This is a genomic window from Microcoleus pseudofavosus SVA1_A4 (genome assembly GCF_036700565.1).
In the GTDB taxonomy this organism is placed as follows: Bacteria; Cyanobacteriota; Cyanobacteriia; order Cyanobacteriales; family Microcoleaceae; genus Microcoleus.
The window spans coordinates 1-57671 of the sequence record NZ_JAUBPE010000006.1; the positions used below are offsets into that span (position 1 = coordinate 1).

The window sequence follows — 57671 nt, forward strand, 5'->3', positions numbered from 1 at the left end:
GGGGCATGGGGCATGGGGCATGGGGCATGGGGCATGGGGCATGGGGCATGGGGCATGGGGCATGGGGCATGGGGCATTGGGCATTGGGCATGGAAATTAAGTATTAATACTTATTGACTTTTTGCAAGTTTTATGGTATTAAGGTGGGCTATGAGGGTATAACTTAAGTATTTCACAATGTTTTTTTAAAAACAAGTGTTGACATAAACTTTAATATATGATATTTTTTGAAAAAATAGCCTACTTATATAGAAACCGCCGATGAATACCAACCCAGCGGATGACCTCGCTAGCAAAATTTTAGAAAAAGAAAATAGCGACAGACAGGAAATCGCACTTTTATTAGATAATTATTTAGGAAAGGACGATCGCATTTTCGTACAAAAAACCCAGATGGGAAACAGCGAAGCATACATCGGTTCAGTCACCCTAGAATGGTTAGACTCTCGCGTCCGTTTCGCCTCCCAGATGCCGCTTTTCCGCCAAAAATTCGACCTCCAAACCAACAACATCGTCCGCGACGACGAAACCATTGACGAAATTATCCAGCGTCCCTTAGATTGGTCGCGCCAAGCAGCCCTAACTCAATATTTAGCAGCCCGAAAATCGCACAAGTTCCCCGCAGTTTTAGTAGTAGTCAGTCCTCCGTGGGTAGACAATCCTCTAGCCGAGGAATGGGATAAAAATGGCGTAGCAACTAAATCGGCTGCTGAATTTACATCCTTTGATAAAAACGAGAACTTAGGGCTTTTGAATGTCTCTCAAAAAGTCTCAATTTTTGCCTTAGACGGCCAGCATCGGCTGATGGGAGTTCAAGGTTTAATGAGTTTAATTAAAACCGGAATCCTGCAAAGATACAACAAAAATAAAAAACCTGTCGGCGCTGCAATTACTCTGGAAGATTTAGCAGAAGAGTATCAAATCGACCCCGAAACAGTGTATAAATTAGCGCACGAAAAAATCGGAATTGAGTTTATCCCGGCGGCGGTAGCGGGGGAAACGCGACAGCAAGCACAACGGCGCGTGCGATCGATCTTTGTGCACGTTAACCTAATGGCGGTAACGCTGAGTCAGGGCCAGCTAGCATTATTGAACGAGGACAACGGATTTGCGATCGCGGCCCGAAAAATTGCCGTCACCCATCCTTTATTAAAAGAACAAGATGACAGAAACCCCCGCGTGAATTGGGATAGCGCTACAGTCGCAGCCAAATCAACTGTGTTAACTACATTGCAAGCGCTGCAAGATATGTCCGAACGGTATTTGGAATACAAATTCCCTCATTGGAAGCCGGAACGAAAAGGTTTAATCCCCATGCGTCCCGAAGATGAAGAACTGAAAGAGGGAATTGAAGAGTTTAAGAAACTGTTCGATCATTTAGCAACTTTACCCAGCTATCAAAGAATTGAAAGCGGCGAAGAAACGACAGAATTGCGCCGATTTAGTTTTGAAAAGCCAGGGGGCGAGGGAAATATTTTGTTCCGTCCAGTCGGTCAAGTTGCTTTAGCTAATGCTTTGGGAATTCTAGTATTTAGAAAGAAACTTTCCCTGAAATCTATTTTTGACAAACTCCGCAGATTCGATGTGGATGAAGGATTTAGCCACATGGACAATCCTGAGTCTGCGTGGTACGGCATTTTGTACGATCCGAACAAAAAGCGAATGCTAGTTTCTGGAAAGGATTTAGCGACGAAGTTAATTGTATATTTGGTAGGGGGAATTCAGGACGATATGGAGCGAGCTCATTTGCGGCAAGCGGTGGCGGAAGCGAGGACTTTTGAGGATAAAGCTATTAGTTTTAACGGCCGATTTGTGCAGCCGCAAGAGGTAGGATTGCCGCCAGTGCTGAGCTAAGTTTCTATGCTGATAGTGGCAGCAGTCAGGGATTTATATATACGGGAATTGTAAAGTGCGATCCCTTAATTTTGAGCCTGGTTAAGGTTATTTTTTGATTATGATTGTTGCCGATCGCGGAAGCTATCGATAAGATCATTAATTTCTTCTACAGCAACCGTTTCTTGGTCAGATTTGGCATAGATGATGAGCAAGATGAAACAAGTGGTTGATGTGACTTGATAAATAATGCGATAGCCTCCACTTTTCCCTTTACTGATGTCGCTGTTTTTGGCTCTTACTTTGAAGACCGTGTAGCCTGTACCGGAAATGCGATCGCCTGGACATTCGCCTGCTTGTAACTGCTGTAGGAGGGGTTGCAAGTCGGTTTGAATCTGACGATAGCGTTTAGCGAGGATTCGGAGTTGGCGCTTGAACCGATCGGCAAACAGAACCTGGATAGTGGGTAGTTCAGACATCAATACCATCCCAAAGTTCTGCGATCGGGTGAACTTTGCCGTCTTCTACTTCCTGAAGCGCAATCCGAAGGCTGTTAAGGATATCTTCTTTAGATATATCTTCTTCGTCTTCTTGAAACAGTTGGCGTAGGGATTGCAAAATCAGGGTTTCGATCGGCAGGTTGAGTTGGCTAGCTTTCTCAAGAAGTTGCTGTTCTAAGCGATCGGTAATGGTGAGGTTAATTTGCATGGGGTGTGCCTCTGAATTTTATTAGATGGCTAACTGCTGCGACTTCTTGCCGCTTCTAATTTGCGACGAATTGCAGCTTGAACTTTCTCATCGAAATCAGGATCGCTGGGGCTTGCAATAATCCTCAGCGGATGCTGATTGATTCTGTCTAAGTACGCCTGAAAAGCGGCTCGATTTCCACGATGTTTAAGAAAATACTGTTTTAATTCAGTATTCGACATTGCATTATAGTTAACTTGGCTCATCAGCAAACTCCCCATTGGGTAAAATCTGGAACTCAAGCTCTTCATCGTACCCAGCCAATATGAATACGTTACGAGTGCGATCGTCAACACAAATAAGATGTATCGGCTGAAGCATCGTGTAGGTCAGTTGATAACTGATGCGATATAAACTCTCTAGCTGGGCAACCGCAGGCATTGAGGTCAATCACTCCACCTAATACTTATCTTAACATATAACTCAATGAAAACCGCATATTAATATTATCAATTTTAGTAATTTTTGTCTATAAAACACTACTACCGCTCGATATTATACCAAAGTTTACCTCTCAATTTATATACATTATACCGCTTTATTTCATCAAAATAAGTTCGGCTCCTACAGGCAAATGATCGGACTCGGTTGCCTCCAAAACCGAACTCGATTTAGCACCCCAATGCTTTGAATACCAAATATAATCAATCCGGCAAAGGGGATAGTTTAATTTCCAATTCGATTTTTTTACCAAGAATTTAAGTTCCCAACCGTGAGGCCAGGTAAAACCAAACCCCCATCCCGATTTTCGGAAAGAATCTTGCATGACTTTCTGCACCCTGTCATAGTCTTGAGTTTCGTCTGTCATATTAAAATCCCCCGCGACAATTACTGGCAGAGTTTCTCGCTCAACTCGCTGCACTAAGTCTTGAATTTCAGGCGATCGTTTGTCATATTTGTAAACTGGAATTTTGATTAAACCCAATTTTTTAGACATCTTCAACCACGGCCCGGTAGCTTGCATATTATAAATCACTACTTCTTGTTCGTTAAATTTAATAATTGCCCGCTGCTGCGTTTCTGGATGGTCGGCTAAGTGCAGTATTTCGCTGGATACAATTGGGTATTTACTGAGAATTCCTACAGGGTGAGTTCCAATTTGATAGGGGTAGTCTGCTTTTAACCAGGTGAAAGCTCTTTCGGTATGTTTCTTAACGATTTCTTGTAAAAAGATAATATCGGGTTTTTGCTGGTTAATCAGTTTTAGTAAAGTAGGTGACTGAGTTTTATACCAACTGAGGTTATGAGATAAAACTTTGATGCTGGGCTGCGAATTTGTGATGTTTATTGGTTTTGGGCTAAAGTATTTAATGTGCAGCCAACTGATTAGGATAATGGAGGCGATCGCAGAAATAATAGTGAACCATCTTTTTTTGAGAATTAACAATCCGATGATGGGAAGCAGGAAAGTAGGGAAGAAAATTAAGGGGATAAAGGTGCTAATTAAGGCAATAATTCCTATTCTATCCCAAAAGATTAGTTTGAGAAGGAAATAGCAAATAATAAATGCTGAGTAACTGTAAGCGAGAAATTTTGCAGATTGCTTTAAGCATCTCTTGATTATATCTTTTGGTATGTGCTTCATTGAGAACCTCTTAAAATAAAAACTTGCTTAAATCGAATTCTTCATTTGACCGATGTTGGTTGTCTCTTTGTGAAATTAAAATCAACAAAAGGCGATCGGTATAATCGGCCGCACCCCGCAACTCTTCTCGCAAAATTTCCAGTCCGCCATTAGCATATTCTTCAAAAATTTGCAATCGTTCTGCTTCCAATTGTTCGTCGAGATGGGAGAGAATTTGAGGATTTTTGGTTTCGGCGATCGCAATTAAGTTAATCGCCATATCGTAACCCCTAGATAGAAAAACATCAACATCTATAGCACCGGGTTCTCGTTTAGAAGTTTCCCCCAAAGGCAAGCGTTTTTTCCGCTGATTTCCCAACGCTGCGGCAAACGCGATGACATCGGCGTAAGTCTGAAAAGGCCCGGAGTTGTTATCCGATAAAGTTAAGGATTTGACTAAATCAGCTTTATCTTTAGCAATTCTAATTCTGTTAGCACCCATTGCAAGTTAATATCTAATTTTTAACAATTATACATCTGGCAAGAATTTAATTCTATCCGCCACCGGGCGGGTTTTGGGTTTTGTATCTAAATTGTTGGCGGGATATCTTGTATTGCGCGCTCAACCCGCCCCTTGTATCTTTAAAGAGGCAGCGATCGCGCCGTCAGTCAGGCGATCGAAGCAAACTTATCGGATTCTGTATAATTTCTTTCTGGCCCATCTTTCAAAAGAATAATTCCGTGCACGTGATTTGGCCTAACAATAAAATTGTCTAATTCCACGTTTGGGTAACGTTACAGAAAATCCTCCCTTTGAATAAAAGATTTTTACCATAGGAACTCAATTGCATTGTATCATCAATAACTTCGCCCCACAAACATTCGCGCTGCCAACTGCAAATAGTGATAAAATACACACCGGGAGTCCTATAATCATATTCAAGCAGGCGAATTGAGCGGCGGTGGTGTTGGTGGCGATCGTATTTTATAATTTCTTTCCCCAAAACACAGTCGGTACGGGCGGGTTTCACCGATAATATTTAACAGAAGCAAACAATATAATAAACCCGCCCCACACAACCGATAATCTAGATTAACCTAAAGTGCGTTAGCGAAGCTTGCAGAAGAGGATCGCCCGCTACCAAATTAAATTAAATTGCCATACAAATCCTACTAATACATCTTCACCAGACACAGTTTGAGGATTCTCTAATATCTCTACTTCTTTGCCCGATCGCCCAATTGCTACTTAACGCTGTTTCGGGTTAATCAATCATCCCAATCTCACTCCATTATCCCTGTATTATTGCATTTTTTCTGGCAAAGGTTTTGGGCGATCGCTCTCAAAGCGCAATTCCACCACAAAATCGGGACAAACATTAGCAAAACTCTGCCTTTGAACATCCGTGTTGGTATAGTTTGACCTGTTACCGATTGACTTGCGAAATACAAAAGCCTTTCGCCCTGGCTTCGCCTAGGAGTAACAGGTCAAAAAAAGCGGTTGAAACCACCGAGTTTGATCGAGAGGGTTTCTAATCCATCTAAATCTTGATAGTTTCTAAAGTTTTGAGGGCTTCTGCAACGTGTGCCTTAAAGTCCAACATCGAGTCAAAAATATGCTTGACAACACCTTGTTTATCAATCACATAAGTTACTCTACCCGGCATAATCCACAGTGTAGCTGGAACGCCGTACAATTGCCGAACTTTATTGCCAGTATCGCTCAACAGTGTAAAAGGTAACTGATATTTAGCGGCGAATTTCTCGTGAGACTGCTGCGAATCTTCGCTAATTCCGATGACTTCTGCACCTGCGTCTTTGAAGACTTCGTAACTATCTCGAAAAGCGCAAGCTTGGGTCGTGCATCCCGGTGTGTCGTCTTTGGGGTAAAAATAGACGATGACATTTTTTTTACCTTGAAAATCCTTGAGACTGACTGATGTACCAGTTTGAGATGGTAAGGTAAAATCCGGTGCGATATCTCCTACTTTGACTGTCATATTTGTTTAAGTGAGTTTTTAGCTTGTTGGTTATTATACAGTTGAGTAGGGTGCGTCAGTAGAATATCTTCGATACAGTTTAGAAAACTAGCAACTGACGCACCTTACAAGTTTTTGTTGGCATCTTTGGATAAAATCAAATTGAGCACGTTCAACTCGTTGGAGCTCAACAGATACTTGTCTGTGAACATTTTGGATCGACTTTGTTCTAAACTATAGCTTCTAAACACGAGAAATGGGAAGTCTTGATATTTGTGCCCGATCGGCATTACACTGTCAATAGGGTAGATCGATCGCACATAAGCCGACAAAATATCCCGAAACCGCTTGTCTTCCGGTTCTTCCAGCTTACTGTCAGCAAAATACTCCTGCATTTCCTCCCCGCTAACGAAGGCAAATAGCGGTATGGCATAATAGCGATCGAACTGCTGACTCTGCTCTTCAAAATACTGAGTTTTCTCCACATCGCTGTTGAGAAATTGCAAAAGCTCGATCGCACCTCCTCTTATAGCCGATCGTACATTCTCCGGGTACGACTCGCTATCCCTGATTCGATACATTTTTTGCAGCAACTGATCATCTACACACTTCTGAATTTGTTCGCGTAGCCGCATCTGGTATTTTTCCAGCAAATTTTGCTTAGCTAGAGGCACTACCAACAAACTCCCACAAATATGAGCAGTCTCTAAATTATCATAACTCAGCAAACCATCTAACGGATTGCACTTCTCCAAAAACTTCTTGTTAAAATCATCCCGCATTTCCAGGTAGGAATTGCCCTTGTAACGAGAGTTATCAGAATTTGTCAAAACAAACTCCCCACGACCCAAAAGCTCTTCTAAACTCGTATAAACCTCCTTTAGCAACCTATTTCCTCGGATGCTTTCGCTCTTGAGCGTTTTAATTAGAGAAGCCATCTTGTTACTAAAAGTATCCCCCACCGCAAAAACCGACTTACCACCAATCGGAATCATCAAAAACTTTTCCCTACCTAAATTCCCGTACCCGACAATTCGCGTCATCACCGCAGTCTTCAGAATTAGCAGTAAATTCAACAAACTCAATTTGCTTTCTTGCAGGGAAAGTTCCGCATCATCAGCATAGTAAACTGCTGTATCAGACACGTAAAAAACCAACTGCTTGTCTTCACCGTCAAGGGTTTTACCATGTTTATCTTCCCCGCGTCCCCGATAAATCACCTGTATCACTTCCATCAGATTTTTCTCAATCTGGAAGCGCGGAATATCTACTAAAATGTGTTTAGTTTTCGGGAAAGATAAGCCGCGACTTCCCGATGCAGTCATAAAGATTACCTTAGCTGTATCTTTGCACTCCTGTATTTTTGCCTTCTCCTCTTCCGAGATATTCGCATGAATTTCTAGATAATCTTCAAATTGATTAAATTCTCGTTCTTTTTGAATTTTATCAATCAATTCTGCCAATCTTCGCTTATTTTGAATATAGACTATAATTTGTTCGACACCAGGTTCCACCAATCGCTGATTGATATCCTGAATTATTTCAGACTGTACCCGTTTTACTAAATCATTATCCTCCTTTAAAGACGCATTTTCATTGTATTTAACAGTTTCTACAAATACCTTGTAAGTTATCTCTAAACTGCGGGCGGGGTAGGAATTGGCATTGATTATCGTTGCAGGTAGCCGTTTAAATTCAAAAGGAGTGACTTGTAAAGGTTCAATGACATCCGAATTTTTAGCTAATTTTTTGAAATAGATTTTATCCGGTTCTGGAGATGTGTTTTCAAGGTGTTGTTTAATCACATCCGAGTCAACAATCGAAGCATCTGCCACAATAATTTTAGTATTAAAGCCGTGCTGTGGCTTGTGCAATTCATGATTTTTAACCATGTTGGCAATTCCGGCTAAAAACTGAACACCACCGTCATCTCCTGTAATTTCATCTATCATAATGAAAATGTGTTTTATGCGCCTAGATATTTCTTGCATCTTGGCGGGGATGACTTGTTTATCGCGTTTGTTATAAGTATCTTGAAATATCTGTTCTAAATAATCTAGGGTACTTTGTCGATTTTCTTTCATTCTCAAAGATTGGATGGAAACCGTAGCTACAATATTATTAGAAGTTTGACAGTTGATCAGGCTATAAATTCCATTGCAAATGCTATTTAGCACTCCCATAGTTTTGAGGCTAGCTGGTTCAATTACGGTTTCATTTTTTCTGGCGATTTGTCGCTGGTGGTATTCTTTTACCTGATTCTCTGGATTGTCTTTGAGAAAATTAACCGTTTTTTGTGCAAAATTTTCATTGCGGCTATTCGAGCTATACTTGACTGTACGCTTTCCCGAATAGCTGGCGATAATATCCGAGTTTGTGTTAATACAGAATAGCCGATTATCGCACAACAAACCAGTATTTTTATCTGTGAATTTTTCGATGATATCTAAGTTTACTTGCTTGCGGGGACTGACGTATAAGAATAAGAAACCGTCATTAATATGGGTTTTCAGAAAATTGGCGATCGCAGTTGTTTTACCAATTCCCGGATTCCCTGTCAAAAAGATATAAGTTTCATCAGATTGAAGCGCTTTCACAATCAATTCAGCGTGAGCATTTCTCAAATGCAAACCGCGATCAATTTGCAATTCATCGGCCAGTTTATCTGATATAATATCGATTGAATTAACAAAATTCTCGATTTTCTCTGTATGACATACAGGTTCAGTGGCATTTTTCCCAATTCCTAACAGAGAATCGACAAATTTTCTGCCTTCTTTGAAACTGCGAGCCGCGTTGAGTTGAATCACATCCAAAACTTCGCTGCGAGCATCGCTGATTTCTTGCTTCCTAGATTCATTTTTGTAAATTTCAGCACAAGTTGCTAACAGCTTAAGTTTGTCTTTGCGTAGGGAAATAGTGCTAATATTGCGATCGCCATAACCAACCACATTAAACAAAACCTCAGCATTACTTGAAATTATACCAGTTTGTTGCAAAAATCCATAGAAGCTGTGAGCGTAGCTACCGGCCTGAATCAGCTTAGCGCTTTCCTTATCCTTATACTTAAAAGCCGTAAAATAGCGTTTTAAATCCTCCGAGAAATCCACACCCAAAGTGCTGGTATCCATCCGCAGATTAGAAAACACACTTTTCGATCGCAAATAGCTAATTTCTCTCATTAAATATTTTCGTATCACCTCTATTTCATTGATATCCTCCGGTTTGGGAGCTAACATCGGAGAAAACACAGACAAATCAACGCAGAGAATTCTAAAATCATTCCCATGCTGTAGCAGCATCAGCGTATCAGCCTGCAAAAACTCACCCTTTTTCGAGTAGCGGCGGATGTACGAGTTAATCCGATCATCTGATAAACTAAGTTTGGCAGTTGTCAACTGAGACAATAACTCTTTAAACCCTTCTTTCTCACCCTTATTATAGGTTCTGATACTGTTAGCATCACTAAAACTGCACTGACAATAGACAATTTCCAACCGCTGCAAATTCCAGCCAGTAGATTTGACGTACTCCCGGAAAAAATTTAACCCACCCAAAAAACCTTTTTGGACAAAGAACAAACTCCATTTTTCAACTATTTCAGCATCTAAACTAGCCAGGAGATTGGCTTCCCTGACGATTTCCGCCGTCATCTTTGGCAATTTGAGCCTCTGCAAATCTAGACGGTAGGAATCGCCAAAATTGTGAGCTAAATTTTCCCGCTGAATATATGCCAGAATCCCGATATTGAATCCAACCTCAAACAGCCGCCCAAAATCTTCACCGATCATAATTGTGTACCTCCCTTTGTTACGCTCAATACTTCTCTTACTTTATTCAAAAAAGCCAGCGAGTTAAACTCTGCACTCCCGCCCGCATGAGGAAACATAGATAAAGCACCAACTGAATCATCTCCGATAATCCGCTCGTAGGGGTCAAGTTTTAAACTAATATTGTGGCGAGCTTCATACCGGGAAAAGTGGAAAATTGTGAGATAATGCAGCAAAGTATCTTTAATTTCACCATCATATATCAAACCTTGGTGAAGGTCTTGGTCATCCAGAATACCGTCGTATATATGCAACAGTGTCGAGTAGGAAATCACGCCGTTGTAAAAGTTTTTTTCTCCCGGCTGCTTGACTTTAATCCCGTTAAACAAGTTAAAAAACATCACAGCTTGCTGATTGCCTTTTGCAGACAAGCTTTCCAGTTCCATTGTATCTTGAATGTAAAAAGATTTTCCTTTATCACCTAGGAAACTGCGGACAAAGTATTTATCAAAAAACATCGGATAAATTTTGATATCTCGGCGCTCTCCCTTCAAAGTTCGGAGCAATTTTTTTGACATGAAAGACATTTCTTCATCTTCGTCAGTCTTGGTAATGTGCAGCGTACTCATGTAAGGTGCTTGGGAAATGTATGCAAAATTCCGATATCCTTGCTGATAAAGCTGACTCATGACATCTTCAAGAATTACAGGTTCAGTATAAAGGCGACTGACACTGTAATTCTCAGAAAAAGTTTTCAGCATTTCGACTTGAATTGTGGTGTCATCTAGGCGGTTAATTCCGACAACTTCTCCGATTAAGCTGGCTTGTCTTTGGAAGCGGTTTTGATTACCTCTTCTTGCATCACTATCCCGACTGGAGACGACAATAATTGCTAACTTATCCAACTCTGGAGATAGCTGCACATTGTCGAAGCAAAACTTTTTAGGAAGGATGGAATACATGGAACTCAAACCGTTACCGACACGGAAACTATCTACTCTTTCTCTAATCCGAAATCCTTGAGAAGTTGAGCGGTGTTTTTCACTCAAAATGTGAGATAATGTTTTGGAAACTTTAGCCATGAATTCTTCAGATGGCGAAGGGTGTTTAGGGTCGCCTTCGTGAAGCCTCACCATCGGAATAAACAAGTTTTTCGCAGCATTTTTGAGTAATATTTTCAGGCAGATATAAGACAGCAGCAGCATGGTAAACTTATACACAAAAGCCGCCGCAGGTTGTAAACCTTTTTCTCCGCTGTCTAGTCGTCTATCCTCATAGGGAAACAAGACTAATTTGGTCTGAAAATGCTGGTTGTATATTGCTCTAGAGCGATCGGCTTTAGGTGCAGAAAGTACAGGCAAAACATCGACACCTTCGATATTGTATTCCATGCTGAAAGTTTGGCGTTCATCAGTAGGGAAATAGCGGACATCTTCGATGGTAATATTGACTGGTAGCTGGCAAATAGATTTTTCGTTGACAGTAGGTTGCTCGACGGCAATATAATGGAGTGTCTGCTTATAATTTCGATCCATAATATCATTAAAAAATTTCTTCGTCGTCAAAATATTCTCAATATCCTCTACCAGACCCATTTTAAGGTTTACGTGTCGCGTTTCTGTTCGGCTTGGCAAAATTGTTTGCTGTTTCAGAAAGTTTTTCAGCAATTCCTTGAGACGGTTTATTTTATGTTTAACATTAACTTCCTTAAACCGAGTCACAAAATTTCGGAAAAGTCTCTTTTTGATTTCGTCATTATCACGACTCAATACATCTTTGATTAGTTTCTCAAAACCAGGAAGAGGATTAAAGTCAAGTTCTAATTCAGGGTTGTAATTTTCCGTTTCTGGGTTGTGGGGAGATGCAAAGACAAAGTGATACAGCAATGCTATTTTTAACACCTTGCGGGCGAAGGTTTCGGTAATGGAATCTATGGAATCTTCCGCAATTGCTGCTTGGTGTTCTTCACTATCTGGATTTAGTCGATTCAGATGATATTCAAATGCTTCTTTTCCACCGCGGGCTTGAACTGGGTTGTTAAATTTGATTTTAAGGCCAAAGATAAATTTACGTTCGCTTTGAGGAGTATCGGTGCTTTCTCCCAAATAACCTGCTACAATGGGGATAATTGGCAGTGCATCTAAAACTTCCGCTCTGGCGAAAATCTCTCTGTAATTAAATCGGAATCCTGCATAATTTACTTCATATTCGCCATCGGCTTTACTGCTGTCGTTGATGTATTGTTCTATCAATCTGAGGCGGCGAATCAAGTCTTGTAAATAGATGATACCTACAGTATCTGTGCTGCTAATGCGGATGTGTTCCAGCAGATACTCTAAATAAGTAATTTTTGCTTCTTTATTAATTTTACCCAGGGTTTCTTTGTCTACCAGTCGGATTAATTTGTGAAAATCTGAGTCGGGATTTTTAACCATCTCATCAAGACAATGGTTAAGTTCTTGCCTATCGTCGCTATTCTCGGCATTTTCCCTAATGTAGTTTTCTAAACCCTCCTTTAGCTGTTGTTGAAAAATATCGGTATTTCGCACAGCAATAGTCAATTTATGCAGTTTTAAAGTCCCAGGACTCCCAGAGAGTCGGCGTTCCAAAGTTAGCTTTTCTTTTTCTAAAGAAGTGTGGCGAGTGCCAAAATCGTATTTGAGACCTAACTTTTTGCCGTCTCCTTGAAAAGAGGATGAATCTAAAGGAGTGATTAAGCTAGCGACAAACTGTTCAATTGAAGTATTTTGTGGCAGCAATTTAGATGCTAAGTGTTGCCGCAAACACTCTTTAATCTGCCTGACTCGATCGCCAAATTGCTCCTCAACTTCCGGTGGAAAATTAACAGTGGCAGCATCTGCTTGACGTTCAAAGGAACCCAAGGGTGTCCGCACTTCTATTTTTGCAACATCAGCAGCTACCGCATCAATATCGACAATCAGACGACGACGGTCATCTGATATATTAAAGGGGTTTTTACCCTGCAAAACTTCTAAAATTTTGTCCAGCAAATCGCCATAGTCTACTGGAACTAAATCGCTGTCGTCCAATCTTAAGATGTTCACCCTGTTATCCCCTTCAAAAAGCTTGAATCCACTCTTTCACGTCGTACTCAGTCCAAACCCCATTTACCCAATAAGGATCGGCCTCAACCAATTGTCGCACAGTTGCCTCATCTTCCGCTTCGTAAATCCCAAAAACTTTAGTTAAATCCTTCGTCGGCCCGATCGTACTTAATACGCCCAATTCCTTCTGCTTAGCCAATCCAGCCAAATGAGCGTCTCGAAACGGAGCGCGTTTTTCCAGAACGTCTTCGCAGTAACTTCCCCACATCACGTATTTGGTCACGGTTTTGAGCCTTTAATGAATATATCCAAAAATATTATACTAGGATATTACTCGATTCATAAACTCCGGTCGGCGGTTGGAAACCGCGCCTACACAAACAAAACCCACCTATGTGGGTTAAAGAAGTCCTCCCGGTCAAGGGAAAAAAATTATACTATAATATTGCTAAATTCATAGAGGAGCAAGCTATGACTTTATTAGACATTCGCCTGTTGACGGTTCAAGAATATCACCGGATGGCGGAAATTGGGATTCTTGACGAAGATGAACGAGTAGAATTACTGGCGGGACAGATAGTAAAGATGGCAGCCAAAGGAACAGCCCACGGTGCGGCGATTGCGCGCACGAAGATATTACTGGATAACCGTTTAGGAGAGCAGATTTTTGTGCGACTGCAAGACCCGGTTCGGCTCAATAATTACTCTGAACCAGAACCCGATATTTCTGTAGTCATACCCGATCCACTTTACTATGAAGACCACCATCCAACTCCGTCTGAAATTTATCTGATTATTGAAGTTGCTGATAGAACCCTGAGAACAGATTTGGGGCTAAAAGCGACAATTTATGCTCGGTCTGGAATTGCTGATTATTGGGTTTTGGATGTAAATAATCGGCAACTTCACGTTTTTCGAGAACCGAGTCAGGATGGTTATCAAAGTATAGTAGTTCTTGGGGATGATGCGAGCATTTCTCCTTTGCAGTTTCCCGATATTTCCTTTATGGTTGGGGATATGTTGCGGCCGTTGGTGACAATTTAATTAACGTTAAAAATTGAGTCCGGCAGGGGTTGAAACCCCCGCCTCAAAGCTGAAGTCCTCTCAAGAGGACTGAAGAGTTAATTAGTTAGCAATTATGCACTTTAGACGCTTTTATTGCAAGAATTTGAGATGCTTCGCTTTGCTCACAATGGCAAATTTACCTTGTAATCCTTAAGTCTTGTTAGTCCTCTTGAGAGGACTTTAGCTTTGAGCCAGGGAATTCATTCCCTGGCGGTTTCCATTGGTGAGTAGCGGCCTCTTTAGCTTCTTAAACTAACGCCGAATTTCTCAACTAAAACATCGCGAACTTTTTGTTGTGCCGGTTCGACATCGGTTTCGCTCAAAGTTCGATCGCCCGCGCGGTAAATTAACCGAAAAGCCAAACTCCGCTGTCCCGCCGGCACGTTGTCGCCCCGATATTCGTCGAACAGTTCCACGGAATCCAGCAAACTACCCGCCGCCTTTTTCATCGCACTCTGCATCTCAACAACCGGAACTTCAACCGGTGCGAAAAATGCAATGTCTCTGTCAGAAGCGGGGAAACTCGAATAACCCGCAAACTTGCGAGTCGAATTGGTCGATCGCCCTAACTCAGCCAACAGCACCCCTAAATCTAATTGAAACACGTAAACCTGCTCCGGCAAACCCTTTTCCTGCTGCAATTGCGGGTGCAATTGTCCGAAAACTCCTAAATGTTTCCCGTTTAACGATAACGCAGCCGTGCGGCCCGGATGCAAGCGTGTATTAGAGGAGTCGCTTTGATATTCAACCGACAAACCCAACCCTTGAAACACGCTTTCCAAAACCCCCTTCGCCTCAAACCAACTCAAAGGTCGATCGCGCCCTCCCTGCTGCCATTTCCACACAGTCGGATCGCCCCCAATAATCCCCGCAACTGCATCGGCTTCCTTCATTGTGGGGTGGGCATCCTGCCCGCCATCTTCCTTCCAGAAAATGCGGCCGACTTCAAAACCATTTAGCGCGCCGTTTCCCTGTTCCAAATTGTACCCGAAAGCATCAATCAAACCCGACAGCATCTCAGTCCGCAAAGCCGAATACTCCACAAACAGCGGATTCGCCAGCACAACCTGATTGTCTCCCTCAGTTTTCACCAAAGAATAGTGCATCAACTCCGTCAAACCGGCAGCCCGAAAAGCCGATCGCACATTCCGAATTGCCGCATATTCCGGCGACAGATAACCCGGTTCAGTTTTGCTGGGCAAAGTATCGCAGAAATTGTCATAACCGTGGAGTCTGGCAACTTCTTCAATTAAATCGATTTCTCTTTCTAAATCGCGGTAGCGGTAAGGAGGAACCGCGATCGCAAACACCCGTTCTTTTTCAGTCGGAACAACTTCGCATCCCAAGGCTGTCAGAATATTTTTCACCTCTTCCGGTTCCAGATATTTAGAACCGCCCGTTTCTCCTCTTTTCAACTGCCCTAAAACCAGATTTACTCGATCTAAACGCAATTCGAGCGATCGCGAAAAACTCAAATCATCGTCCGAACTCGCCGTTTTCTGAACCGTCGCAGCGCCTCCAGCCAACTCCAAAATTAGAGCTACAGCGCGGTTGCAAGCCGTCGTCAAAGCCGCCTGATTCACCCCCCGTTCGTAGCGGATCGATGCCTCGCTCCGCAGGCCTTGAGCGCGCGCCGAACGGCGAATCGTTGCCTGGTCAAAAATCGCGGCTTCCAAAACTAAATTTTGCGTTCCTTCGTGAACTTCCGTGTCTTCGCCGCCCATTACCCCAGCTAAGGCAACAGGTTTGTCGCTAGCAGTAATTAACAGGTTTTGTGCTTGCAAATTGCGGTTTTGTCCGTCCAAAGTTTTGAAGGATTCCCCCGATGAAGCAAAGCGGACGCCGATGCTGATATCTTGAGTACCGGTGAAAGATTGCAGGCGATCGCGATCGAAAGCGTGCAGCGGTTGTCCCCATTCCAATAAAATGTAATTAGTTACGTCAACTACATTATTAATCGGCCGCACTCCCGCCGCCTGCAACCGCTGCTGCAACCAAGCTGGAGAAGCAGCAATTTTCACACCTTCAATTGCCGTGCCGATGTAAATCGGGCATCCTTGCGGTTCCGATATTTCTACTGCCAAACTAGGACTTTCTTTGCCCTCAATCGCAACATTATTCGCTTCGGGAATTCTCAAACTCGCCCCAGTCAGTGCGGCCACTTCCCGCGCTACGCCCACCATGCTCAAAGCGTCAGCACGGTTGGCAGTTGCTGTTAAGTCTAAAATGACATCATCTAAACCCAAAAGCGGGCGAATATCGCTGCCCAATTCGGGATTTTCTAACTCAAAAATGTGAATCCCGGCTGACTCTTTAGCCAGTCCTAATTCTGCCAGAGAACAAATCATTCCTTCTGAAGGAACGCCCCGCAATTTAGCAGGTTTAATCTTTAAATCAATAGTCGGCAGAAAAGTTCCGACAACAGCGACAGGCACGTAAATGTCGGCCCTAGCGTTGGGTGCGCCGCAAACAATATTCAAAGCTTGTGAAGAGCCGACATCCACTTGACAAACTCTCAATTTGTCTGCATTCGGATGCTGTTCGCAGGCGATTATTTTGCCCAAAACTACGCCGCTTGCCCACGGGCGGCGGTCTTCGATTTCTTCGACTTCAAACCCGGCCATTGTCAGAGTTTCGGCTAATTCTTCCGGGGATATCGACACATCCACCAATTCCCGCAGCCAGTTTAGAGAAATACGCATAATTTAGTCAGTAGTTAGTTGTCAGTGCTCGGTAGTTATTAGTCATTAGTCTGCGCCGGCGGGCTTCGACTGTGCAGTCCCAGAATTTATTCGGGAAAGTTTTTCATACCACACTAATTTAATTTTGTCAAGGCTGTTATGGTACACATAAGCAAAAACGAGCGATCGACCACTGATGTCGATCGCTGCTGGGGGATGAGTAACATTCTCAATCAGAGAATGAGGTATGCTAGAGACATCTAACAGCGCAAAAAGCATCTATTTTAGAAAGACTTTACACAAAAAAGGACAACTTTAGCAAGTCTTTAAACTATCTTCAGGGATAATCTACCGAAAAAACTCACAGCAGCGAGATAATCAAAATAGGGAAAAGATATCGGCCTAATAGACTTAGGTGCAATTCCAATTCGCAATCGAACGCACGGCCCGCCGGCAACTGATAGATAAGTATTTCTAGCAGAAGCAGCAAAAGGGAATTTGTGCCATCGAGCGACGCTGACAAGATCAGAACAATATAGGCAAACTCAATCAATATGAGCTACTGCGTAAATCCGGGCTGTCCCCATCCTCAAAACCCTGCTGACTCTATTCTCCAGTGTCAGACGTGCGGTGCGCGGTTATTGCTGCGCGCTCGCTATCGAGTCATTGAACCGTTAGGACAAGGAGGTTTTGGAGCTACATTTCTGGCAAAAGATATCTCTTTGCCCGGTCAACCGAGTTGCGTGGTCAAGCAACTGCGACCCAGTAGTTCGTCGCCGCGAGTTTTAGAAATGGCGCGGGAATTATTCAAGCGAGAGGCGAAAACCCTCGGCCAACTGGGCGACCACCCGCAAGTACCGAGGCTGCTAGACTATTTTGAAACCGAACAGCAATTTTACTTAGTTCAAGAGTATGTTAAAGGCTCGACTTTGAAACAAGAAGTCAAGCACTCAGGCCGTTTCAACGAATCGGACGTTAAAAATTTTCTATTAGAAATTCTGCCAGTAGTGCAATATATCCACAGCCAAGGAGTAATTCACAGAGACATCAAACCCGCAAATATTATTCGCCGAGTTCAAGACAGCCACTTAGTTCTCATTGACTTCGGAGCGGTAAAAGACCAAGTTAGCCAAACAATATTATTAGACCCCGCCGACCAAAGCGCCAACACGAAATTTTCAGTCGGCACATTTAGTTTTGCTCCCCCAGAACAAATGGCGCTGCGGCCGATATTTGCCAGCGACATCTACGCCGTGGGCATGACTTGCTTGTACTTGCTGACAGGAAAGTCGCCCAAGGATTTAGATTTCGATGCAGTAACCGGCGAAATTGTTTGGCAGCCCCACGTTCAGGTGAGCCCAAATTTTGCGCGGATTCTCGCAAAAATGCTCAAGCCGATGGTTGGACACCGCTTCCAATCGGCAGGAGATGTGATCAGAGCTCTTTCCGGCGAATTTGAAGACCCAAGTCTGGTCGAGGGCTTGGCAACTCAATTCAATGGCTCTTCTCGTACAGTTGAAGAACCGACGATATTTAACGGTGAGGCTACTGCGTGGTCAGCGCCCCAGAGCAAAATCAATCAAGATTTGCGATCGAACCAAACCCGCACCGGTAGAACTTCATTCACCCAATCTGGGAACACGGGGATGCAGCCGAGAGTTTCCCGGACTCTGGCTGAGTCCGGCAGAACTTTCGGAACGGTTGCACCTTCCAGCGACAATTTAGCAGGGCCCAAGGTAACGAAAGCTGTTGTTAAGTGGGACACGAACAGCTTGCGAGCGGCATATTTTAAAGGCAAGCGCGATTTTGCTGACTGCGAATTCTCGGGTTTGCAACTGCAAAAAGCGCTGTTGGCGGGGGGGAATTTTTATCAGGCTAGGTTCGTGAAGGCAAATTTGCAAGCAGCAGATTTGTCGGGGGCGAATTTGGGCCATGCGAGGTTAATTCAGGCGAATTTGCGAGGAGCAAATTTGACAGAAGCTTATTGCAGCACTGCCAATTTTGAAGGCGCGGATTTCCGAGGTGCTGACTTGACGGGCGCTTATTTGAGCAAGGCGAATTTGCGGGGGGCGAATTTGTGCGGTGCGAATTTGACTGACGCTACAGTTAGTGAGGAACAACTGGCAACCGCGAAGACAAATTGGCTCACTGTTAAGCCGGATGGCAAGCGGGGTTTTGGATTTTAAGAAGTGGGCATGGGGCATGGGGCATGGGGCATGGGGCATGGGGCATGGGGCATGGGGCATGGGGCATGGGGCATGGGGCATGGGGAGTTGTTAGCTGCTACCAATCACAACAGTCAACAGTCAACAGTCAACAGTCAACCGTCAACAGCTCTCTCCCCCAGTCAGGTGATTCTCCAGGAGGAAGTTCGATCGCCCATCGGCGGCCTAAATTAAAAACTAGCAATGGAGGATTCGATCGCACTTAAACATGAAACTGCTCAACCGCCGCACTCGACCGCTTCTGCACGCCGGCATCCTGGCCGTGGCCTACTTTGTTACCGGAAAACTCGCAGCGTCGATGCTGGGACTGGTGAAAGCCGAAGCCTCCCCCGTGTGGCCGCCCGCCGGTATTGCTCTGGCGGCAATGCTGCTGCAAGGGCGGCGGATGTGGCCGGGAATTGCCCTCGGTTCGGTGCTGTTAAACTCTACCGCCGGTATACCCTCCGCCGTCATTGTCACATCGGCTTTTAGCGTCACCGTGCAAGCTTTAGTGGGGGAATTGGCGCTGAGGCGGAGCGGATTTTCGACTTCGCTCGATCGATTGCGAGATGTTCTGAGTTTGGTGGCGGGCGCTGTCATCGGGTCTACTTTGCTCGGTTCTACCCTCGGCAACTTGGGCGCGTGCATTTTTGGTTGGGTTCAGTGGAGCAATTTCTCTCGGAACTGGTGGACTGCGTGGCTCGGAGACGGCATGGGAATTTTGATCGTGACGCCAGTGCTGCTGACTCTAAACCACGCGGTTAATAGTTTTAAATTTCCAATAAAACTGAGATGTTTCATTATTCTCAATTACTTGTTTAGGAACAGGCAAGATGCCTGTTCCACAAGAGATGAATTTTCTTGTGGAACAGGCATCTTGCCTGTTCTTGACAATGGTGTAAAATGTGAGATAAAACCTGGAATTCTTTCAAGATTGAAAACATTTTTTAACTGGGGAAATTCCAAGTTACAAATTAAAAATTATCCAAGCACATTTTTTTCAAATAAAAACCGCTCTCAGCTTTTATTTTTAATTGTTAATTATTCAGAAATAGCGCTCTGGCTGACTCTATTGCTGAGCGTTAGCGGGCTGTTTTTTTGCTCGAAAACACAGGCGGCGATCGCTCAGTATCCGCTGGAGTATCTGCCTTTTCCTCTGATAGTTTGGGCCGCCCTGCGGTTTCAACCGCCGGGAGCGATTTTTGCTTATTCGATCGTGTCTTACATCGCGATTTTGGGAGCGGCGCAGGGAGGCGGCCCGTTTTTCGCCAAAAGCGATAATCTCAAACAGGCGGTTTTATTTTTACAAGCTTTTATCGGTACGATCGCCCTTGTGGCCCTGATGTTGGCGGCCGCCGTCGCAGAACGCCAGCAAGCGCTGGTGGAGGTGCGCCGCACGGCGGCGGCGCTGCGATCGCGCGAAGCTAGTCTGGCTAAAGCTCAGCGCATCGCTCAGTTGGGCAATTGGGATTTAAATTGCACCGCAGTCGCAGTAACTGAGAGCTTTCAGGAATTGTCGGAACACCTTACACCCAATATCGAATTGCGGTGGTCGGACGAACTTTACCGCCTCTTGGGTTTTGCTCCGGGAACCGTCAAACCGACACCAGAAGTTTTTTTGCAGGCCGTACATCCAGAAGACCGAGAATTGGTGGCGCGATCGCAGTGTCAAGCTATGTTTGAGCGCAAACCCTATTGCATTGATTACCGGATCGTGCTTCCAGACGGCGGAGTGCGTACTGTCTGCGAACAGTCGGCAATTAACTCAAACGTCATTTCCGCCACAGTCCAAGACGTTACCGAACGCCACCGCGCGGAAGCGGCTTTGCGAGCGTCGTCCGAGCGCGATCGCTTGCTCTCAGAAATGGCGCTGCGAATTCGCCACTCCCTCAACATCGAAGAAATTCTCAACACTACTGTTGCCGAAGTCCGGGAATTTTTCAAGGCAGACCGGGCTTTCATCGGTATTATGGACGCGGACGGGGTACATCTTCCTAGCCCGGTGTACGGTAAGGTTGTGGCCGAGTCTGTGGATGCCCGATGCCGTTCTCTTTTGGGGTGGGTGCTCGCTGACGAGAATCACCTCGAAAAACAGAAAACTTTTTATGCTAACAACCGCGTCCGAGCTATCTCCGATACTGCTAGCGTTCAAGTCAGCCGTGCAGTTGCCCAATTGTACAGCGACTATCAAATTCGAGCGACGTTAAATGTGCCGATCGTCCTGGGGGATGAATTGTTCGGGATCTTGGCCGTCAACCAGTGTTCGGGGCCCCGCCAGTGGCAGGAATTTGAAATTGATTTGTTGGAAAAACTCGCTACCCAAGTGGCGATCGCTCTCCAGCAAGCCCAACTTTTGCAGCAGGTAAAAGCTCTCAATGCCAACTTGGAATTTCAAGTGGAGGAACGCACCCGCCAACTACAGCAAAAAATGCACGAACTGCAAGCAAGCAACTGCCTGAAAGATTTATTTTTGCACGCAGTTTCTCACAATCTCCGCACTCCAGTTATGGGAATGTTAATACTGCTGAAAAATTTGCTCAACAAATCGCCCTCAGACTCTCTACAGGATGTTCCGGTTTCTCGATCGATTTTGCAGCGGATCGTTCAGGGCAGCGAACACCAGTTGACTATGGTTAATGCCCTGCTCGACGCTCACGCTAGCGAGGTCAAAGGTATTGTTCTCAATACTGTACCGCTGCACTTGCAGTCTTTAACTTCAGCAATTGTTGCCGATTTAGAACCGATGCTGGCAAAAAATCAAGCAACTTTGACTCTGGAAATATCGCCGGATTTGCCGCGAGTCAATGCCGACAGCCAACACTTGCAGCGGGTGCTGGAAAATCTGCTGACTAATGCTATCAAACACAATCATCCGGGAGTGAATATCACTTTGAAAGCCGATGTGATTGAAGTTGAAAAAACGCTAATTTATGAAGGTAATTCACAGGTTTTAACATCCCAAAATACTCCGCTCGCCCGCTGTATCGCTAACCGGATATCTGCTTGGGGCGATCGTCCTGGGATACTCGACACCACGCAGAAAAATCAGGAAACCCGCGCCAAATTTAACCTCGACGGCAGTTGCCAAATGCCCCGCTATCAGGGCCAAATTGGCAATACCAGCGGCAAATTGCCCGGAGTTACCGTAAAAATGGTTCGCTGTACTGTAACAGATAATGGAGTGGGAATCAGCGCCAAACAGCGGGAATCTCTGTTTGAACTTTACGTTCAAGACCCCAATAGCCGACAATTAACAGGGCTGGGTTTGGGATTGTACCTCTCCAAGCAAATTATCAAAGCTCACGGCGGCTCGATCGGCGTCGAAAGCACTCCCGGAGTCGGCTCGACTTTCTGGTTTTCGCTACCGGCTGTCAACTCGGACGATCCATCTTTCTCAATCTAAAATCTCTAATCTAAAATCTAAAATAGTATGAGCTATTTGGGCAATGCAAAATCTGTTCAGGCGTTAACGGTTTACGAGGTGTGGCGCGATCGCTTCCTCCGAGACAGACTGCGCCCTGCTGTCGCAATTGCCATCTTTTTTGCCTTCACAATAACTGTCTATTTTATGGGCGAAGCATTCTTCGCTCGCCACGAGTTTAAAAGTGTTTATTTGTACACGAGCGCTGCTGTAGAATTGGGTTTGCTGACCTGTTTTGTGCTGCAAAAAACCTCGATCGGACACCGCTATCCCGGTTTGCTATTTTTGGGTTTTTCGTGGTCGCTGACGGTCGTTGTACAGCTTGGGTTAGCCGTCGCACAAGCCGGGGAATTGCCGATTTTTACCTGGAGTTTAGCGTTTCTCACCCAAGCTACGCTGATGCCCGTCCGCTGGCGCCTCCACCTGATTTCTCAACTCGGTGTTTTGTGCTGCCACGTCGGGATCAATTTGGTTTTAAATCTAAGTTTTGCTAAGTATACTGCTTTTAAGCTAACCGGGTTTTACTTATATTTGTTTTGGTTTTGTTTGATTTGCGATTTGTCGGTTTATTGGTACGAATGTCTGCAACGGAAAGAGTTTAGTACGAGGCGCGAGTTGGAATCTGCTTACCAGCAGTTGGAGGTGGCGGAGGCGAAGTACCGCAGCATTTTTGAGAATGCCGGCGAGGGAATTTTTCAAAGCACTCCCGACGGCCGCTACATTACTGCAAATCCAGCTTTAGCAAGGATTTACGGCTGCGATTCCCCGGAAGAAGTGACGGCAAAGTTTACTGATATCGAGCGGCAGTTGTACGTCGATCCGGTTCGCAGAAATGAGTTTTTGCGATCGATCGAGGAAAGCAGCACAGTGTGGGATTTTGAGTCTCAAATTTACCGCTCAGACGGCAGTATTGTCTGGATTTCCGAGAAGGCGCGGGCGGTACGGGACAGCAGCGGCTCCGTGCTTTATTATGAGGGTTTAATTGAGGATATCACGCAGCGCAAACAGGCACAAGAATCCCTGCGGCTGTTTATTCACGCTCTTTCTCACGACTTGCGAAACCCGGTGGCGGGAATGTTAATGGTGCTGAAAAATTGGCAGACGAAAACTGGGGATTCGATCGCAATTCCCCGTTCTGTTTTGGAGCGGATGATTCAAGGTAGCGAGCAGCAATTGCGGTTGATAAATTCGCTGTTGGAAGTTCACGCCGGGGAATTGCGCGGTTTGGTTTTGCACTGCGAGCGGGTTGATTTGAGGGCGGTAGTTGAAGCGGCGGCCGCAGATTTAGAGCCTTTAATGAATGAGGCTCAAGCTACTTTTAAAAATTTGGTTCCCGATGATTTGCCTGCCGTGAATGCGGACAATACTCAGTTGTGGCGCGTGTTTTCTAATTTAATTGCTAATGCTTTGAAACACAATCTGCCTGGACTGAATTTAACGGTTTCGGCTAAAGTAATCGAGGCGGAAAAATTCATTATAACTCACAGCCAAGCGAAAGAGGATATCGATAAATTACCAATTACCAATTCCCAATCCCCAATCTCCAATTCCCCAAGTAGTATGATTTACTGTACAGTTGAAGATGACGGGGTAGGAATATTGCCGGAACAGTGCGAACATCTTTTTGACCTTTACGTTAGGGGCGATCGATCCCGACACTCCGTTGGTTTGGGTTTGGGTCTATATCTTTGTCGGCAAATTATTGGCGCTCACGGCGGGGAAATTGGGGTAATTAGCGCTCCCGGTGCTGGGGCAATTTTTTGGTTTACTTTGCCCCTGGCTGAGAATTGTAGGTGATTTTTTTGTCTGTTTAACTACATTTTATATTTTGGTTGTACCGCCGCAGGTGGCCGAGGAGTGGCTGAAGCCGAATTAGTCGATCGCACTATTGATATTAATTTAAAACAGTGCTATAATCCCGGAATGTTTTTCCTAAAAAAAAATCGACCTTCAGATTTTATTTATAAACAGCATTTAATCTAGAAAATCTCTAAAACTAGATAAAAAATCTGCAATTTATGTTTGTCCATAAAAGCTCAGAAAATACAGCTAAAGACGATGGAGCTAAGTACGACTCAGCTAAATATAACGAGCGGTCGTTTTCAACTTTAATGCGGGCGCTTCGTCTTTCCCAAGGTTACTTTTCTTTCGTTTTAGTCAACTGCAACTCGCTGGCTTTGCGGCAGGAAATAGTCGATCGGCTGCAAGCAACTTGTGTCCAGAAGCCGCAGCAACTGTTTTTGCCCGCATCGGCGACAACTCTCTACACGACAATCGCAGCAGAACTAGACGGCGAACAGCCTCCAGCTTTAATGCTCCTAGGTTTGGAATCAGTAGAGTCGATCGATCGATTGCTCGTTTCTACCAACCTGCTATGCAGCGAATTCAGCAAAACATTTTCCTTTCCCGTCGTCTTTTGGGTGACGGATGAACTTCTGAGAAAAATCATTCGCACCGCGCCGGATTTATACAATCGGATGACGACAATTAGATTCCTCAATCATTAGTCAGTTGTCAGTTGTTAGCAGTCAGCAGTCAACATTCAACATTCAACAGTCAACAGTCAACAGTCAACAGTCAACAGTCAACAGTCAACAGTTAAATTCTGCTTCCCAAATCAAAACTAATTCCCGCGCCGCCGCAGTTCCCTCAGCAGGAAAACTTGCCAAAAAATCTTTATCCGCCGCCACGTCATAAGGCCCTTCCTTGAACTCCAAAATCACAGTATCCGGTGCCAAAGCTACCAACGTGTGGATAGTGCCCTCTGGAAGTTCGACAGCGCGAGTCGGGCCAGCAGCGCTGACTCGCAACGATCGCAGGATTTGACCGTTTTCGTTCAAAATAACAATACCGACTTCTCCTTGAATCACTACAAAAAACTCAAAACCGTTAACTGCCGGCGGGCGCAGGTGTCGGTGAGGGCGGACGTAAGTGCCTTGTTGCAGCACGTTGACAAACCGCTGCACCTTTTCTGACAAATCGTGGAAATTGTAGTTTTGTCGCTGGCGGGGACTGCTGCGGGAGGAAGCTGCAACTTCGTCTAGCAATTCTTGCGTCAACAATTTGATCGGAGGGGACTGCACAACAGATATCCTGTATTTAAGAGTTTTTGAACAAATAAGCTAGTCTGGGATCATCTTTACCAGCATTTCTTGAAAGATGAAAATCGCAAATCAGGTGCGTATCACTAAGGCAATGCGTTTGTCAAGTATTTTTAGAACAAGTATTAGCCCGATCGCCCTTTCGACTATTCTACTCTGCGCCAATACCGTTTTTGCATCTGAACCGAGAGCGGCGGCACTTTTGGTTCAGCAGCAATTGCCACAGCAGCAACTTAAAGAAGAGATTCGCGATCGAGTTCAAGAAGAAGTTGACATTGCTTTCGGGCGCACTGCCCTGCTGCTGAACGGGCTGGTAATTGCCTTAACTTTGTTTCCGACAGCAGCCGGAGTCGGTGTTTGGTTTCTGTTTAGTAAATTGTCCAAGCAGACAACAATTGCTCGCCAAGAAATTGAAAGTCTCCATTACGATACAATTTCTCAATTAAAACTATTAATTTCCGATGCTGAAAGTATCTTAGGCGAAATCCAACACCAAAGTCACCCCGCAAATGCAGAAACAGACTTGTTATTTCCCGACGCCCAAATTCAAGAATTTGCTCCGGTTAACTACGGCAATTACCAACAGCTAGTGACGGCAGGCGACTATGCTAAACAGGGAGATGCTTGTTTCTTTGAAAACCGCTATGAAGATGCGATCGCAGCTTACGATCGGGCCCTGCAAATTCAGCCGGATTTAGCCGATACTTGGAACAACCGGGGAGTTGTGCTCACCAGAATGCAGCGGTATCCAGAGGCGATCGCCTCTTACGAACAAGCTACCACAATTCGCCCCAATTATCCCGACGCTTGGAACAATCGAGGCGTGGTATTGTTGGAGTTGCAGAAGTACCAGGAGGCGATCGGCTGTTACGAACAAGCAATTCAAGCCAAACCCGATTACGCCGACGCTTGGAACAACCGAGGCGTTGCCTTTTCCAAAATGCAGGAGTACGAACAGGCAGTAATTTCTTACAATCAAGCCCTACAAGTTAAAAATGATTATACTGACGCTTGGAACAATCGAGGCGTTGCACTCTCAAAATTGCAAAAATACGAAGCGGCGATTGATTCTTATGAAAATGCTGCTAAAATTCGACCTGATTTTTACAGAATTTGGTACAATAAAGCCCGATGTTATGCACTGCAAGGTAAAATTGAATTAGCAATTGAAAATTTAAAGCGCGCCCTCAATCTCAATCCGAATGTGTGCAAACACTTGGCACAAACTGAAGCTGATTTGGAGAAGATTCGCGAACACGAGGCATTTAAGCAGTTGATTAATTGAGCGGAATTATGTAGGTGCGCATTGCGCACCTTACCCATCGGGAATCACGCACAACCTCATGATTACCGTTGAAATTGCAACTACAAATACTTCTGTAACAGCAAACCCATTTTTTCCTTAGTGGCCGCCGGCACTCGATCCAGTTGAGTTAGAATTGCATATTTCAAAGCTGAATGCGAGTCGGAAACGGGGGGATTTTCGGTTAGCCTCCGCACTGTTTCTTGAATGGCTTTTTGGGCATTTGCTGCATTGCGGTGCAAGTTGGCAACTACCATTTCTACGGTTACGCTGTCGTGATCTTCGTGCCAGCAGTCGTAATCGGTGACTAATGCTAAAGTTGCGTAGGCAATTTCTGCTTCTCTGGCTAATTTTGCTTCGGGCAAATTTGTCATTCCGATGACTGTCGCCCCCCAACTGCGGTACAGGTGGGATTCTGCTTTTGTGGAAAATGCGGGGCCTTCCATGCAGACGTAGGTTCCTCCCCGGTGGAGGTTAACGTCGGCGAGGTTCAAGGATTCGATCGCACTTGCCAATACTTTAGCCAATTCGCCGCAAACCGGATCGCCGAATGTGATGTGAGCAACAATTCCTTCTCCGAAAAAGGTAGAAACTCGATTTTTTGTGCGATCGATAAACTGATCCGGCACTACCATATCTAAAGGTTTCGCCTCAGCTTTCAGGGAACCAACCGCCGACGCTGAGATTAAATACTCAACTCCCAAACTCTTCATTGCATAAATATTTGCGCGGTAAGGCACTTCTGAGGGCAAAAAAGTGTGGTTGCGGCCGTGTCTAGCCAGAAATGCCACCGGCGTACCGTCCAATGTTCCCACAATTGCGGCATCCGACGGCGAACCGAAAGGTGTATCAATTTTCACCTCTTCAATATCTTTGAGGGCCTCCATTTTATACAAACCGCTGCCGCCGATAATTCCGATTTTTGCTTGTGCCATTTTTACTTTCTGCTTGAGTTTCACCACAGTGATTCTATCGGGCCACCGTTAAGTTGGGGTAAAGATAATTCAAGATTTCGTGACAACAGTCACCCGACATACACTATATTGTCACAAAACAGATGTGATTTCAATCACAATATAACTTCACGAAATCTTTAAAAATAAAGCTACAGAGTTCTGTTATATATTTTTAGCGTGTTAAGACTATGACAGTCAGTTCTGCTAACCTGCCCAAAATCTCGATCGAGGCGATCGTCCAGCGAATCTTTGCGTTCCGCCAAATTACGCCCCTTGACAGACGGCTGATCAAGTCAGCAGTCCTTGACGGGCTCGACGAAAAGGATCATGCTCACCTCAACCGAGTGTGTCAGGGTATCCAAAACGGATTGATTTTAGTTGTGGAATAGATAGTGTTTGTAAATTTGTGCTTGAGTCTGCATCTGCTTGAACACAGTTCTGGCGGTATTTTTTTTGTTTGCGGTTCGGGCGATCGCGATCGACATCACAAATAATAATATTATTTACATCTTATCCCTCAAAATTCAACAGCCAAAAGCCTGTATAAGTCATGCCACTATCATCCGGCTGCACTAATAAAAAATGCAATCCTCGACTTAATTGCTTCCGCTGTTGGTAAATTTTCGCCGCCGCTTTCACCTCGCTATCTTCAAAAGTAGCAACAACCCACCTATCTGCTAATCCAGCTTCCAAAATCAATCCGTCGGGAGATCCAGCGATATAATTCAAAGCAAAAGGTTTGGCATCCTGAAGCCATCTTGCCAACCGCATAGACTGGCGCCCGCCGTCAATTACAACTCCCGGTACGGGCACTGTTGAGGCCAAGCCCAAATTCAGCGGTAACAGGAATTCTGGCATTTCCAAAATGGGCAGGGGACGCCCTTGGAAAGCATCTTCAATGTCGCCAGCGGGTAGGGAAGCAAAACGCCAGCCATCGCCCCAGAGGTTTTCCGGTAAGGGGACGGGCGGAGGTGACTCAAGGGCGATCGCGCTGTAGGTTTCGCCTGTATAATTAGGCATGATCGAATATGCTTTTGCCCGTTCTTGCAGCAGCAACTTCAGAGCCGCCGTGCGCCGAGTTGCTTCTACTTTGACGCCCAAAACTTTAGCCGCAGCCTCAATTAAGCTGAGAGATTGAGGTCGAAATACTTGAATTAAATCTGGCAAATTATGAGTTTGAGCTTCCTGCTGCAACTGGGAGGCTAGCCAAGTCGAATTAGCGGCACCCTGGCGGCAAACAGCGCTAAATTGAAAACTGCGTTCCGAGTCGCAAATTAAGAGTTCCCACAGTGGTTTGCCAGTTTCGTCTTGGAGAGGGCGGCGGTAAAAATCGGCTTGCCAAATTTCCATAAGCACTTAAAAAATAAACTCAACAACTGTATTATTTTAATATAACTCTGCAACAATGAAGTCATTTAAGACGGCGAACTAAATACATATCCAGTTCGCCCTTATTTTTAGCATAAACTTTTCCTCGGTGTTCGCATTCAAAAAAATCTTTGACTAATTCAAATGTTGCCTGGGAGATATTCACCTTTCCCGGTACGCCGGAAGATTCCATCCGAGATGCGGTATTAACTGTATCTCCCCAGACATCATAGGAAAACTTTTTATTGCCAATTACTCCAGCTAGCAGAGGGCCGGAATGAATGCCGATGCGGATATCCCAATAAGGAGTATTTTCATAAGCTTTCACCTTTTTTCGCAGTTCCATGAACTGTAGAATTTCTAGGGCCGCCAGCACAGCGTTAAGGGCGTGTGCTGGTTTGGGTTTAGGAATTCCTGACGCACACATATAGCTGTCGCCAATGGTTTTCAATTTTTCCAAACAGTATTTATTTACCACCCGATCGAAATAAGAAAAACAATAGTCAAGTTCGTCCACTAACTCTCGCGGTTTCATTTTTTCGGCTAACTGAGTAAAGCCTTGAAAATCGGTAAATAAAACCGATACGTTGTCATAATGAACTGGTTCCACTTTGCCGTTAATTTTGAGTTCTTTGGCAATTTCAACCGGGAGCACATTCAAAAGTAGTTTGTCTGCTTTTTGCTTTTCGGCATCAAGTTCGGAATACAGTCTATTAATTTCTTTGAAGCGTTCAGCATTGCGGATGGCTGATGATACTTGCAAAGCTAAAAGATAGCCAATCCGCAAATCTTCTTGGTTGTAAGACTGCGGCTTTGTTGTGGCAAAAATAATTGTCCCCAAAACCTTACCTTCGCTTGCCAAAGGAATGATAATTTGGGAGGCGTAGTTGGACAAAACACCAGCAGTAAAGCCTTCGTGAATTAGTTGGGGTTGTGCTGTTTTTAATGCTTTTTTTATGGGGCCGTTTTCTGGTAGGCTGGCAATATCTAAATTGATGGCTTTGCCAAACAGTGTGGTGCAAGAGTTAGTGCTGTGCAGGCAAATGCTACAGTGTTCAAAGTCTAGCAGCCATTTGGCTTGTTTGCCTACTACTCGAAAAATTAAATCGATATCAAGGGTGCGGTTAATTGCGGTGGCAATTTCATTGACTGCGGCCATGCGTGTGGAAAAAGACTGAGCTTCTGCTAATAAGCTGCGGGCTGTTAGCAGAAGTTCTTCGCGGTCTTGATCTTCTAGTCGATTACCCATCTTAGGGGGGGAGATATGGATAGCCGGACGGTTTTGTTGTTCTTTCAACCGATGCTGCAAAATCATAAAGTCCTATCAATCCCTTCATAGATATTTACCTCTTTTATATCGGCTTCGTCTAAGTGGGATAAGGTGCGTAAAGATTTAACGATATCCTTAATCTGCTCTGCTCCAATTTTCATCGAAGCCAAAAGTTCTTGCAGGTATTCTAAAATAAAATCGAGTTCCAGGCCGTGAATGTTGTCTGCAATTTCCGGCGCGGGAGTGGGTAATAAACTTCATAAACCTTAAGCAACGACAAAAGCTCTTGAATGTATTGCTGAGCCGGAATCAGCTTGCCATAAATGAAGTTAACACAGCGTCCATATTATTTGCTACTATTTTTCATAGGGGATTACAGGAGGATTAAAAAACCGCTGCCATAAAAATAAGAATTAGACTTTTGTACTTAACACTTGTGATGAGCAGATGCAAGGATACGAACATAGTTTAGATTAGATTAGCATCAATTGACTAAGCTTTAGCAAAGTCAACTGTCACATTTTTAATTGTGGTTGTACGACCAATTGTGACACCTACATGACATTTTAACCAACGATCGAGAAAAACTGAGCGCTGCTACCTCAAAGGTAGCAGCGCCTCTTGAAATTGAGTTATACCGCTCAGCGATCTGTTATAGCAGAAGGAAGAAGGCTTTAGTTATAAGCGAGAGAGAAGGAAGAAGTCGATTGGCGGCGGGTGCGATGAAGCAGGAAGCCCTCATAGCGACAAGCAGCGGAAAACTCCGAAGCGATCCAAAAGTTCCGAGTCTTCTCAGTGGCTTGGGTTCTGAGAGGTTTCACAAGGCATCTATTTCGAGGTCAATAGCATCAGTATATCTGTTGACACTGCTAAACAAATCGGCCGTCGCAATCAATTCAAAGATTTCTGCATCATCTAGTCCTAAATCCCGCAGGTTTTGGTAGTGAGTTGCTGTGAGCTCTTGGGGGTTGGTGGCGGCCTGCAAACCAAAGGTAATTACGGCTTTTTCGCGATCGGGCAGGGGGCAGTTGGCAAAGTCTGAAACCAGCAGCCGCAGGACTTCTTCGCTGATTCCCAAAGCTGAGAGTCCGTGGAGGTGAACTTGTAAGGCGTACTCGCTATCATTTGCTTGGGAAATGGCGACGCCGATCATTTCTTTAAGGGTGCGGGGTACGTCTCCTTGCAGGATTGTAGAGCGGAATTTTTTCCAGTTTGCTTCTAATAAGTCTGGGTTGGCTGCCATTGACTTGAACAGGTTGGGTACGATGCCAAACCCTAGCTCGGTCAAGATTTCGTCGTATACTGATCGAGCTGTGGGATCGGTGAGTTGCTCGTATTCTACGATCGGAAAGTGTGTCATGTCTATTATGATTTTTACTGCTGTTGATGGTGAGATGCACCGCTTTCTACAAACTACGAGGAGTAAATATGAGCTAGCAGGGGGTAGAATTTTTGCCGCTCGATTCAATATCTACATTATTACAGCCGAAAAATTTCAAATCCCGACTTTAACACGTACTTCCGCATTTTGAAACAAAAAATATTGGTCGATCGACCAATCTCACACGATCCACGCCCTCAAATTTCCCCTCTCCTGCGAGCAAACGAGGTTATTATGGATAAACTGTAAACTTCTATCATTGTCGCTGCATTTGCTATGAACCCTGCCCTGACTCAATTTGGCACTCAGATGTCCCACCTCACGGGAGTGCGAGCGATTATGAAAGACATTATTGAAACTCTCAGAGCTGGCAGCGGGCAGGAGTTTATTAATTTGAGCGCCGGAAATCCAGTGATTTTGCCGGAAGTCGAGCAGTTGTGGCGCGACTGCACTGCGGAACTTTTGGCCAGCCCGGAATACGGCGACGTGGTTTGTCGCTACGGTTCCAGTCAAGGTTATCAGCCGTTTATCGATGCGGTATTGGCGGATTTTAACCGACGTTACGGACTGAATTTGACCGATCGCAATATCCTAATTACTCCGGGAAGTCAATCGATTTACTTCTACGCAGCCAACGCTTTCGGCGGCTACACTACCAGCAAACAGCTTAAAAATATTGTTTTACCGCTGAGCCCAGACTACACCGGTTACGGCGGCGTGAGCTTGATTCCCGAAGCGGTAGTCGCTTGCAAACCCACCCTCGATATTGATGCGCCCGCCCACAGGTTCAAATACCGCCCGGATTTCAGCCAATTGTCGATCGACCAAACCACCGGTTGCGTCATTTTTTCCCGTCCCTGCAACCCCACCGGCAACGTCCTCACCGACGACGAAGTTAAGAAAATAGCCGATTTAGCTGCCGCTTTCGACGTGCCGGTGTTCGTTGATTCCGCCTACGGCCCTCCCTTCCCCTCCTTGAATTTTACCGAGATGACGCCGATTTTTGGGGGCAATATCGTGCACTGCATGAGTTTGTCGAAAGCCGGATTGCCGGGGGAAAGAATCGGAATTGCGATCGGCGATGAAAAAATCATTCAACTATTAGAATGTTTTCAGACCAATATGTGCATTCATTCGCCGAGATACGGACAGGCGATCGCAACTCGGGCAATTAATTCGGGCGCTCTTGCCGACATTTCCCTCAACGTAATTCGCCCGTACTATCAAAGCAAATTTGCAGTAGTTGAAGAAACTTTAGAACAAGCAATGCCGAAGGATTTGCCGTGGTTTTTGCACCGGGGCGAAGGAGCAATTTTTGCGTGGTTGTGGCTGAAAGATTTGCCAATGACTGATTGGGAACTGTATCAAAAATTGAAGCAAGTCGGCGTAATTGTCGTGCCGGGAAGTTCTTTCTTCCCCGGTTTGCGGGAAGATTGGCAGCACAAGCACGAGTGTTTGCGGATTAGTTTGACGGCGACAGATATGGAGATTAAAACTGCAATGAAACGCTTGGCTCAAATGGTAGAAAAGGTTTATCAGTCAGCAGTAAGTAGTTAGTGTTATTGGTTGGTTGTTAGTTGTTATATCAAGTCCGGTTGCACCGGAATTAATATAACCCGAAATCAGGAAACGGCAGTGCCGTGTCCCTACAATAAATCACGGTAGGGAAACGGCACTGCCGTTTCCTCTATATCATTCCGGCGCAGCCGGAATTGATATCAGTTGATTGTTAACTGTTGACGGTTGACTGTTGTCATTACCAATGCCCAATTACCAATGCCCAATTACCAATGCCCCATTCCCCAATTCCCAATTACCCATTCCCAATTACGCGATAAACAAAACTCAGAGTTGCCCAAACATTCACATCCAAAGCCAAATCATCCGTCGATATCCCCAATTTCTGCACGCCCGGAATGCTAGCGGCGTGCAAATCTTCCAGCACAGCCCGCGCTACATTTAAAGGATTCAACAACACTCGAATTGGTAAAGCATCCCTCGTTTGCTGCATTTCGGCTTCTATTGCAGCCAAAGTTCGATCGAACGGACTCTCACTAAATATAATCAGAGTTTCCGCAAGTCCGTTAGCGAAGCCCTCGAAGAGGATCGCCCCAGATACCGCCCATCCAATCGCCCCAGCCGCCGGCACGATCGAATTCTCCCCCGGAGCGATCGCCCGCGACCTCTCCCCCACAGGGTCTTTGCCCTCAGCGCCGAACACTGACAGCCGTCCCGCGCTGTCCGAGCAAAACACCGCAAAGTAAACCGGGCGCTCGCCCTCGTTATACAATCTGTACTGAATTCGGCTGCCGCTTTTCATACTTAGTATATAATTGCTTGCAGATTTCTCGCTTTCCGCGCTCAGGGGTTCGAGGCGGTAAGTGCGATCGGCCCGCACAGGCTCCCGCTGCGCCACCGCCCGCGCTTGCGGCGCCAGAGTTGCCAGAACCGCCCGCACCTTCAGGCGCGAAGACCCCTCATTGGCTGTCAGTCGCAGCAACTTCCCCGCCAGCAGGGTTTTCAACTGCGGAGTCAATCGCTGCACCGCCACCTTAACTGCTTCTCCCCCGTCGCCCTGAGTGTCGGGAATCGGCATTTGGCCCAAAGAAAACAAACCGTAGCGGCCTCGATCCAAAGCAGGCTCATAAGCCGAAGAAGTTTGAGCGACAGCCGTTTCCGGGACTCTGCCGAACCGAAAGTCGGCCGGTTGCTCGCTCCCTACGGCCGCAACTTGCGGCACAGTCGCGAAGGCGCTGGTGGCGTCCACCCGCTCGATGCGTTCCAAACCAGAGTCCAAAGCTACTGTCAAACCGATGTTTCGCGGCAATACCCGAATTTCTTCCCTCACGAGTTCGCCGACTGTTAATTGGCTGTTTGTTCGATCGGGCTTATCTAAAATTTGAGCTTTAGCAGAGAGGCCGGTGCGTCCCCGCAGCAAAAGCCTCGCGCCCGCTGAGGAATCCACAGCAAACACAGAACCCCCGGAGCACTCCAAAACCCCGGGCGACAACCCGCCCAGCCACAAAAGCACAGTTTTGCCGCCCTCTTCCACCGCCGTCACAGCGCCGTCTGCAGGGGAATTCAAGATTAAATTTCCCAAATTAACCGCCGCCGGTGCTGTTAAAACGTCATGGCGAATTTGCGGTTGCTGCGATAACCCCGCAAGCTTGCTGTAAAAATTGCCGGCGGCGCGACTGAAACTGACGCTGAAGCTGCTGGCGGGAGTTGCCCACCACAGAGTTTGAGTCAGGGCGTAGGTAAACAAACCTGCACTAAATCCGTTCCAATCTTGTTCGGCGGCGATTTGGGAATTGGCGGCCGCAGCAAGTACGGTGGCCGCCGGACGGAGATTTGTACGGGATTTGAGACCTTCGCCAAGCGTTAATTCTGCGAGGCTTGGCTGCCCGACGGTGGGGCGGGGGCGCGACCGGATGCGAAAGTTGCCGTTTTTGGGGAAACCCGGATAGGTGTAGCTGGTGTCGAGGATGGCGATCGCATTTTCTGTCGCGAGCGATCGCACCAACAACAGCAGCGTTTCCTCTAAAATATCGTTCACCGCCCCGTTGGCCAACAGTGGCAAAACGTCATCCGCCGGCACCAAACTGTTTTGCATTTTTCCGGGAGACTCGATCGAACTGACTCGGCTACCGCAGCCGCTAAAGTGAAAAACTACCGCGTCGCCAGGTTTTGCTTGTTGAGTCAAGTGAGTCACAAAAGCCGTCTCGATATTTTCCCTCGTAGCTTGAGCGTCAGTCAAAGTCAGAATGTCCGACGGCGCAAACCCAAACCGATAGATCAGCAATTCCCGCTGCAATTCCACATCCGTGACGCAGCCGCGCAGGGGCGAGTCTGGATATTTGTCAACCCCCACCAACAAAGCCAATTTGCGGGCTGTCGGCTGGGCTAAGGCTTCGAGGTAGCGATCGCCCAACCGCAGCCACAGGGTCTCGCTGATTCCGATGGCGGCCAGGACCCGGCCAGCTTGCTGCAAAAATTCCCGGCGCTTCAGTCCCATTTTTAAATAGCTTTGGATTTTAAGTTGTCAATTTTAAGTTAAATTCCCCTCACTAATTTTCGGGGATTAATTAGATTGTGAGTGTTTAGTATTAAAATGTTTTTTGATTTTTAACTTTTGAGTTTTACAGCAGATTCCACATTTATGAAGTATACCCGCCTATCGCGAGCTTCCCCGTAGGGACACGGCACTACCGTGTCCCTACACTTCGCAAACCTGGAATACGCTGTAAGTTTAAACTTTAAAATTTAAAACTCAAAACTCAAAATTCAAAACTATTCAGAATGCCGCCAACACCAAGGTTCAAGATTTAAATCTCGTAATTGAAAATATTCATTGCCTTGGCTAATTCGGCGGCGACTTCCGGCCGAGAAAACTGCGGCGGCGGCAATTTTCCAGCGCGCAGCATTTCGCGAACTTTGGTTCCCGACAAATGCACCCGCTGTTCGGGAGTGCTCGGACTTGTTTTCGTTGTAGCCATTTGTTCAGTCAGCGTGCAATAGAAAGCGTGCTCGAATTTCATCGGCACAATTCCCAATTCTCCCGGCTCAAATTCGTCAAAAATGTATTGGGCATCGTAAGTTCCGTAATAATCTCCAACTCCAGCATGATCGCGCCCGACGATAAAGTGAGTGCAGCCGTAGTTTTTGCGGATTAAAGCGTGAAAAATTGCTTCTCGCGGCCCGGCGTAGCGCATGGCCGCCGGATTAATTGCCAAAATTACGCGGTCTTTTGGATAGTATTTTTCTAGCAGAATTTCGTAGCAGCGCATCCGCACGTCAGCAGGGATATCGTCATCTTTTGTCGTCCCCACTAGCGGGTGCAGAAATAAGCCGTCTACTGTTTCTAAGGCGCATTTTTGGATGTATTCGTGCGCCCGGTGAATGGGGTTTCTGGTTTGGAAACCGACTATGGTTTTCCATCCTTTTTCTTTGAACAGCAGTCTCGATTTCGCCGGGTCAATTTGGTATTGGGGAAACCGGACATCTAGTTCGCGTTCCAGCAGCCAAACGTCGCCTCCGAGGTTAACTGGCCCGGATTGGTCTACTACTTGGACGCCCGGGTGTTTGAGGTCGTCGGTGCGGTAGACGTTGAGGGCTTCTTCTTCTTTGCTGTAGCGGTATTTTTCTGCGAGCTCCAAGAGCCCGACAAATTCGCCTGCGGGGGAGTCGAGGCGCACTAAATTGCCTTCTGTGAGGGTGTCGGCGACTGCTTCGCTGACACTGAGGGTGATGGGAACCGACCAAGGGAGGCCGTTGGAGAGGCGCATTTGTTTGACGACCGATCGATAATCAGCTTCGTTCATGAACCCTTTGAGGGGACTCAGGGCGCCGATCGCGATCATTTGCAGGTCGGAGATCGATCGATCCGAAAGCTGGACTCGCGGCAAAACTTCTGCTTTGTCGAAAAATTCTTGTCTTTGGTCTAGTGTGGCAATGCGGTTGACCAGGATGCCGCCGTGAGGGGCAATGCGGTCTGAAAGCTGGCTCATGTCGATTTGAAGTTGTGGGTTTTAGCTGCCAGAGTACATAGTACCAAGTGCGGGCTGTAAATCTACATTTTTTAATTGTTCTGGACTTGTACAGAACGCTGTTTTTGTGGCGCTGTAATTCTTTTACAGTCAACTAGCGCACTCAACACTATCAACTTTTCCATCAAGTTTGCACTTGAAATTCTTCTGGATCTATTCCCCAATTTACCCAGCCAATCGCTTCTTTAGCCGTTAGCGAAGCCCTCGAAGAGGATCGCACTTTTGGCGGCACTCGCAAAGCGTGAAGGTGTCCCGTACTCGGACAAGTCATCTTTAACAAATAAATTGGCTCTATGTCAATATTATTATCAATTTTTAACAACGTATATTCTTGCCAACTATCCAATTCGGTTGCTTGCAATTCTTGACAAATTCTCGGATAGCCGATCGCCTGAATCAAAACTCGCCGCACTTCGGCATTATGTTCTGTTAACAGCCATGAAGCTTGCCAAGACTCCAGCGGAACCTGACCGATTATTTCCGGCAGTCGCACACCGCGATAACAGTATACGCTGAACTTGTCAGCAAATTCAACCGCTGGTTGACATAAAGCGTGGAGCAAATATTCGCTGTCAAAATGAAGTTGTCGCGGGCGATCGCACACAAAGCACTTTTTCTCAAACGGGTAAATCCAGCCGCAGTTTTCCACTAAGGATTTAAAGGCTGAATACAAAGGGCGATCGATCTCCAAATTTAACACGTCTATACAAAATTCAACCCAACTTCCGTGACAGGCTGAGAGTTCGGAAACTATGGAGTTATTATGATAAGTCTGATCGATGAAAAATCTCTGAAATCTGCCGCCCAACTTACGCGCTAATTTGATGTAAAGTTCATCTTTAACATGAACGTGCAGTTGATTCATCAGTTGAGCGTACAGCGGGTTATAGAGTTTGCTGTAAATTTTATTTTCCAGTTCCCTGCTGAGTTGACTCCTTAATATATCGTACAATTCATTGTGAATTTTGTTTCTGATTTCGCTGCCTGTTTCCAGACCAGAATCGCGTATCCTTAGCGGTTCAACTGCTTGCAAAGCTATGTAAGGGCTGTCGCAGAAAATAATTTCCGGTGCGGGAAAGCCGATGATATTGTAGGCGGTGTTGATGGCGGCTGTAGCTTGCGGGCGATCGATCGGTGCGATCGAAAGTCCAATTTGCCGCCACTTCTCGCGATAAATCGGAATTAGCGCTGTTTGTTCGGGAGTAATTGTTATCATTAGTACAGCTATATTATTTGATTTTCGGTCATTTTTTTTCGATTTCGCAGCCTGTAAAAAAAAATATTAAGTTTGTCTTGACAGCGAAATTAATCGCTCTAAACCTATTTTATTATAGTTATTGGTAAAACTTAACTATTTTTTGCAAAACCCCTAAAATCATAGGAACATTATCGAGACAATAAACATCATAATCAATAATTAAATTATTTCCTTCTAATTTAAGAAACCGCCAGACAACGCCAGTAGTTACGCAGCCAAACACGGCAGGTATTGAATTTTGTTCGCGTTGGTTAAATAGCTGAGCAGCCACCATTTGTGCGGCACACTGCGGCAGACAAGATTCTATGTCTGGGCCTTGGGTTTCTCTCAATACAAAAACCGGAATTTTAATTTCAAAATCCACCGGCACGCAAGACAGTAGAAAGTCGCATTCTCCATTCAATCCCAGAGAAATATCTACATCAAATGACCAACCCGAAAAGATAGAAAATTGTCTGTTGTTCCTTTCTCTAGATTCTAACAAAATAGGAGAAATAATCCGTTCCGAACGTTCTTTTGCAGTTTTCACAGCAGTGTTAGAACTAATTTCGAGGGTTCTCCACAGCCATTCGGAGGGTTCTAAAGGAATAACCTTGGCACTCAAAATAGGACTGAGTGACGCCTCCAATCCAAACCGATCTTTTAATTGTTGAAAAGTAAAGGATTTGTAAGACATATTTCTCAGATAAGTCGGTGTAAATAAAGATTACTTCGAGAGAGAAAGCGAGTAAAAAAACTAAACTCGCTTGGGGAGCATCCCATTTTTACTTTCAGATCGTGGACGGTTGCATCAGAATATATTTGGATCGTATTCAGTGCGAGCGTCCATAGCGAACGATCCCTACCGCGAGCGAGACGCTCGAACTCCTAAAAAACGCTTTTTACCAAATTGGGATGCTCCCCTCGCTTGTATAAAAACTTACACCAAAGAAACCGGGTTTCTGGGAATAATCTTGGTTTGGTAGCGAAGTATCTAGGAAGAAACCGGGTTTCTTACCCCGTGCGTAAGTCCTAATATAGCAACTCTTGCAGAATTTGCGAACATCTCTTTTTTGACTTAAGACTTCTCTCCTAGATAACTAAATCCTTCTTGCTTTTTCATTCTTGCTTCTAAACATTTAACCATTGAACGAGTACCCGGGGCGCCGGCAACAAAATAATTAACAAAAGCCCGATCGCCAGCAACCCCAAAAAATCCCGCCGATTATCCAATTCGCTGACATCATTCAACGCTGGTTCGTCGTTTAGCGGCGTCAGAAACAAAATAATTGCCCACAGCAGCAAACCCTGTTCCAAAAAAGCAAGCAGCAGCACACAAACTCTAGCAAATTGCCCGATCGCCATACTCGCTCGCTGGCCGAACATCGCGTGCACGATGTGCCCGCCGTCGAATTGTCCCACCGGCATCAAATTAAACGCCGTCACGATCAAACCCAAATAACCAGCCACCGCTACCGGATGCAAATTAATAGCAGTTTCCGCATTCAAAGCGCCGCCCAAAGTTAACTTGCTCAACAAAGTCATCAGCAGCGAAAAATTAGGGGTGAAAGACTCAAAATTTAACATTCCCGACTTCTCAGACAGCGGTACAATAGTCGAATGATTCAAACCCCAAATCAACAACGGCACTGTCGCAACCAAACCCGCCAGCGGGCCGGCAATACTGATGTCAAATAAAGCTCGGCGGTTGGGAATTGGACTCCGCATTTGAATGAATGCGCCAAAAGTTCCCAAGAAAAAAGGAATCGGAATAAAATAAGGCAAAGTCGTGGGAATTTTGTAGAATCTGGCAGCTAAATAGTGGCCGGATTCGTGAATTCCCAAAAATGTAATTAGAGCCAGCGAGTAAGGCAAACCCTGGAGCAATATTAAGGGGTTTGCCTGCAAAGCTTTTTCAGTAACTCCGGCCATTTGCGCCCCGACAATCGTAGTCGTAAACACCGTAATCAGCACCAAAGCTAATGCAAAAAACGGCCTGGTTACAGATTCGGTTGTGACAGGAGTTTCCCCTGATTGGCGGCTGGGATTGGGAACTATAGCAAAAAAAGGTTGACCGCTCAAGCTGTTTTGAAATATGACTAAAAAGCGATCGCCAAAATGCCTCTGGACATTCTCCCGAATCGCCTGATAAGCCGCCTCCGGGTTCGTGCGCAACTGTCCGCGACAAATGACAGCCTGCGGCCGAAATTCCAAATCCCGCAAAAAGTAAATTGACCAAGGAAAACAATCGCGCAAACTCGCTTCTTCTGCTGCATCGATGGGGCGCACGGGCGGTTTTGGCTGTGCAGGTTCAGTCTCCGAGTCTGCTACCTGCTCAGCAGTTTCGCCGGTAATTTTCTTGCGCCCCAACTGTACCAAAAACCAGTACAAAAAAGGGCAAACCAGAAAAGGTATAATTACTAACTCCGGCGGTACTGTTTTGCTCGTGCCGTTAACTAAAACCCAACCGGTCCAAATCAGCGCCGGCGCCATCATTACCAGCCACAGCAGCCATACCGGAGTTCGGGTGATGCGGCTGGTGCTGCTCTGCAACAAGTAGTACGATATCAGTCCCAATACGAACAACCATAGTAAAAAGAACATAATATTTATCCCATTCCCTTCTGAAATACTTCCTTGAAACAACAGAGTTCAGTCTCCAAACAACCCAGACCCGTGCTCGACAATATCTTTGCTTTCCCGCCTAACCGGGATACCCTGGGTGCGACAGCCTATTTCATTGTAGAAAACCAAACTAACATCTTGGTGGATTGTCCCGCTTGGGATGAGATTAACCAAACATTTTTGCGGGAACAGGGCGGCGTGCGGCTGCTGTTTCTCACCCACCGCGGCGCTATCGGCAAGGCGCGGGAGATTCAGGAAGCTACGGGGTGCGATATCCTGATTCAAGAGCAGGAAGCTTATTTGCTGCCGGGTTTGAAGGTGACGGTTTTTGAGCGAGAATTTGCTTTGAGCGATCGAATAAAAGCATTTTGGACTCCCGGCCACTCTCCGGGTTCCTCTTGCCTTTATTATGATACTGGCAACGGCGGAGTCCTGTTTTCCGGCAGACACTTGCTCCCCAACCGAGAAGCCGCCCCTCTACCGCACAGAACGGCAAAAACTTTTCACTGGCCCCGGCAAATTAACAGCGTTCAGTCAATTATCGATCGATTTTCGCCCTCCACTTTGCAATATATTTGCCCCGCTGCGAATACGGGTTTTCTGCGGGGAAAAGGTTCGATCGATCGAGCTTTTGAGCAATTAACCAATCTAGATTTAGCCGTTTGTTTGCAGTCCAAACCAGATTCTTAAATGTATGTGTTCCCATCAGACTCTTGATATCAATTCCGGCTGCGCCGGAATGATATAGAGGACACGGCAATGCCGTTTCCCTACGGCGATTGATGGTAGGGACACGGGACTGCCGTGTCCTGATTTCTACGCCAGATTTATTGTAGGGACACGGCACTACCGTGTCCTGATTTCGGGTTATATTGATTCCGATGCTACCGGATTTGATATCAACCGCCAATTCTTACTGTAGAAAAAACTGTGGAAAAAACCGAAAAACAAAAAATGCTCGCCGGCGAATTGTATTTAGCTGCGGATGAGCAATTAATTTTAGAGCGCCAGCGAGCCCGCCGCCTCGCCAGAATTTACAATTCTACCCGCGAAGACGAACCTGACAAACGGTTAGAAATTATCGCAGAATTGTTCGGCGCCGTCGGGCCGAAAGTTGAAATCGAGCCGCCTTTTTACTGCGATTACGGCAGCAATATTTATGCTGGAAACGGATTGTACATGAATTTTGGCTGCGTGATTCTCGACTGCAATCGAGTTAACATCGGCGAAAATTTTCTCTGCGGGCCAAACGTGCAAATTTACACCGCTTTTCACCCCACAGACCCGGAAATTAGACTTTCTGGCCGAGAACTCGCGGCTGAGATTAATATTGGCAATAATGTTTGGATGGGCGGCGGCAGTATTATTTGTCCGGGAGTCACTGTTGGCGACAATAGCACGATCGGCGCAGGCAGTGTTGTTGTCAAAGATATTCCCGCAAACGTCGTGGCGGCGGGGAATCCTTGCCGAATCATCCGGCATCTACCTTAATGTGGTACGATCGACACACTGGCGCGATCGGCTCTTTGGAGCTTAACCCAAAAATTTTAGATATTAGAACAGCCGGTTTGAGATTTTTTAAGTAAAATCCCCATAAAAATCTGTGGAAGAAATCTAAAATCTAAAATCTAAAATCGCTTGATTTTTCGCTCCCTGTTTTCAACTCCAACTCAAAAGAATTTTATGACGACTGCAATAGTTTATCCCAACGCTCCCGAACTCTGCACCGACGACTACATAGCAGTGGGTGTGGCCACCTGCTTCATCAAAGAAGAAGGCGAAGTTTTTGAAGTGCAGGTAATAGAGGCTATTCCCTCAGCAGCTTTGGAAGCAATTGTCAAGGGAATTCCCACATCCTATAAAATGGCTTGGGGTACAACCTTGGGATCTGTTCTCGACGGTGAATCACCCAAAATGCTGCCTGATTTCCCGGCATCAGCTCAGTTTAGCGAAGAATTCGGCTTTCGGGCGATCGCCGCAGCCCGCACTTACAAAATCCGCCCCCAAGCTCAAGTTCACATTCCCTTGGGAACAGTTCGCAACGACTTTACTTATTCCTTAGAGCGCAAAAGAGTGCTCAACTCCGAGCGCGTCATTCGCACTGAAGACAATGTAAAACAGCACGAACACACTCACAAGGTTCTTTAAACAAATTGCTCAAATGCGGGAATTTAGCACCGAAAATAGTTTTGAGTTTCGACCTGTTAATTAAAAATTTAACAAGTTTTTCGTTCATTATACCTCTGGCATAATTATTGTGGAACAGGCATCCTGCCTGTTCAAAACTTGCTTTTGGGGAGAAGTCTATTATAGCGGTTCCCAAGTAAGCCGTAGGGACACGGCACTGCCGTGTCCCTACAAGAGCTATGGGGAGCATCTCAGTTTTGCATTTATAGTGCGAGCGTCCCCGCTCGCGAGTACAAGACGCGAGCGGGGACGCTCGCACTACAATAAAAAAAAATGCTTTTTGCAAAACTGAGATGCTCCCGAGCTATGTACCTGTAACTCAAAACTTTTAAAATTTAATTATTTAAAAAAACACCAAACATATTAACGTAAGGTGCGGACTACGCACCTTACATAATCTACACAAATTATTAACGACTGTTGACAAAACTCTTAAATTGTTGATGAATTTTTTTAAGCGGTCAAAAACATGGTAAAATCATATTCCAGTTTAACAAGGTGAGCCGGCCAGCGGGAAAAAATTCAAAAAACCCCGCAACTATTGAATGCTAGTAGTTTTAGACTGCTGGCAGGTTAGGAATACATGGCAGGTGAGCTGAAGGTTTCAATCTCACAAATTAGTCAAACCATGCGAAGCTTTGCGAAAGTGAAGTGGTGGAAATTAACTCGACTATTGCCAGCGAGATTTAAGGGCGAATACCATCTGCGCTACAAAATTGCCCTGTTAATTTTGGGCGTAACAATTATGGCAGCTAGCATCGCTGGTTGTATCAGCTATCAAAGCGTTCGCCGCTTGATTATCAACAAAAGCGAGCGAAATACTTTGTTAGAAGTTAGGCAGCGCAGTAACAAGATCGATCGCTGGCTCGGCACTAGAAAGGCTGAGATCGAAATCCTCGCCAGCACTCCTCCGGTTCGTTCGATGAATTGGTCAGTGGCAGGGCCTTATTTAAAATCGGAAATAATTCGACGGCAAGAATTCTTGCATTTCGCCTTAATTGAACCCGACGGTTCTTATTTCACCACAAAAGTCGGCAGAGCCTTGATTAATGTCAGCGACCGCCAACACTTCAAAAAGGCAATGGCTGGGGAAGTCTATGTTTCAGATCCTACCATTTCTCGCACGCTCAAACGACAAAGTATTGTGCCCATTTCGGCTCCAGTGCGGTCAAATTCGGCAAAGTCTCTTGATAAAATAGCCCCCAAGCCGATCGGAGTAATGAACGGCGTGATTAGCATCGACCGCATTGCCGAAGTAGTAGGAAAGCTGGAATATGGGGCAGGAACTTACGCTTTTGTTCTCAATTCTCAAGGAGTCCCGATTGTCCATCCCGACCCTGGGTTAATGGGAAATATCGACAAGCCGGCTCCCAGTCTTTTAGAGTCCGCAGATGCTAATTTGGCGAATGTAGCCCGGGAAATGGTTTATCAAAAAACTGGTATTTTGCTGACTAAAATCAACGACGCCAGAGTTTATGTTGCCTATCTTCCTTTAGAACAAGCTGAATGGTCGATCGCCCTCGTAATTCCCCGCGACAATCTCGAAAAAGAACTGCTCTCCTTAAATATACTAGCAGCAGCCGCCGCCGGAATTGCCGGCGCAGCTATTTTCGCAGCAATTGCGGCACTGAAGCTGTTTGCTCTAAATTGCATCCGCACTCGCACAGAAGCTTTTCTCCACCGCTTGACCGGCCGCATTCGCGCTTGCTTGCACCCCGATCGCATCCTCCAAACTACAGTAGACGAACTCGGTACTTTGCTGAAGCTCGATCGAGCAATTTTCGGCTGGTACGACCCCCGACAAGAGACTTTAGAATTTAACTGGGAATATTGCCGGGAAGGTTTGTCGGGACATTTGGGAATCTTTGGCGTTCCAGGAGGGCCCTCTGGAGATTTAGCTGCACGGCTTCACCGCTGCGAAACGATACTGTTACATAAAACCGCCGCCCCCGATCGCGCAGCGTCTCAGGAGCCCGCCCATTTCCAACTCACAAACAGCCACTACGCAGCAGTACCCGTACTGACTCAGACTAATCGGCTCGGATATCTGTTCGCCTGTGCAAACCGGCGGTTTGCGGCTCCCCACGAGGTGGAAGTTTTGGAAGCAATTGCCGACTCGCTGGCGATCGCAATTTCCCAATCCCAACTCCACGGGCAAATTCAAGAAGAACTAAAACTTTTGGAAGAAGTATTAGCCAAACTCAGAAAAACCGAAGAGCATTTAGTACAAAGCGAAAAAATGACAATTGTCGGTCAACTCACCGCCGGAATTGCCCAGGAAATTAACAACCCGATTAACTTTATTTACGGCCGCCTGATTCACCTCAACGATTATATCAAAGATTTGCTCCATATAATTCGCCTCTATCGCGAACAATATCCCGAACCTGTGCCGCGAATTGCCAAAGAAATAGAGACTTGCGACCTAGATTTTATCAGCCAAGAGTTGCCGCAAATTCTCAATCTTTTGAAAAGAGGAGCCGATCGCATTCGCCAGATAGTCCTGGCTTTGCGGAATTTTTCACTTCCTGACGCAGCCAACAAAGAACGCGCCAACGTTAATGAAAGCATCGACAATATTCTGCTGTTGCTCGCTCACCGGCTGGAGCCAAAAATATTAGTAGTCAAGGAGTACAACAACCTGCCGCCAATTTTGTGTTATCCCGGTCAACTGAGCCAGGTATTCGCGAGTCTCCTCAGCAATGCTATTGATGCTGTTAACAGTATTGAAAACTCCGCTCAACTTATTACAATTAAAACAGATATTGTCGAGCATTTTCCAGCCAGGTTTATTGCAGTATCGATCGCCCACAACGGCTCCCGAATTCCGCCGGAAATTCAACACAGAATATTTGACCCGTTTTGCCATACTAAATCCTTTAAAAGTTTGACAGGATTGGGGCTGTCGGTTTGCTATAAAATTATTGTAGAATTGCACGGCGGCCACCTTACCGTTCAATCTCCCGTGCAATCTCAAACTCAATCTCAAATTGAATCTCAAATTGAATCTCAAACTGGGGGCGGTGCTGAGTTTATAGTAGAATTGCCGATCTTTTAATTGAAAATTTTAACGAAATTTTTAACAGTCGATCCAGCACGGTAAATGATGAATGCTTTTGCCCCCATATTAGTCCGCTTGGAGTGGACGAAAGTTTGTGCAGGATCGATTTCAATCGCCCAGTTTTTATTTCAATTTATCGAAGCGTTAACTAGCAGGTAAAACTACTTTTTGCGTCCAGGACTGTAGCTCATAATTGTTCATTATAAGACAGATAAGCCCTGAGCTTTTGAACACCGCCAATTATGAAACCAATGTGATTAAAAAATGAAGTAAATATGAAAATATTGCAACTATATCAAAATTTAGTGTAAAGTAAAAAAGTCAAGACCAACGCTTTACCTATAACATCTAACAGTTTACAAAAATGGATGCAGCCACTACCGTCTTCCTTTCCTTGGGCCTAGCAGCAGATGCTTTTGCTGTTGCTGTTTCTAGCGGTTTAGCAATCAAACATATGAAGGTCAATAAAGCTTTAAAAATCGCCTTGTTTTTCGGCGGTTTCCAAGCTTTAATGCCCGTAATAGGATGGTTTGTCGGTCTGACTTTTAGTTTTTTGATAACACCGATCGACCATTGGATAGCTTTTGGGCTTTTGAGTTTCATTGGCGGTAGAATGATTTACGAATCGCTGCAAAGTCAAGAATGCGAGAAAAAGTTCAATCCCTTAGATACGGGGACTTTGATAACGCTGTCGGTGGCGACGAGTATCGATGCTCTCGCAGTTGGCATCGGATTTGCTGTCCTGAAAGATTCTATTGCTCCTGCGGTGACTGCGATCGGATTTATTACTTTCTTTTTAGCTTTTGCAGGCGTGTTTATCGGGCACAAGTGCGGAAACTTGTTTGCTAATAAAATTGAAATTTTGGGGGGCGCAATTTTGATTTTTATTGGCAGCAGAATCTTGTTTCTGCACTTAACAGAAGTGCCATTACTTATCGGTCATTAGTCATTAGTCGAACAGTGACATCAGCAGTCTCTGGTGGTTCCAATTCCCAATTCCCAATTCCCAATTCCCCAAAAATGCTATAACAGCAATATTGCGTTAAAGGATAAAAATTTTGTGCTGAAACTTTACGGCGGAGCTCGCAGCAGGGCATCAATTGTCAAGTGGTATCTAGAAGAAATAGCGGTTCCCTACGAATTCGTCACCCTAGATATGCCAGCAGGGGCACACTTGCAGCCAGAGTATCTCGAAATAAACCCGATCGGCAAAGTACCGGCAATTGTTGAGGGAGATTTTAAACTTTGGGAATCCGGTGCAATTCTGCTGTATTTAGCTCAAAAATATGGTAAAATGCCGGAGACTTTGGAGCAGCAAGCTCAAATCGTGCAGTGGGTCATGTTTGCTAACGCCAGCCTCGGCCCAGGAATATTTACAGAAGCAACTCGCGATCGCGAAACTCCCCGCTTGTTAACACCGCTTAATCAAATCTTCGAGAAACAGCCGTTTTTAATGGGCGATGAATTCGGCGTCGCCGATGCAGCAGTCGGGTCAATATTGGGTTACATTCCGATGATGCTAAAACTAGACCTCAGTGCTTATCCGGCTGTTGTAGATTACATCAAGCGGATCTCGGAAAGACCGGCATTCCAAAGTGCGATCGGCGGTGGATGAAGCCAGAAAGAAGAACGAAACAAAACTTAATAACTAAAAGCAGGGGCAATTTGTGAATTGCCCCTGCTTTTGATGAAATCAAACTTATCTGAACCCGACAGCCGCTTGCCAAACAAAAGCCAGCAGCAAGAAAAACACGGGAATCACGGGCAAAACATTAACCAAAGGCTCAAAAATCGAATAAGCTTCGGGCAGTTTTGCTAAGAGTAATGCAGCTTCCATGAATCAACCTACCTATCCAACACAATTTTCACAATTGTCGCATATCTTCACCAAAGGAACTCATTATAGATCGACTCTCGGTGCAAGCCAGCGGGCAAACTCTTGTGTAAATCGATCGGCCAAAATCGCCTCCCGCATCCTCCCAGTAAAGCGAATCAACTCCGTCACATTGTGAAGCGCCAGCAAAGTATACCCCAGCACTTCGTTAGCCCGCGCCAAATGTGCCAAATAAGCCCGACTGAATTTTTGGCAGGTATAACAAGGACAAGACTCATCCAGCGGAGCAAAATCCTCCCGGAACCGAGCATTTTTCAAATTCCAGCGTTCCCCACCAACAAAAGCCGTCCCGTGGCGGGCCAGCCGAGTCGGAATCACGCAGTCAAACATATCTACGCCACTCGCCACAGCCAGCGCCATTTCCCGATAAGTCCCAATCCCCATCAAATAACGCGGTTTATTTGCCGGCAACAGGGGCGCAGTCACCTTCACAATCTCTGCGATCAAATCCCCCGATTCCCCGACACTAACCCCGCCAATGGCGTAACCGGGTAAATCCAAATCTACCAACTGGTTCGCCGCGCGCGATCGCAAATCGGGGAAAACACCCCCCTGCACGATGCCGAACAAAACCTGATCCGGGCGCGAGTGAGCTTGAATGCAGCGTTTTAGCCAGCGGTAAGTTCTGTCTGTCGCAGCTTCCACCTCCTCCCGCGTCGCCGGATAAGGGGGACACTCGTCAAAAGCCATAATCACATCAGCGCCCAACTCATTCTGAATTTCGATCGATCGTTCTGGCGTTAAATTAATCATGCGGCCGTCGCGGGGAGAACGAAAAGTTACCCCATTCTCAGAAATAGTCCGCATTTGGCTCAAGCTAAACACCTGAAAGCCGCCCGAATCCGTCAGCATCGGGCCCGGCCAAGCCATAAATTTGTGCAATCCGCCCGCGCCTGCGACAATCGCTTCCCCCGGCTGCAAGTGCAAGTGATAAGTATTTGCCAAAACCATTTGAGAACCCGCCGCCTCAAGATGTGCTGGTGTCAAAGTTTTGACATTAGCTAGCGTCCCCACGGGCATAAATTTAGGCGTTTCCACAACACCGTGGGGAGTGGAAAAAACCCCTGCACGCGCTTGGGTATGGCTGCAATTAGCCTGACATTTAAAAGAAAATCTCGCGTTGTCTTCAGTCATTAGTCCCCGACGATCGTTAACCGCTACTCGGCCGTCCGTGTTATTTAATCTATTGTTGATGACATCGCGACAAAAAAAACCATGACCCCGCCCAAAAACGGAGACAAGTTTCCGACAATCGTCGTGGAGGGCAAAAAATTTTAGACCTTAGTTCTACCTCCCAGATTCACGGCGCTGCGAGTAAATCTAAAATCTAAAATCTAAAATCTAAAATCGACTGACTGACGATTAAAACGGGGAATCATCCTCATCCAATTGCAGATCCCAGTTGCCTGAGAGTACCTGATCGACAACCGCATCCAAAGCCGCCGCATTTAAATTCCGGGCGACTTGTTCTTGCAAAGGATTGGAGAGGGGAATTAACCGCAACTGCCGTCCATCTTGAATCAGGTCAAAATAAGCACCATCTTCAGGGCACTGTTTCAGTTCCAGGTAATCAAAACTATACACGTTCAAATAAAGCGCATGGTTGGCAATCAGGGTAGAACGGTGGGGGTTGGCGAAGACTTCGAGTACATAACCTTCCCCTTCGCTGTAAGTCTTGCCATCTTGTATGTGAAGGTAGCGGACACGTCCTAAATCAAACAGCAATCTTTTGATATCGCTTTTGTTGACGACAATGCCTGTATCGATGATGCAAGGAGCAACTACCCTGTTATTCAATTGGTCGTGACTCATGGAGTAAAAGCCTCTGTTGTAGTATGTTCCCGTCTTGGAAATCACGGAGTTAGCTAGAATTCTTGGGAAGGGAAACGCGGATCTTGAGTTTAGTCATTTTAGATAGGGAGCTTCGGGATCGCTGCCTGCAGAGGTTTTCCGGGGAAAAGAGCTCCGACAGGAGGAATGCCCGATCCAAAGGACTAGGGTGTTACAGTTCCAATTCTGGCACACGCTAATGGATTGACAACTGCACAGCAGATGAAAAATTTTCTATCTTATGGTGGATGATAAATTGGTTCGCTCTACGATCGACTTTTTCCGGAATCAAGGCGCTGCCATCGCAGCCGCAGTCGCTTTTTATACTTGTTTGCCGGTGCCGATGTCTTGGACTTTGGAGTTTCGGGGCATTGCTCGCTTGGCACCGGCGATCGGACTTTTGATTGGGGGGATGCTGGGACTGGCGGATGTTGGGTTGCAGTTGTTGGAAATGCCTGCTCTGACTCGATCGGCCTTGGTTGTAGTGTTGGGCATCGCGGTGACTGGCGGGCTGCACCTAGACGGGGCTATGGACGCGGCGGACGGGCTGGCTGTACCTGACCCGGTACGCAGGCTGGAAGTCATGCGGGACAGCGTTACAGGGGCTTTTGGGGCGATGGCTGCGATCGCGATCGTACTGCTGAAAACTGCCGCTCTCTCGGACTTGAATAACTATCGGTGGCTGGCTTTGATGGGTGTGGCGGGTTGGGGGAGGTGGGGCCAACTGGTGGCGATCGCCCGCTATCCCTATCTCCGGGCCGAGGGTAAGGGAGCTTTTCACAAAGAATCGATTTATTCTCCTTTTGATTTTATCCCCGGAGTGCTGTTGCTGCTGAGTTTGAGCGTGGTGCAAGTTGTCTTGGAGGGCGATCGGTGGCTGTTGGCGGTGGGGATGGCTTTGGGGGGAAGTGCGATCGGAATTTTTGCCGGAGCCTGGTTTAACCACCGTTTGGGCGGCCACACGGGCGATACTTACGGTGCTGTAGTCGAGTGGACGGAGGCTTTGTTGCTGTGTCTTTTAGCGGCTTTGGAAGGGTGAATTTAGGGGAACATCCCCTGAGTGCAAATATATCGGTAGGGGCTCCGCATTCCGGCAGTAAATCTCTGCAAAAAACCAATAAATTTAGGAATTACGCATAGGATCTCAGAAACCGGGTTTGTTTACGAAAATACCTCGTTTGTACCCGTAGATTTGGTAAAAAACCCGGTTATGAATGTCGAAGTGCGTCCTGGACAGAAATTATTTGCCGGAATGCGGAGCCCCGACTGCTGGAAATTATTGACAATTCATTTCCCGAGCCCGATCGACCGCAGCCTGCAATTTTTCCCCCAGTACCCGAACGTGAGGCTCTTTTAACATCCCCAAGTGGTCGCTGGGAATGTCGTAAACCTCTATTCCTCCCTTCACTACCTCGCCCCAACCCAATTCGCGATCTACACCAAACGCGACGGCACTCTCAACTGCCTTGAAGAGAGTCGCTCGACCAGGGTAAACTCCCGCTACATAGTGTCTCAATGCCTCTTGATTGAGCCCTCCATGAGTGAAGTTTTCCAGATAAATCGGCACGGGACGCCCGATCGCCCGGTAAAATTTGGACAAATTCCTCCAGTAACAATGAGTCAACTGCTCGATTCTCCCCCCCAGATTGATTTTCGCTTTCTCCATAAACACAGCAGGTTCGAGCTGTAGAATTTTAGTCAAGCGCTGACCCTTCTTAATCTCAGACAAATTTTTGAAAGCAGCCGGCCCGTAAGTGTCCAACAATCCCAGCAAAGCTACCTTCTCACCTAGATCGTGAAGTTGCCGAGCCATCTCAAAAGCTACCGTCCCCCCAAAAGATACTCCTAACAGAAAATAAGGGCCGTGCGACTGAAAAGTTCGCATTTCTTTTATGTAATAAGCTGCCAATTCCTCAACTCGATTGGGGGGAGCGAGTTTTTCATCCATAATCTGAGTGGAAAGTCCCAAAACAGCCTGCGATCGCTCCAAATAATTCATTAAAGGACGGTAAAACTCCAATCCTCTGCCGAGAACGTGAATGCAGAACAGAGGCGGTTTGTAACTTCCTGTTCCCGGTTGAATCACCACCATTGATGGAGAAGGTGACGACCATTCCGGTTCGCGGAGAATGTTAGCCAATTGCTCAACTGTTGGCGATTGGAAAATAGCAGACAGCGGCAGCTTTTTGTCGAATACTTTTTCAATTTCAGCTAACAGGCGCGCCCCTAGCAGCGAATGTCCTCCCACCTCGAAGAAATTGTCCCTGATTCCCATTGAATTGATGCCTAAAACTTTTTCCCAAATTTTTGTCACCTGGATTTCAAACTTGTCGCGGGGGGCAACAGCAATTATTTCATTGGGCGCCGTGCTGCTAGATTGCCACTTTTGAGTTGCCAAAGCGCGACGGTCTACTTTACCGTTGGGGTTCAAGGGCAAAGCGTCGAGGAACACAAACCCAGCAGGTATCATGTAGTCTGGCAGTCTCTCTTGCAGGAAGCTGCGCAGGGTACCGGCTGCGAGAATTTGACCTGGGCGGGAAACTGCATAAGCTGCGAGACATTTATTGCCCGAAGCATCTAACTGAACTGCGATCGCAACTTGAGCGATATCTGGATGTCCGGCGAGCACTGCCTCAATTTCTCCCACTTCGATGCGGAAGCCGCGTATTTTTACCTGGTTATCGATGCGTCCGAGATATTCGATATTACCGTCATTCAGGTAGCGGGCTAAATCCCCTGTTTTGTAAAGGCGATTTGAAGAAGGAAGAAGGCTTGAAACCGCTCGATTTTCTGCATTTTCCCATCCATTTTCTTGGTTTGTAAAAGGATTGGGAATGAACCTTTCTGCTGTCAAATCCGGGCGGTTGAGGTAGCCTCTGGCCAAACCTGCGCCGCCTGCATATAATTCCCCTGGAACGCCGATCGGCACCGGCTGCAAGTGCCGATCGAGTATGTAAACTTGGGTGTTGGCGATCGCCCGCCCGATGGGAACGGAATTGCTAATTTGACTGTCAGAGTCGATCGCCGCGCAGCAAGTAAAAGTCGTATTTTCCGTCGGCCCGTAACCGTTAATTAATTTGCAATTTGGAACTTCTCGCAGCAACTTCTGGACGTGGGGAACAGATAAAACGTCGCCGCCTGCCAACAGTTGGCGCACACCCTTTAAATCCTCAATTCGCTCGTCCACCATCAAGTGAAACAGTCCGGCTGTCAGCCACAATATTGTCACATTGTATAAGCGAATCGCCTCTCCCAACTCTGCCAAAGAAGGGCTGCCGGGAGGGAATACCGCCATTTGCGCCCCGTTGAGCAGCGCTCCCCAAATTTCCAAGGTCGAGGCGTCGAAGGAAATTGGAGCCAGTTGCAGGAAGACTTCTGCGGAGGTGAGGCTGGCATAATCTGTGTCTTTGACTAACCGCACCACACCTCGGTGGACGACGCAAACGCCTTTGGGCTTGCCTGTCGAGCCTGAAGTATACATTACATAAGCCAAATTTTCGGCATTAGCGAGATTGGCAGGATTGGACTGATTTTGTGCGTCTATTTCCTCCCGCGCCGCCTCCAGGCAAACTACTTTTGCTCCGCTGTCGGGAAGTCTTTCTACTAGATGATTTTGAGTCAAAAGCACCGATATTTGGGCGTCTGACAGCATGAAGTCCAGCCGTTCTTTGGGATAAGCTGGGTCTAAGGGCAGGTAAGCCGAGCCGGCTTTGAGAACAGCCAACAGCGAGACGATCGCATCGATAGAGCGATCGAAACAAACGCCCACTAAAACTTCCGGGCCTGCCCCCAAAGTTTGCAAGTAATGTGCCAGTTGATTGGCGCGACAATTTAGCTGTTGGTAGGTTAATTTTTGCTCTCCAAAAACTAAGGCTACAGCATCGGGAGTTTGTTCTGCTTGAATTTCAAATAGTTGGTGAATGCAGGCTGAGTCGGGATAATTTGTTTGAGTGCTGTTCCACTCAACTAATAGCTGTTTTTCCGCTGCCGTCAAAATGGGCAAGTTTTGCAGCAGACAATTTGGATTAGCAACTATCCCTTCTAACAGCGCCTCAAATTCAGCCATGCGGCGGCGGATTGTCGCAGCATCAAACAAATTGGTATTGTACTGGCACTCCAGCACGAGTTTGCTTTTCGTTTCGCTGGCATTCACCGCCCATTCAAAATTTTCATAACTTCTCGGATTCGAGAAGACTTCAGCCTTAAAACCTTCAAAATTAAGCTGATCTTCCGTAAGTTGCACATCCAGATTAAAAGTTACAGGCACTAGCGGAATGCGGCTGAAATCCCGCGGCATTGCTAGTTTTTTGACCAAAGTACCGAAGGTTAGCTGCTGGCGTTCGATCGCATCTAAAACTCCCGTGCGGCGCGATCGCAAATAATCTATAAAAGATTGTTCTCCGTTAATTTGGGTACGCAACGGCAACAAGCTGACGCAGTGTCCGGCAAGCTTGTCTTTGCCCCCAACAAGCTGTCCCGCCGCCGGCATTCCCACCACCAAATCCTCTTGTCCGCACAAGCGGTACATAAAAGCTTCAAAGCCAGCAAAGAGAGTTGTAAAAAAACTGCACCCTGCTTTTTTCCCCAGGCGTTTGAGGTTAGCAACCAAAGCCGGATTCAGTTCCCAATCTTCCCGCGAACCCTGGTAAGTTCTAAAAGCAGGTCGCGGTCTGTCTGTCGGCAAATCTAGCACCGGAATTGTGCCTGAGAACTGTTCTAGCCAATACTTTTCAGCCTCAATAATTTCGGTTGCTGTCGAGTTTTCTTCTTGTAAAATTGCATATTCTATAAAACTTTCTGGCTGTGGAAGATTGGCCGCTAACCCTTGATTTTTGGCAGAATAGATTTCACCCAAATCCGGGAATAATATGCCCCAAGACCAGCCATCGCAAATAATGTGGTGGCCGGTGAGAATAACGATGTGTTCCTTTTCTTGCAGCTTGATAATTTGACTGCGAAACAGCGGCCCGCGCACTAGATTGAAAGGTCGATCGACTTCTTCACGGCGCAAATGTGCTAATTTCGATTCGCGATCGCGATCGTCCACAATTGACAAGTCGATCGCTGGAATGTCGAGTTCGATCGACGACGCAATGCAAAGAGTCGATCCGTCCGGGCTAAATGTTGCCCGCAGCGCCTCGTGCCGCTGTACCAATTCCTGAATGGAAAATCCGAGAGATTCAATGTCGAGGTTTCCTTGCAATCGCAGACACATCGACTCGTTGTAAGCGCAATTTGCCTCGTCTCCCATTTGCACGGCAATCCAAATTTCTTTCTGCGATTCCGTCGCCGGTACGCAAGCAAAAAGTTCTCCGCCGGCGAAAGGATCGAAGTCTACAGCAGTTAGTTTTGGTTGTAAATCTGCGGCTATTTTCATTGGCTATGCGTTGGTTAGTATCTAGAGGATTTAATTGTCAACCATCACGGTTAGTGGGGGCGGGTTTGCGAGACTATCGGTTTGCGGCAATTACGATCGGTGAACCCGCCCCTACGGGATTTAATTACTAACGCTAACCGTCAATTTGACAAACTACCTCCTACTTGTAAATGTTTTCCGGGACGCTCTGGATCTGCTATGTACCAAGCTGGATTCCCATTGGGGTCTCGCCCTAATTTGGCACCGGGTACGGGAGAATTGTTTGAGAAAGCAATTGACGATTTCGATCCATTTGTATTGCCATTTTTGTGGAAATCAAGAGCCCGAACAGTCCCACCAGACGGAGCGGCCAAAAATCCGGCTGACTGCAATTCGGCAATGCTGTTTTTAAATGCTTCCTTGGCAAAAGCAATATCTGCGTCGGAATGCGCTAGCGTCAGAAAACACGGGCGGTGATCCCAAATGTGAATTCCTTTTTCGCGCAGCGAGTAAAACAGCAGTTCTCCATGAGAAAAATCTTGCGGGTAGGTGATTTTGAACAGGGAACCGAAGTTTTTAACTGTGAAAGGTGCTTGCTCTCGATCGAACATGGCGTTCAATTCTGCAACGAATTTGTCGGTTTTGGCATTGAGATCGCGCTGCAATGAAGGCCCGCCGCGCTTCAAATATTCGAGGGATGCTTTGGCTGCTGCTAAAGTCAGCGGGTGGCGCACAAAAGTCCCTGCAAAATAAGTGACGCCAACTTCCGGGAACGAGTCGTCTCCGAACTGCCAGAAACCGCCGTCTAAAGCGTCCATCCAGGCTGATTTGCCCGCGATTACCCCGATCGACATCCCGCCGCCGACAACTTTGCCGTAGGTGCCGATATCCGCTTGTACGCCGAAATATTCTTGGGCCCCGCCCGGTGCAACTCGGAATCCGGTAATCACTTCGTCCATAATGAAGGCGCAACCGGCTTGCTCGGTAATCCGGCGCACTTCGTGGAGGAATTCTCGCGGTTGCCACTCGGGGCGGCGACTTTGTACCGGTTCTACCATGATGGCTGCGAACTCGCCCGCCCGTGCTTTGAGGATTTCCAGGGATTCGGGTTCGCCGTAGTCGAGGATCAGGGTATTGTCAACGGCGGATTGGGGAATGCCCGGTGCTGCGGGGAGCGATCGCAGTTTTTTGGTGCCGCGCACGATCACTTCGTCGAAAATTCCGTGATAGTCTCCGGTAAACATGACGATCGTACTGTTGCCCGTGACGGTGCGGGCCAGCCGCATTGCGCCCAAAACGGCTTCAGAACCGGTGTTGCAGAAGGCGGCGCGATCGTGTTTGGTCATCTCGCACACGAGTTCGGCAACTTCCCCGGCTAGCGGTGTTTGCGGGCCGATTTCATACCCGCGCTGCATTTGAGCTGCGATCGCTTCTGTGATAAATGCAGGCGAATATCCGAAAAAGTTCGACCCGAAACCGTTGGTTAAATCTACATACTCGTTACCGTCTTCATCCCAAAGTTTAGAACCGGACGATCGCCCCACCACGATCGGATAAACCAACTCTTTCATCGTCCGGTTAAACCCCGAAACTACCCGCGGATCGGCGAGGTGGTGGCGGTGAGCCTGAGTGTACTGTTTGGATTTCTGAGTTCGCGCCGTATATCGCTTGACAAATGTTTCTAAATATGCTGATTGCGACGGAGTTAATCCGTCGCGATCGGATGTGTCGATGCGGGCGGCTGCACCGAACACCTTTTTTGGTTCTGCTGTGGGTGCTGCTGTGGGTGCTGCTGTGGGTGCGATCGCGCTGCCGTTAGTCTGGGATGGGGGGATATTTTGAACGGGTGCCGGCGGCTGCGGCATAACTTGACCGTTAGTTGTCGGTGCCGGCTGTGCGGGAACCAAACCAGCGCCGCCCAACAGTTCTAGCTGTCGCGACATAATTTGCAACTGCTGCCCGATCAGGTATTCGAGATTGCCAGACTGTACGGGATTCAAAATTTGAGGCCCAGGGCTGGGTAAGGGCAGATTTACAGGGGCGCTGACTGCAACGGGAGTGGCAATGGGCGCAGGCGCAGGAGGTGCTGCTGTCGGTGCGATCGCCGGTGCGGGTGCTGTTACGGGCGCGGCTTGTTGGACGGCAGGAGTTGCAGGCAAAACCTCCGGCGGCAGAGCACCATCGATAAATTCAGATAAAGTGCCGAGAGTGGGGAAAGTTTCTAATA

At 46.4% G+C, this 57671-nt stretch carries 45 protein-coding genes (1 of these 45 running past the window's edge); 17 read left to right on the forward strand and 28 right to left on the reverse strand.

Annotated features, from left to right (window positions below; all coding sequences use genetic code 11):
- Positions 1-261 precede the first annotated feature (261 nt).
- Entirely contained in the window at positions 262-1854 is a 1593-nt protein-coding gene (locus QUA02_RS04145; protein ID WP_333025529.1) for a DGQHR domain-containing protein, read from the forward strand.
- A 98-nt stretch (positions 1855-1952) separates the two neighbouring features.
- Here the strand turns inward: QUA02_RS04145 and QUA02_RS04150 are convergent, their stop codons facing one another.
- From QUA02_RS04150 to QUA02_RS04195, 11 genes are all read right to left on the reverse strand, one after another.
- On the reverse strand, positions 1953-2312 hold the full coding sequence (locus tag QUA02_RS04150) for a type II toxin-antitoxin system RelE/ParE family toxin (RefSeq protein WP_333025531.1): 360 nt from the start codon (positions 2310-2312) through the stop codon (positions 1953-1955).
- Positions 2305-2541 carry a hypothetical protein gene (locus QUA02_RS04155; protein ID WP_333025532.1) on the reverse strand — a complete coding sequence of 79 codons (237 nt, stop codon included), beginning with the start codon at positions 2539-2541 and terminating at the stop codon, positions 2305-2307. Before QUA02_RS04155 ends, QUA02_RS04150 begins: the two co-directional genes overlap by 8 nt.
- A gap of 29 nt (positions 2542-2570) precedes the next feature.
- A complete protein-coding gene (locus tag QUA02_RS04160) occupies positions 2571-2831 on the reverse strand; it encodes a DUF6887 family protein (protein WP_445305134.1) in 261 nt (86 codons plus the stop codon).
- Complete coding sequence (locus QUA02_RS33545) at positions 2773-2961, reverse strand: DUF6888 family protein (protein ID WP_445305141.1); 189 nt, start codon at positions 2959-2961, stop codon at positions 2773-2775. The genes QUA02_RS04160 and QUA02_RS33545 overlap by 59 nt, the downstream gene beginning before the upstream one ends.
- A 157-nt stretch (positions 2962-3118) precedes the next feature.
- Complete coding sequence (locus QUA02_RS04165) at positions 3119-4165, reverse strand: endonuclease/exonuclease/phosphatase family protein (protein WP_333025535.1); 1047 nt, start codon at positions 4163-4165, stop codon at positions 3119-3121.
- Between the two features lie 10 nt (positions 4166-4175).
- Entirely contained in the window at positions 4176-4646 is a 471-nt protein-coding gene (locus QUA02_RS04170; protein WP_333025537.1) for a DNA phosphorothioation-associated protein 4, read from the reverse strand.
- A gap of 271 nt (positions 4647-4917) precedes the next feature.
- Positions 4918-5175, reverse strand: a complete 258-nt coding sequence (locus QUA02_RS04175) for a hypothetical protein (RefSeq protein ID WP_333025538.1) — start codon at positions 5173-5175, stop codon at positions 4918-4920.
- 510 nt (positions 5176-5685) lie between these two features.
- Complete coding sequence (locus tag QUA02_RS04180; RefSeq protein WP_332980648.1) at positions 5686-6144, reverse strand: peroxiredoxin; 459 nt, start codon at positions 6142-6144, stop codon at positions 5686-5688.
- Between the two features lie 104 nt (positions 6145-6248).
- Entirely contained in the window at positions 6249-9914 is a 3666-nt protein-coding gene (locus QUA02_RS04185; RefSeq protein WP_333025539.1) for a helicase-related protein, read from the reverse strand.
- Positions 9911-12958 carry a hypothetical protein gene (locus tag QUA02_RS04190; protein ID WP_333025540.1) on the reverse strand — a complete coding sequence of 1016 codons (3048 nt, stop codon included), beginning with the start codon at positions 12956-12958 and terminating at the stop codon, positions 9911-9913. Before QUA02_RS04190 ends, QUA02_RS04185 begins: the two co-directional genes overlap by 4 nt.
- 13 nt (positions 12959-12971) lie before the next feature.
- Positions 12972-13241, reverse strand: a complete 270-nt coding sequence (locus QUA02_RS04195) for a YciI family protein (RefSeq protein ID WP_333025541.1) — start codon at positions 13239-13241, stop codon at positions 12972-12974.
- 188 nt (positions 13242-13429) lie between these two features.
- Between QUA02_RS04195 and QUA02_RS04200 the strand changes: the two genes are divergently transcribed.
- Positions 13430-14002 (forward strand): Uma2 family endonuclease, encoded by a 573-nt coding sequence (locus QUA02_RS04200; RefSeq protein WP_333025543.1) that lies wholly within the window; start codon positions 13430-13432, stop codon positions 14000-14002.
- Between the two features lie 260 nt (positions 14003-14262).
- On the opposite strand, the gene pheT is transcribed toward QUA02_RS04200, so the two are convergent.
- A complete protein-coding gene (gene pheT / locus QUA02_RS04205; protein ID WP_333025544.1) occupies positions 14263-16725 on the reverse strand; it encodes a phenylalanine--tRNA ligase subunit beta in 2463 nt (820 codons plus the stop codon).
- A 45-nt stretch (positions 16726-16770) separates the two neighbouring features.
- Positions 16771-16983, reverse strand: coding sequence for a hypothetical protein (locus QUA02_RS04210; protein WP_333025545.1), 213 nt, complete (start codon positions 16981-16983; stop codon positions 16771-16773).
- 275 nt (positions 16984-17258) lie between these two features.
- Here QUA02_RS04210 and QUA02_RS04215 point away from each other — a divergent pair, with 275 nt between their 5' ends.
- The 5 genes from QUA02_RS04215 to QUA02_RS04235 all read left to right on the forward strand — a co-directional run bounded on the left by QUA02_RS04215 (position 17259) and on the right by QUA02_RS04235 (position 24836).
- The gene (locus tag QUA02_RS04215) at positions 17259-18890 is read left to right on the forward strand and encodes a serine/threonine-protein kinase (RefSeq protein ID WP_333025547.1); all 1632 of its coding nucleotides are present in this window, start codon (positions 17259-17261) and stop codon (positions 18888-18890) included.
- A 9-nt stretch (positions 18891-18899) separates the two neighbouring features.
- A complete protein-coding gene (locus QUA02_RS04220; RefSeq protein WP_333025548.1) occupies positions 18900-19103 on the forward strand; it encodes a hypothetical protein in 204 nt (67 codons plus the stop codon).
- Positions 19104-19137: 34 nt separating this feature from the next.
- Positions 19138-22311, forward strand: coding sequence for a sensor histidine kinase (locus QUA02_RS04225; RefSeq protein WP_333025550.1), 3174 nt, complete (start codon positions 19138-19140; stop codon positions 22309-22311).
- A 27-nt stretch (positions 22312-22338) separates the two neighbouring features.
- Positions 22339-24126, forward strand: a complete 1788-nt coding sequence (locus QUA02_RS04230; protein ID WP_333025551.1) for a PAS domain-containing sensor histidine kinase — start codon at positions 22339-22341, stop codon at positions 24124-24126.
- A 221-nt stretch (positions 24127-24347) separates the two neighbouring features.
- Positions 24348-24836 carry a hypothetical protein gene (locus QUA02_RS04235; protein ID WP_333025552.1) on the forward strand — a complete coding sequence of 163 codons (489 nt, stop codon included), beginning with the start codon at positions 24348-24350 and terminating at the stop codon, positions 24834-24836.
- Positions 24837-24920: 84 nt separating this feature from the next.
- On the opposite strand, the gene QUA02_RS04240 is transcribed toward QUA02_RS04235, so the two are convergent.
- Complete coding sequence (locus QUA02_RS04240) at positions 24921-25412, reverse strand: WbuC family cupin fold metalloprotein (RefSeq protein ID WP_333025554.1); 492 nt, start codon at positions 25410-25412, stop codon at positions 24921-24923.
- Between the two features lie 76 nt (positions 25413-25488).
- On the opposite strand from QUA02_RS04240, the gene QUA02_RS04245 reads away from it, so the two are divergent.
- On the forward strand, positions 25489-26715 hold the full coding sequence (locus QUA02_RS04245; protein ID WP_333025555.1) for a tetratricopeptide repeat protein: 1227 nt from the start codon (positions 25489-25491) through the stop codon (positions 26713-26715).
- A gap of 80 nt (positions 26716-26795) precedes the next feature.
- Here QUA02_RS04245 and QUA02_RS04250 read toward each other — a convergent pair whose 3' ends face one another.
- The gene (locus QUA02_RS04250; RefSeq protein ID WP_333025556.1) at positions 26796-27668 is read right to left on the reverse strand and encodes an S-methyl-5'-thioadenosine phosphorylase; all 873 of its coding nucleotides are present in this window, start codon (positions 27666-27668) and stop codon (positions 26796-26798) included.
- Positions 27669-27877: 209 nt separating this feature from the next.
- Here QUA02_RS04250 and QUA02_RS04255 point away from each other — a divergent pair, with 209 nt between their 5' ends.
- Positions 27878-28078, forward strand: coding sequence for a hypothetical protein (locus tag QUA02_RS04255; RefSeq protein WP_333025557.1), 201 nt, complete (start codon positions 27878-27880; stop codon positions 28076-28078).
- Positions 28079-28199: 121 nt separating this feature from the next.
- Here QUA02_RS04255 and QUA02_RS04260 read toward each other — a convergent pair whose 3' ends face one another.
- The 3 genes from QUA02_RS04260 to QUA02_RS04270 form a co-directional block, all read right to left on the reverse strand.
- Positions 28200-29039 (reverse strand): Tab2/Atab2 family RNA-binding protein, encoded by an 840-nt coding sequence (locus QUA02_RS04260; protein ID WP_333025558.1) that lies wholly within the window; start codon positions 29037-29039, stop codon positions 28200-28202.
- A gap of 61 nt (positions 29040-29100) precedes the next feature.
- On the reverse strand, positions 29101-30354 hold the full coding sequence (locus QUA02_RS04265) for an adenylate/guanylate cyclase domain-containing protein (RefSeq protein ID WP_333025560.1): 1254 nt from the start codon (positions 30352-30354) through the stop codon (positions 29101-29103).
- Between the two features lie 790 nt (positions 30355-31144).
- Positions 31145-31687 (reverse strand): carboxymuconolactone decarboxylase family protein, encoded by a 543-nt coding sequence (locus QUA02_RS04270; RefSeq protein WP_333025562.1) that lies wholly within the window; start codon positions 31685-31687, stop codon positions 31145-31147.
- Between the two features lie 297 nt (positions 31688-31984).
- Between QUA02_RS04270 and QUA02_RS04275 the strand changes: the two genes are divergently transcribed.
- Positions 31985-33265 (forward strand): valine--pyruvate transaminase, encoded by a 1281-nt coding sequence (locus QUA02_RS04275; RefSeq protein WP_333025563.1) that lies wholly within the window; start codon positions 31985-31987, stop codon positions 33263-33265.
- A 256-nt stretch (positions 33266-33521) separates the two neighbouring features.
- On the opposite strand, the gene QUA02_RS04280 is transcribed toward QUA02_RS04275, so the two are convergent.
- The 5 genes from QUA02_RS04280 to QUA02_RS04300 form a co-directional block, all read right to left on the reverse strand.
- Positions 33522-35723: a caspase family protein gene (locus QUA02_RS04280; protein ID WP_333025566.1), complete on the reverse strand. Its 2202-nt coding sequence runs from the start codon at positions 35721-35723 to the stop codon at positions 33522-33524.
- A 310-nt stretch (positions 35724-36033) separates the two neighbouring features.
- Positions 36034-37215, reverse strand: coding sequence for a sulfate adenylyltransferase (sat, locus tag QUA02_RS04285; RefSeq protein WP_333025568.1), 1182 nt, complete (start codon positions 37213-37215; stop codon positions 36034-36036).
- Between the two features lie 163 nt (positions 37216-37378).
- Complete coding sequence (locus QUA02_RS04290) at positions 37379-38470, reverse strand: DUF6745 domain-containing protein (protein ID WP_333025570.1); 1092 nt, start codon at positions 38468-38470, stop codon at positions 37379-37381.
- Between the two features lie 118 nt (positions 38471-38588).
- A complete protein-coding gene (locus tag QUA02_RS04295) occupies positions 38589-39188 on the reverse strand; it encodes a hypothetical protein (protein WP_333025572.1) in 600 nt (199 codons plus the stop codon).
- Positions 39189-39622: 434 nt separating this feature from the next.
- Complete coding sequence (locus QUA02_RS04300) at positions 39623-41095, reverse strand: site-2 protease family protein (protein WP_333025574.1); 1473 nt, start codon at positions 41093-41095, stop codon at positions 39623-39625.
- 33 nt (positions 41096-41128) lie between these two features.
- Here QUA02_RS04300 and QUA02_RS04305 point away from each other — a divergent pair, with 33 nt between their 5' ends.
- The 6 genes from QUA02_RS04305 (at position 41129) to QUA02_RS04330 (ending at position 47979) form a co-directional block, all read left to right on the forward strand.
- Complete coding sequence (locus tag QUA02_RS04305; RefSeq protein WP_333025576.1) at positions 41129-41806, forward strand: MBL fold metallo-hydrolase; 678 nt, start codon at positions 41129-41131, stop codon at positions 41804-41806.
- Between the two features lie 240 nt (positions 41807-42046).
- Complete coding sequence (locus QUA02_RS04310; protein ID WP_333025577.1) at positions 42047-42607, forward strand: sugar O-acetyltransferase; 561 nt, start codon at positions 42047-42049, stop codon at positions 42605-42607.
- 192 nt (positions 42608-42799) lie between these two features.
- Positions 42800-43264 (forward strand): hypothetical protein, encoded by a 465-nt coding sequence (locus QUA02_RS04315; protein ID WP_333025578.1) that lies wholly within the window; start codon positions 42800-42802, stop codon positions 43262-43264.
- A 667-nt stretch (positions 43265-43931) separates the two neighbouring features.
- On the forward strand, positions 43932-46361 hold the full coding sequence (locus QUA02_RS04320) for a cache domain-containing protein (RefSeq protein WP_333025579.1): 2430 nt from the start codon (positions 43932-43934) through the stop codon (positions 46359-46361).
- Positions 46362-46728: 367 nt separating this feature from the next.
- Positions 46729-47310: a manganese efflux pump MntP gene (locus QUA02_RS04325; RefSeq protein ID WP_333025580.1), complete on the forward strand. Its 582-nt coding sequence runs from the start codon at positions 46729-46731 to the stop codon at positions 47308-47310.
- A 114-nt stretch (positions 47311-47424) separates the two neighbouring features.
- Entirely contained in the window at positions 47425-47979 is a 555-nt protein-coding gene (locus tag QUA02_RS04330; RefSeq protein ID WP_333025690.1) for a glutathione S-transferase family protein, read from the forward strand.
- 84 nt (positions 47980-48063) lie between these two features.
- Here the strand turns inward: QUA02_RS04330 and QUA02_RS04335 are convergent, their stop codons facing one another.
- The 3 genes from QUA02_RS04335 to QUA02_RS04345 form a co-directional block, all read right to left on the reverse strand.
- Positions 48064-48201: a photosystem II reaction center protein K gene (locus QUA02_RS04335; RefSeq protein ID WP_006634808.1), complete on the reverse strand. Its 138-nt coding sequence runs from the start codon at positions 48199-48201 to the stop codon at positions 48064-48066.
- A 63-nt stretch (positions 48202-48264) separates the two neighbouring features.
- Positions 48265-49392: a tRNA guanosine(34) transglycosylase Tgt gene (gene tgt, locus QUA02_RS04340; RefSeq protein WP_333025581.1), complete on the reverse strand. Its 1128-nt coding sequence runs from the start codon at positions 49390-49392 to the stop codon at positions 48265-48267.
- A gap of 228 nt (positions 49393-49620) precedes the next feature.
- The gene (locus QUA02_RS04345; RefSeq protein ID WP_333025583.1) at positions 49621-50070 is read right to left on the reverse strand and encodes a hypothetical protein; all 450 of its coding nucleotides are present in this window, start codon (positions 50068-50070) and stop codon (positions 49621-49623) included.
- A gap of 259 nt (positions 50071-50329) precedes the next feature.
- Here QUA02_RS04345 and cobS point away from each other — a divergent pair, with 259 nt between their 5' ends.
- Entirely contained in the window at positions 50330-51127 is a 798-nt protein-coding gene (cobS, locus tag QUA02_RS04350) for an adenosylcobinamide-GDP ribazoletransferase (RefSeq protein ID WP_333025585.1), read from the forward strand.
- A gap of 237 nt (positions 51128-51364) precedes the next feature.
- On the opposite strand, the gene QUA02_RS04355 is transcribed toward cobS, so the two are convergent.
- Both QUA02_RS04355 and QUA02_RS04360 read right to left on the reverse strand, forming a co-directional pair.
- On the reverse strand, positions 51365-55465 hold the full coding sequence (locus QUA02_RS04355; protein ID WP_333025586.1) for a non-ribosomal peptide synthetase: 4101 nt from the start codon (positions 55463-55465) through the stop codon (positions 51365-51367).
- Positions 55466-55605: 140 nt separating this feature from the next.
- Positions 55606-57671: the final stretch of an aminotransferase class III-fold pyridoxal phosphate-dependent enzyme gene (locus tag QUA02_RS04360; protein WP_333025587.1), read on the reverse strand. It continues 3037 nt past the right edge of the window; the window shows 2066 of its 5103 coding nt (coding positions 3038-5103); its start codon lies off the right edge, out of view; its stop codon occupies positions 55606-55608.

Excerpts from the sequence above, each read along its gene's own strand:
- QUA02_RS04250 (WP_333025556.1), bottom strand. The coding sequence starts at position 27,668 with ATGGCACAAGCAAAAATCGGAATTATCGGCGGCAGCGGTTTGTATAAA.
- QUA02_RS04165 (WP_333025535.1), bottom strand. The coding sequence starts at position 4,165 with ATGAAGCACATACCAAAAGATATAATCAAGAGATGCTTAAAGCAATCT.
- QUA02_RS04280 (WP_333025566.1), bottom strand. The coding sequence starts at position 35,723 with ATGGGACTGAAGCGCCGGGAATTTTTGCAGCAAGCTGGCCGGGTCCTG.
- QUA02_RS04290 (WP_333025570.1), bottom strand. The coding sequence starts at position 38,470 with ATGATAACAATTACTCCCGAACAAACAGCGCTAATTCCGATTTATCGC.
- QUA02_RS04200 (WP_333025543.1), top strand. The coding sequence starts at position 13,430 with ATGACTTTATTAGACATTCGCCTGTTGACGGTTCAAGAATATCACCGG.
- QUA02_RS04150 (WP_333025531.1), bottom strand. The coding sequence starts at position 2,312 with ATGTCTGAACTACCCACTATCCAGGTTCTGTTTGCCGATCGGTTCAAG.
- QUA02_RS04210 (WP_333025545.1), bottom strand. The coding sequence starts at position 16,983 with ATGCTTTTTGCGCTGTTAGATGTCTCTAGCATACCTCATTCTCTGATT.
- QUA02_RS04315 (WP_333025578.1), top strand. The coding sequence starts at position 42,800 with ATGACGACTGCAATAGTTTATCCCAACGCTCCCGAACTCTGCACCGAC.
- QUA02_RS04235 (WP_333025552.1), top strand. The coding sequence starts at position 24,348 with ATGTTTGTCCATAAAAGCTCAGAAAATACAGCTAAAGACGATGGAGCT.
- QUA02_RS33545 (WP_445305141.1), bottom strand. The coding sequence starts at position 2,961 with ATGCCTGCGGTTGCCCAGCTAGAGAGTTTATATCGCATCAGTTATCAA.
- QUA02_RS04225 (WP_333025550.1), top strand. The coding sequence starts at position 19,138 with ATGAAACTGCTCAACCGCCGCACTCGACCGCTTCTGCACGCCGGCATC.
- pheT (WP_333025544.1), bottom strand. The coding sequence starts at position 16,725 with ATGCGTATTTCTCTAAACTGGCTGCGGGAATTGGTGGATGTGTCGATA.
- QUA02_RS04295 (WP_333025572.1), bottom strand. The coding sequence starts at position 39,188 with ATGTCTTACAAATCCTTTACTTTTCAACAATTAAAAGATCGGTTTGGA.
- QUA02_RS04255 (WP_333025557.1), top strand. The coding sequence starts at position 27,878 with ATGACAGTCAGTTCTGCTAACCTGCCCAAAATCTCGATCGAGGCGATC.
- QUA02_RS04155 (WP_333025532.1), bottom strand. The coding sequence starts at position 2,541 with ATGCAAATTAACCTCACCATTACCGATCGCTTAGAACAGCAACTTCTT.
- QUA02_RS04145 (WP_333025529.1), top strand. The coding sequence starts at position 262 with ATGAATACCAACCCAGCGGATGACCTCGCTAGCAAAATTTTAGAAAAA.
- QUA02_RS04270 (WP_333025562.1), bottom strand. The coding sequence starts at position 31,687 with ATGACACACTTTCCGATCGTAGAATACGAGCAACTCACCGATCCCACA.
- QUA02_RS04275 (WP_333025563.1), top strand. The coding sequence starts at position 31,985 with ATGAACCCTGCCCTGACTCAATTTGGCACTCAGATGTCCCACCTCACG.
- QUA02_RS04160 (WP_445305134.1), bottom strand. The coding sequence starts at position 2,831 with ATGAAGAGCTTGAGTTCCAGATTTTACCCAATGGGGAGTTTGCTGATG.
- QUA02_RS04345 (WP_333025583.1), bottom strand. The coding sequence starts at position 50,070 with ATGAGTCACGACCAATTGAATAACAGGGTAGTTGCTCCTTGCATCATC.
- QUA02_RS04220 (WP_333025548.1), top strand. The coding sequence starts at position 18,900 with ATGGGGCATGGGGCATGGGGCATGGGGCATGGGGCATGGGGCATGGGG.
- QUA02_RS04300 (WP_333025574.1), bottom strand. The coding sequence starts at position 41,095 with ATGTTCTTTTTACTATGGTTGTTCGTATTGGGACTGATATCGTACTAC.
- QUA02_RS04260 (WP_333025558.1), bottom strand. The coding sequence starts at position 29,039 with ATGGAAATTTGGCAAGCCGATTTTTACCGCCGCCCTCTCCAAGACGAA.
- cobS (WP_333025585.1), top strand. The coding sequence starts at position 50,330 with ATGGTGGATGATAAATTGGTTCGCTCTACGATCGACTTTTTCCGGAAT.
- QUA02_RS04230 (WP_333025551.1), top strand. The coding sequence starts at position 22,339 with ATGAGCTATTTGGGCAATGCAAAATCTGTTCAGGCGTTAACGGTTTAC.
- tgt (WP_333025581.1), bottom strand. The coding sequence starts at position 49,392 with ATGACTGAAGACAACGCGAGATTTTCTTTTAAATGTCAGGCTAATTGC.
- QUA02_RS04185 (WP_333025539.1), bottom strand. The coding sequence starts at position 9,914 with ATGATCGGTGAAGATTTTGGGCGGCTGTTTGAGGTTGGATTCAATATC.
- QUA02_RS04325 (WP_333025580.1), top strand. The coding sequence starts at position 46,729 with ATGGATGCAGCCACTACCGTCTTCCTTTCCTTGGGCCTAGCAGCAGAT.
- sat (WP_333025568.1), bottom strand. The coding sequence starts at position 37,215 with ATGAGCCAGCTTTCAGACCGCATTGCCCCTCACGGCGGCATCCTGGTC.
- QUA02_RS04335 (WP_006634808.1), bottom strand. The coding sequence starts at position 48,201 with ATGGAAGCTGCATTACTCTTAGCAAAACTGCCCGAAGCTTATTCGATT.
- QUA02_RS04170 (WP_333025537.1), bottom strand. The coding sequence starts at position 4,646 with ATGGGTGCTAACAGAATTAGAATTGCTAAAGATAAAGCTGATTTAGTC.
- QUA02_RS04180 (WP_332980648.1), bottom strand. The coding sequence starts at position 6,144 with ATGACAGTCAAAGTAGGAGATATCGCACCGGATTTTACCTTACCATCT.
- QUA02_RS04215 (WP_333025547.1), top strand. The coding sequence starts at position 17,259 with ATGAGCTACTGCGTAAATCCGGGCTGTCCCCATCCTCAAAACCCTGCT.
- QUA02_RS04245 (WP_333025555.1), top strand. The coding sequence starts at position 25,489 with ATGAAAATCGCAAATCAGGTGCGTATCACTAAGGCAATGCGTTTGTCA.
- QUA02_RS04355 (WP_333025586.1), bottom strand. The coding sequence starts at position 55,465 with ATGAAAATAGCCGCAGATTTACAACCAAAACTAACTGCTGTAGACTTC.
- QUA02_RS04320 (WP_333025579.1), top strand. The coding sequence starts at position 43,932 with ATGCGAAGCTTTGCGAAAGTGAAGTGGTGGAAATTAACTCGACTATTG.